The organism is Pedobacter sp. KLB.chiD (genome assembly GCF_047040275.1).
Classification (GTDB): domain Bacteria; phylum Bacteroidota; class Bacteroidia; order Sphingobacteriales; family Sphingobacteriaceae; genus Pedobacter.
Window position 1 is genome coordinate 979,803 of record NZ_CP178207.1, and the last position, 57,671, is coordinate 1,037,473.

Annotated in this window: 42 protein-coding genes and 1 tRNA gene (1 of these 43 only partly in view); 31 read left to right on the top strand and 12 right to left on the bottom strand. The window is 40.6% G+C overall.

Going from position 1 to position 57,671, the window contains the following annotated elements; translation table 11 throughout:
• Positions 1-134 precede the first annotated feature (134 nt).
• The 3 genes from ACK1I8_RS04270 (at position 135) to ACK1I8_RS04280 (ending at position 1,538) form a co-directional block, all read left to right on the top strand.
• On the top strand, positions 135-323 hold the full coding sequence (locus tag ACK1I8_RS04270) for a cold-shock protein (protein WP_412468104.1): 189 nt from the start codon (positions 135-137) through the stop codon (positions 321-323).
• The gene (locus tag ACK1I8_RS04275) at positions 304-525 is read left to right on the top strand and encodes a cold-shock protein (RefSeq protein ID WP_412468105.1); all 222 of its coding nucleotides are present in this window, start codon (positions 304-306) and stop codon (positions 523-525) included. The genes ACK1I8_RS04270 and ACK1I8_RS04275 overlap by 20 nt, the downstream gene beginning before the upstream one ends.
• Before the next feature lie 230 nt (positions 526-755).
• The gene (locus tag ACK1I8_RS04280; RefSeq protein ID WP_412468106.1) at positions 756-1,538 is read left to right on the top strand and encodes a helix-turn-helix domain-containing protein; all 783 of its coding nucleotides are present in this window, start codon (positions 756-758) and stop codon (positions 1,536-1,538) included.
• 887 nt (positions 1,539-2,425) lie between these two features.
• Here the strand turns inward: ACK1I8_RS04280 and ACK1I8_RS04285 are convergent.
• Together ACK1I8_RS04285 and ACK1I8_RS04290 are read right to left on the bottom strand one after the other, a co-directional pair.
• Positions 2,426-3,694, bottom strand: a complete 1,269-nt coding sequence (locus ACK1I8_RS04285) for an Hsp70 family protein (RefSeq protein WP_412468107.1) — start codon at positions 3,692-3,694, stop codon at positions 2,426-2,428.
• Positions 3,695-3,771: 77 nt separating this feature from the next.
• Positions 3,772-5,865 carry an HRDC domain-containing protein gene (locus ACK1I8_RS04290; RefSeq protein ID WP_412468108.1) on the bottom strand — a complete coding sequence of 698 codons (2,094 nt, stop codon included), beginning with the start codon at positions 5,863-5,865 and terminating at the stop codon, positions 3,772-3,774.
• A gap of 227 nt (positions 5,866-6,092) precedes the next feature.
• Here ACK1I8_RS04290 and ACK1I8_RS04295 point away from each other — a divergent pair.
• A tRNA-Ile gene (locus ACK1I8_RS04295) sits at positions 6,093-6,166 on the top strand.
• 253 nt (positions 6,167-6,419) lie between these two features.
• Here the strand turns inward: ACK1I8_RS04295 and ACK1I8_RS04300 are convergent.
• Positions 6,420-7,112 carry a DUF421 domain-containing protein gene (locus ACK1I8_RS04300; protein WP_412468109.1) on the bottom strand — a complete coding sequence of 231 codons (693 nt, stop codon included), beginning with the start codon at positions 7,110-7,112 and terminating at the stop codon, positions 6,420-6,422.
• A gap of 363 nt (positions 7,113-7,475) precedes the next feature.
• Entirely contained in the window at positions 7,476-7,766 is a 291-nt protein-coding gene (locus ACK1I8_RS04305) for a hypothetical protein (RefSeq protein ID WP_412468110.1), read from the bottom strand.
• Between the two features lie 493 nt (positions 7,767-8,259).
• On the opposite strand from ACK1I8_RS04305, the gene ACK1I8_RS04310 reads away from it, so the two are divergent.
• A complete protein-coding gene (locus ACK1I8_RS04310; protein WP_412468111.1) occupies positions 8,260-10,812 on the top strand; it encodes an MASE3 domain-containing protein in 2,553 nt (850 codons plus the stop codon).
• Positions 10,813-11,037: 225 nt separating this feature from the next.
• On the opposite strand, the gene ACK1I8_RS04315 is transcribed toward ACK1I8_RS04310, so the two are convergent.
• The 4 genes from ACK1I8_RS04315 to ACK1I8_RS04330 form a co-directional block, all read right to left on the bottom strand.
• On the bottom strand, positions 11,038-11,262 hold the full coding sequence (locus ACK1I8_RS04315) for a hypothetical protein (protein WP_412468112.1): 225 nt from the start codon (positions 11,260-11,262) through the stop codon (positions 11,038-11,040).
• A 179-nt stretch (positions 11,263-11,441) separates the two neighbouring features.
• Positions 11,442-11,891: a hypothetical protein gene (locus tag ACK1I8_RS04320; RefSeq protein ID WP_412468113.1), complete on the bottom strand. Its 450-nt coding sequence runs from the start codon at positions 11,889-11,891 to the stop codon at positions 11,442-11,444.
• Positions 11,892-12,159: 268 nt separating this feature from the next.
• Positions 12,160-12,501 carry a helix-turn-helix domain-containing protein gene (locus ACK1I8_RS04325; RefSeq protein WP_412468114.1) on the bottom strand — a complete coding sequence of 114 codons (342 nt, stop codon included), beginning with the start codon at positions 12,499-12,501 and terminating at the stop codon, positions 12,160-12,162.
• 71 nt (positions 12,502-12,572) lie between these two features.
• Complete coding sequence (locus ACK1I8_RS04330; protein WP_412468115.1) at positions 12,573-13,589, bottom strand: response regulator; 1,017 nt, start codon at positions 13,587-13,589, stop codon at positions 12,573-12,575.
• A gap of 172 nt (positions 13,590-13,761) precedes the next feature.
• Between ACK1I8_RS04330 and ACK1I8_RS04335 the strand changes: the two genes are divergently transcribed.
• The 13 genes from ACK1I8_RS04335 (at position 13,762) to ACK1I8_RS04395 (ending at position 29,408) form a co-directional block, all read left to right on the top strand.
• Positions 13,762-14,592 (top strand): helix-turn-helix domain-containing protein, encoded by an 831-nt coding sequence (locus ACK1I8_RS04335; protein ID WP_412468116.1) that lies wholly within the window; start codon positions 13,762-13,764, stop codon positions 14,590-14,592.
• A gap of 392 nt (positions 14,593-14,984) precedes the next feature.
• Positions 14,985-16,094 (top strand): hypothetical protein, encoded by a 1,110-nt coding sequence (locus ACK1I8_RS04340; RefSeq protein ID WP_412468117.1) that lies wholly within the window; start codon positions 14,985-14,987, stop codon positions 16,092-16,094.
• 11 nt (positions 16,095-16,105) lie between these two features.
• The gene (locus ACK1I8_RS04345) at positions 16,106-17,266 is read left to right on the top strand and encodes a hypothetical protein (RefSeq protein ID WP_412468118.1); all 1,161 of its coding nucleotides are present in this window, start codon (positions 16,106-16,108) and stop codon (positions 17,264-17,266) included.
• Between the two features lie 26 nt (positions 17,267-17,292).
• The gene (locus tag ACK1I8_RS04350) at positions 17,293-18,423 is read left to right on the top strand and encodes a hypothetical protein (protein ID WP_412468119.1); all 1,131 of its coding nucleotides are present in this window, start codon (positions 17,293-17,295) and stop codon (positions 18,421-18,423) included.
• A gap of 60 nt (positions 18,424-18,483) precedes the next feature.
• Positions 18,484-19,515, top strand: coding sequence for a gliding motility-associated C-terminal domain-containing protein (locus ACK1I8_RS04355; RefSeq protein ID WP_412468120.1), 1,032 nt, complete (start codon positions 18,484-18,486; stop codon positions 19,513-19,515).
• Positions 19,516-19,522: 7 nt separating this feature from the next.
• On the top strand, positions 19,523-20,434 hold the full coding sequence (locus tag ACK1I8_RS04360; protein WP_412468121.1) for a PorP/SprF family type IX secretion system membrane protein: 912 nt from the start codon (positions 19,523-19,525) through the stop codon (positions 20,432-20,434).
• Between the two features lie 170 nt (positions 20,435-20,604).
• The gene (locus ACK1I8_RS04365; RefSeq protein WP_412468122.1) at positions 20,605-24,792 is read left to right on the top strand and encodes a tail fiber domain-containing protein; all 4,188 of its coding nucleotides are present in this window, start codon (positions 20,605-20,607) and stop codon (positions 24,790-24,792) included.
• 103 nt (positions 24,793-24,895) lie between these two features.
• Positions 24,896-25,369, top strand: a complete 474-nt coding sequence (locus ACK1I8_RS04370) for a hypothetical protein (RefSeq protein WP_412468123.1) — start codon at positions 24,896-24,898, stop codon at positions 25,367-25,369.
• Between the two features lie 8 nt (positions 25,370-25,377).
• Positions 25,378-25,698, top strand: coding sequence for a hypothetical protein (locus ACK1I8_RS04375; protein ID WP_412468124.1), 321 nt, complete (start codon positions 25,378-25,380; stop codon positions 25,696-25,698).
• 108 nt (positions 25,699-25,806) lie between these two features.
• Entirely contained in the window at positions 25,807-26,598 is a 792-nt protein-coding gene (locus ACK1I8_RS04380) for a phage tail protein (RefSeq protein WP_412468125.1), read from the top strand.
• Between the two features lie 48 nt (positions 26,599-26,646).
• Entirely contained in the window at positions 26,647-27,453 is an 807-nt protein-coding gene (locus tag ACK1I8_RS04385; RefSeq protein ID WP_412468126.1) for a phage tail protein, read from the top strand.
• A gap of 312 nt (positions 27,454-27,765) precedes the next feature.
• Positions 27,766-29,019 carry a helix-turn-helix domain-containing protein gene (locus tag ACK1I8_RS04390; protein ID WP_412468127.1) on the top strand — a complete coding sequence of 418 codons (1,254 nt, stop codon included), beginning with the start codon at positions 27,766-27,768 and terminating at the stop codon, positions 29,017-29,019.
• A gap of 143 nt (positions 29,020-29,162) precedes the next feature.
• Positions 29,163-29,408: a hypothetical protein gene (locus ACK1I8_RS04395; protein ID WP_412468128.1), complete on the top strand. Its 246-nt coding sequence runs from the start codon at positions 29,163-29,165 to the stop codon at positions 29,406-29,408.
• 849 nt (positions 29,409-30,257) lie between these two features.
• Here ACK1I8_RS04395 and ACK1I8_RS04400 read toward each other — a convergent pair.
• Positions 30,258-31,337 carry an AI-2E family transporter gene (locus ACK1I8_RS04400; protein WP_412468129.1) on the bottom strand — a complete coding sequence of 360 codons (1,080 nt, stop codon included), beginning with the start codon at positions 31,335-31,337 and terminating at the stop codon, positions 30,258-30,260.
• Between the two features lie 302 nt (positions 31,338-31,639).
• On the opposite strand from ACK1I8_RS04400, the gene ACK1I8_RS04405 reads away from it, so the two are divergent.
• A complete protein-coding gene (locus tag ACK1I8_RS04405; protein WP_412468130.1) occupies positions 31,640-33,679 on the top strand; it encodes an NPCBM/NEW2 domain-containing protein in 2,040 nt (679 codons plus the stop codon).
• A 121-nt stretch (positions 33,680-33,800) separates the two neighbouring features.
• Positions 33,801-34,232, top strand: coding sequence for a hypothetical protein (locus ACK1I8_RS04410; RefSeq protein WP_412468131.1), 432 nt, complete (start codon positions 33,801-33,803; stop codon positions 34,230-34,232).
• 115 nt (positions 34,233-34,347) lie between these two features.
• Here the strand turns inward: ACK1I8_RS04410 and ACK1I8_RS04415 are convergent, their stop codons facing one another.
• Complete coding sequence (locus ACK1I8_RS04415) at positions 34,348-34,779, bottom strand: RidA family protein (protein ID WP_412468132.1); 432 nt, start codon at positions 34,777-34,779, stop codon at positions 34,348-34,350.
• 357 nt (positions 34,780-35,136) lie between these two features.
• On the opposite strand from ACK1I8_RS04415, the gene ACK1I8_RS04420 reads away from it, so the two are divergent.
• From ACK1I8_RS04420 to ACK1I8_RS04470, 11 genes are all read left to right on the top strand, one after another.
• Positions 35,137-36,714, top strand: coding sequence for a phage tail sheath family protein (locus tag ACK1I8_RS04420; protein WP_412468133.1), 1,578 nt, complete (start codon positions 35,137-35,139; stop codon positions 36,712-36,714).
• 37 nt (positions 36,715-36,751) lie between these two features.
• Entirely contained in the window at positions 36,752-37,216 is a 465-nt protein-coding gene (locus ACK1I8_RS04425; protein ID WP_412468134.1) for a phage tail protein, read from the top strand.
• Positions 37,209-37,679: a phage tail protein gene (locus ACK1I8_RS04430; RefSeq protein ID WP_412468135.1), complete on the top strand. Its 471-nt coding sequence runs from the start codon at positions 37,209-37,211 to the stop codon at positions 37,677-37,679. The genes ACK1I8_RS04425 and ACK1I8_RS04430 overlap by 8 nt, the downstream gene beginning before the upstream one ends.
• A gap of 209 nt (positions 37,680-37,888) precedes the next feature.
• Positions 37,889-38,500 carry an RNA polymerase sigma factor gene (locus ACK1I8_RS04435; protein ID WP_412468136.1) on the top strand — a complete coding sequence of 204 codons (612 nt, stop codon included), beginning with the start codon at positions 37,889-37,891 and terminating at the stop codon, positions 38,498-38,500.
• Positions 38,501-38,675: 175 nt separating this feature from the next.
• On the top strand, positions 38,676-39,695 hold the full coding sequence (locus ACK1I8_RS04440) for a FecR domain-containing protein (RefSeq protein WP_412468137.1): 1,020 nt from the start codon (positions 38,676-38,678) through the stop codon (positions 39,693-39,695).
• A 41-nt stretch (positions 39,696-39,736) separates the two neighbouring features.
• Complete coding sequence (locus ACK1I8_RS04445; RefSeq protein WP_412468138.1) at positions 39,737-43,321, top strand: SusC/RagA family TonB-linked outer membrane protein; 3,585 nt, start codon at positions 39,737-39,739, stop codon at positions 43,319-43,321.
• A gap of 11 nt (positions 43,322-43,332) precedes the next feature.
• Complete coding sequence (locus ACK1I8_RS04450; protein ID WP_412468139.1) at positions 43,333-44,730, top strand: RagB/SusD family nutrient uptake outer membrane protein; 1,398 nt, start codon at positions 43,333-43,335, stop codon at positions 44,728-44,730.
• A 51-nt stretch (positions 44,731-44,781) separates the two neighbouring features.
• Complete coding sequence (locus ACK1I8_RS04455) at positions 44,782-46,764, top strand: TlpA family protein disulfide reductase (RefSeq protein ID WP_412468140.1); 1,983 nt, start codon at positions 44,782-44,784, stop codon at positions 46,762-46,764.
• The gene (locus ACK1I8_RS04460) at positions 46,764-47,837 is read left to right on the top strand and encodes an alpha/beta hydrolase family protein (RefSeq protein WP_412468141.1); all 1,074 of its coding nucleotides are present in this window, start codon (positions 46,764-46,766) and stop codon (positions 47,835-47,837) included. The genes ACK1I8_RS04455 and ACK1I8_RS04460 overlap by 1 nt, the downstream gene beginning before the upstream one ends.
• Positions 47,838-48,046: 209 nt before the next feature.
• Positions 48,047-52,195 (top strand): two-component regulator propeller domain-containing protein, encoded by a 4,149-nt coding sequence (locus ACK1I8_RS04465; RefSeq protein ID WP_412468142.1) that lies wholly within the window; start codon positions 48,047-48,049, stop codon positions 52,193-52,195.
• A 716-nt stretch (positions 52,196-52,911) separates the two neighbouring features.
• Entirely contained in the window at positions 52,912-55,569 is a 2,658-nt protein-coding gene (locus ACK1I8_RS04470; RefSeq protein ID WP_412468143.1) for a glycoside hydrolase family 2 TIM barrel-domain containing protein, read from the top strand.
• A gap of 195 nt (positions 55,570-55,764) precedes the next feature.
• On the opposite strand, the gene ACK1I8_RS04475 is transcribed toward ACK1I8_RS04470, so the two are convergent.
• Positions 55,765-56,466 (bottom strand): hypothetical protein, encoded by a 702-nt coding sequence (locus ACK1I8_RS04475; protein ID WP_412468144.1) that lies wholly within the window; start codon positions 56,464-56,466, stop codon positions 55,765-55,767.
• A gap of 147 nt (positions 56,467-56,613) precedes the next feature.
• Positions 56,614-57,671: the end of a glycosyl hydrolase family 95 catalytic domain-containing protein gene (locus tag ACK1I8_RS04480; RefSeq protein ID WP_412468145.1), read on the bottom strand. 1,411 nt of this gene lie beyond the right edge of the window; only the last 1,058 of its 2,469 coding nucleotides appear in the window; its start codon lies off the right edge, out of view — the gene reads right to left on this strand; the stop codon is at positions 56,614-56,616.

Genomic DNA, 57,671 nt, shown 5'->3' on the forward strand with positions numbered 1-57,671 from the left:
TTCGCATCATAAAGGCTGATCACTAAATCATCACCATTCATAGCCTGATCTATTGATCAGTTACGAAAATCTATTTAATCACCAAAACTTTTAGGCATTTTGTATGTTTATGGAATAAAATTCCAAATAAAAAAATGCAGGGAACAGTTAAATTTTACAATGAATCTAAAGGTTTTGGTTTCATTACAACGGAGAGCGGAGAAGAAGTTTTTGTTCATGCTACCGGCTTAACCGATAAAATAAGTCAGCATGATCGGGTAGAATTTGAGGTAGCGCAGGGGAAAAAAGGTCTTAATGCGGTTTATGTTAAAAAGATTCAATAATTCGATGAGATTAGGTACTGTAAAATTTTATAACCAGGAAGAAGGGATTGGGAGTATCATACCATCAAATGGAGGGAGAGAAGTGAGTGTTTTTGCCCATGGTGTAATTGACGCCATAAAAACCAGTAACATTGTTCAGTTTGATATTGAATTTACACCACATGGTATTGAGGCCACTAAGGTAACTGTGCTATCTGCATAACAGGAATTAAAATATTTTTGAAAGCAATTGTTGCTAATAACAACAAAATTTAAAAGTTAATCATTTTTTGGACTGAAAAGAATTAAGCAGGACGGTCTAAACTACTTAATGAACGGATTTACTTTACCGCTATTGCATCAAGATTGATACCTGATTATCATAATTTATTTTAACAACCTGTAACCAAAGTGAATAAATTTGGTCTTATGGTTGTTTATCCTTAAAACTTTATGATACAGCTGGAGCCAATTAGCGGTTTTTTTCACAAAGAGCGTGCACTACAGGCCACATACCCTATGCGCATGCTGATTGTATGTGAGGGAAAAGGTTTTTTACGCATGAATTCAGGCGATTATTCTCTTGTAAAAGGTCGGATTTTTTTTATTCCTGAAGAAGGTCTTGTTAGGCTTGATGGAGAAATCACTTTAGGCTATTGGCTGAGTTTTAGTAGTTTATTGTATGCGGAGTTTTTACAGCAGCACTTAGATCCGCAAGCTAAAAATCTGTTTTTAAATTTATCTTTCAGGGATCTTGACCCACAAAATTCAGTTAAAACGTATGGTTTACTCGATCAGCTAAGAAAGGAAATTGATCATAAAAGGGATATGCCCTTTTTAGCTCAATATTTATCATTATTTTTGGGCTTTACAGCTGGCCTGGATGGCTATCTTGCTGCTTTAACTTTAGATGATTTACAGCACGTACTGAGATTCAGGGCAATTTTAGAACAATTTTACAAGCAGGAAAGATCCATTCAGTTTTATGCCGAAGGCATGGGAATGAGTCCTGGCAAGTTAAATAAATTTTTAGATCGGGTGCTTGGAAAAAGTTTCGCTGTGCTCATTAAAGACCGCATTATGCGCGAAGCTGAAGAATTATTGCTTCATAGTGATTATACCATTGATGAAATAGCCGAATTATTGGGTTTTGGACAAACAACTTCCTTTAACACCAGTTTTAAACGGTATAAAGGCATGTCGGTACTTCAGTTTTCCCGTTCAAGCCTTAATTGAAATCAAAAATTGGTGCGTCTGCCAAGAAACGTTCATCAGTTTGATTTGATCTCTTCTAGAAAACAGGTATTCCACACCTCACCACATTAATTGTTCCTCGCCTAACGCGTAAAGTTTTGCTTACTGTTCCTATTTTTTCAGCCGCACCAATTATGTTTGCTAAATTATAAAATCTATCGATAAAGAAAAAGAAATATTCCTAAATCTGTTACATAGTTGTATTTTAGTGTTTACATCCGCTGCTGAGCTGTGTTATGAGGGAAAAACAACAAATTTAGTCATCCGCAGTCCGTTAAAAAAATCGTTCAGGTTGAGGAAGTCGAAATATTCCGGAAAGTGTACAACTATAGATTCTTAAGTGAAATTTGTTTGATGAAGTAGCTCAACTCATAGAGGCTGAAAGAACTGAACCCTGTTTAATCCATATTTTAAACTATTTTTAGGAAACGCAAGGTTAATACAAAGTGCTGAATTTCTTTCCGTTTTCTGTTTAGACGCTTTGCTGCCTCTTAACTCATCGCTGCTGGTAAATGCCGCATTCGCCCAACTGCAACGGGCAGGGGGCTAAATGGCATTTGCAGCTTTTCATTCTTTGGGTTGTATATGCACTTCCACCTGTGCCTAAACCTGATTGAAGCGAACACGGAGTGCAACGGAGTAAAGCGCAAAGCAGGGCTGGAAATGCCAAGAACTACTGAATGCTCATTTCCTGAAAATATTTATACATGGAGTGCACGGTCTTTACAAAATACTACTTTTCTTCCTGTCTTCCGATTACACATTTTCGCAAAATTCAGGATCTCTCTATATAAAAAAATCTTTTAGGTCTGCCATCATATAAATCGATTCTGCTGCTGTTGATTCCATGCAGTAGCCTTTACTTTTTATTAGTTTTCAAACAGATAGCCGCTGTAGGCCAGTCCTTTGGCTACACTTTTAAAATTATCGCCGGAGTTCAACGGAATGTGCGGAAATTTCGATTTAAACAAGTGTTGCACGGCAGATACCATTGATGTACCTCCGGTTAAAAACAAACAGTCAATATCTGTCGGGCTGATTTTGTATGTTTCCATAAAACGGTCCAGATAGGTATCTATTTTATTAATGTCTTTTTCGATGATGGAATTGTACTGTTGGAGCGAAATATTTTCATCAATCTCGATTTCCATATTGTGATAGGCGAATGTAGACTCCGGTTGATCAGAGAGCTCAATCTTGGTTTTTTCTATGGATCTGAACAAGGAATAACCCAGGTTATTTTCGATCAGGGTAATCAGGTTTTTGAATTTCGGATCGTTTCCAGAGTAATAATAATATTCTTCTATTTCTTTTTGAATTTTCAGACCGTTAAAGAAATTCATTTTATCCCAGGTACAGATGTTTGCAAAAAGCGATTTTGGCACATTTAACACCTTGCCAGGTGTGGCCTCGTACAAGGTATTTTTCCCAAAATAAGGTGTGCCTCTGTCCCACATAAATGCTGAATCAAGACTATCGCCACCGATATAGATGCCACCAGAGGCAATCATGTCGTTTTTACGGTCTTTGTTGCCAACCTTGTCCGGATCGAGGATCAAATAGGTGAAATCTGTTGTTCCTCCGCCCAGATCGGCTACCAAAACACGCTCTTTTTGGGTAATGGTTTTTTCGTAGGCAAAAGCTGCTCCAATAGGTTCAAACTGAAAACGGACATCGGTAAAGCCAGCACTTTCTGCTGCTTTTTTTAACCTGGTTTGTGCCAGGGTATCTTTCATCGTATTGTCATCATCAAAAAAAACCGGACGACCTATGACGGCCTTGTTACATTCTTTACCAATAATCTGGTCGGCCTTGCTTTTTAAATCTTTAAGGATTAAAGTGACCAGGTCAGAAGCGGTATATCTTTTATTATGGATCCGGGTTTCTGTAAAAGTGGTTCTGGACAGTATCTGTTTGATGGATTTAATGAAACGGCCTTTCATGCCGTCGCTTAAATAGGCAGCTATTGCTTTTTCGCCAACGATATGACTTTCGCCATCAACAAGACTTTTTACTTCAGTAAAGTAAATTAACGACGGTATAGAAATGGTGTCTACAATTTCCTTCTTTTCTTCATCATAAATGGAAAGTGCCGAATTGGTCGTGCCAAAATCGATTCCGTATAAAAACTTACTCATGGTTTATTATGCTGTGGGTTGGCGGGCTAAAATGGGGCTGCGAAAGTATTAAAAAAAGTGTTAAGAACTAAATTTTTTTAAAATAACTCGCTGGTGCCCAAATGTGCATTTACAATGCGGGTAATCTGTTGGCCAAGTTCTTTTGCATTACCAATACCTACACTTTTCAGTGCAGCCAACTGATCAGTCGTTCTTGGCAATTTTTCGGCAATAGAAAGTAGTGCTAAATCAGAAAGCACGGCATGATCCTGAGTGTTACGCTGCTGTGCGATTGTTTTGCGCCATTCGATCAAGTTTTTGTATACCTGAGGATTGGAAATTTCTTTTGGTTTAATACTCGTTTTTACTGGTTTTTTCTCTTGCGGTTTATTGCCAGCTGCGTGTAAAGTATGGATATAATCTTTGATTGAAAAAGGATTCCACGAAATTTTAAACAGTGCTAATTTGATCTGAAGTGCATCATTACAATTGTTTAATACCGTAAGCAGTTTATCGGAGTGTGTATCATTATAAAAGTTGATCGATACAATTTTAGCCGTTAAGGCAGTGAGCTGTTCCAGTTTTGGAACAAAATAATCAGATGCTTTTTGCAAACGGTCCATAAAAGCATGTTCATCAGCCGGATTTTGATCAGTATCGATTTTTGAAAATTCCTTTGCAATAAAATTTTTGGCTACCTTAAAGATCTCATGCTGAAAAATCTGGTTTCCCTGTTCGTAGATAGATAAAAAGGCATTGAGCTCATCTTTATCGATCAGTTTGGAGCGCCCGAGTTTTTCCCAGTCTTTGGCCACCAGCGAGAAATCCAGAAGTTCGTGGATCAAGCCCCAGGTATATTGCTGTGTATATCGCGCTAGCAATTCTGGAGTAGGTTTATCCTGATGAGCAGCTTTCGAGAAACTGATCACCTTGGCATCGGTAATGATATTTTCAGCCATTACAGGCGATTTCAGGATAAGTCCTTCCAGGCTTCTGCAACGGCTCAGCGCTACGTAGGCCTGTCCGTGGGTAAATGCGGTACTCACGTCCACTATTGCCTGATCAAAAGTTAATCCCTGGCTTTTATGCACGGTGATGGCCCATGCCAGCTTAAATGGATATTGCGAGAATGATCCGGTGCTGGTTTCATCGATTTTATTTTCCTTATCGCTAAGGCTATATTTAACATTCTGCCAGATTTCTTTTTCTACTTCGATTTCCCTGCCACCATTGGTAAACGTTACTTTTATCAAATCTTGACTGATTGCGGTAATTTTAGCCGCTTTTCCGTTGTAGAACAGTTTTTTACCGGAAGAATCATTTTTAATAAAGATAACCTGTGCGCCAAGCTTTAACTGAAGTTTTTCGTCGGTAGGATAGGCATCTTTAGGGAAATCGCCACTTACCTCTGCGTTGAATTCGAAAATTTCTCCTGGCAATTTTGCTAAACAGCCTTCGTTAATTTCGTTAACCAATTGGTTGTGCGTGGTAAGGGTAATGTAATCATCTTTCCATTCCTGATCTAAAGAGGGATCGTAACGTTCATTCAGTTTGGCAAGAAGGTCCGCATCCAGGTTATTTTCACGCATGCCGTTCAAAATATCAAGAAATATAGGGTCCGACTGACGATAAACTTTGTCCAAAGTGAACGTCAGCATCGGCGTAGACGTGAAAATCAGGCTATCGAAAAAGTAAGGGCTGGAATAATAACTGCTCAAAATGTGCCAGGCATCGTGAAAAATAGGCGAAAGCTGGTAAAGATCACCAATCATTAATACCTGCACACCACCAAAAGGACGATTAGAGCCTTTAACACGTTTTAAAGTCCGGTCGATAAAATCAATCAGATCAGCCCTGACCATACTAATTTCATCAATGATCAACAGATCAAGGCAGCGTAAGAGTCTTGTTTTTTCATCTGAATATTTAAAATTGGTTTCTGCATATTCATCAACAACGGGAACCAATGGCCCGAAAGGAATCTGAAAAAAGGAGTGGAGCGTAACACCACCGGCATTTATGGCTGCAACAGCAGTAGGTGCAACAATGGCGAAATTCTTTTTGGTGGTATCCCTGATTTTTCGAAGAAGGGTAGTTTTACCCGTTCCGGCTTTGCCGGTTAAAAAAACAGGCTGATTGGTGGTAGTTAAAAAATCTAAAAGAAGTTGGTTGTCCAGGTCAGGCGTATTCATATCAATTACAAAATTAACCTATTGGGAATTGATTTTAAGACAGGTTAAAGGGTGTTTTATCCACATTTTAGAGGTAGGCGTGGAAAGTGTTATTATCATGATTAAAATTAAGCGCTTGAAAATGAGTTTGTATTCTTCTTTTTTATGAAAAAATGCAGAAAACATTTTCTTAATTTCAATTCAAATTTGTAACATTGCACTCTCAAAAAAAGGAATACCTTTTTTCCGGGCCTATAGCTCAGCTGGTTAGAGTAGAAGACTCATAATCTTTTGGTCCCTGGTTCGAGCCCAGGTGGGCCCACTGCTTTAAACCCCTTTAAGGAATGCTTAGAGGGGTTTTTTGTTGAGTGAAAGGCTATTTTGCAACCTAAACTTACCCGCTTTTGCTGTTAACTTTCAAAGCAATTGATGTTTAATTGAAATTATTTATGCCAGATCTTGTTTCAAAGTCATTAGCAGAGGATTTCAATAATTGACCGAATTAAAACACGGTAAAGTATGTCAGCTAGGGGATATATTTGTTTGCGATTTTGATAACGGTTCCCTTCCCTAAGTTATTTTACCCTTGGTCCTTCGTCTGCTTTTACCCACTCATCATGTTCGCAACTGGTGCATTCGGCTTTTTGTCCTTCACCAATTTGGTGGACTTTTCCACAGAAGCTACAGGCATAAATCCCTTCGCGGTCAACTATTCTGGACGCTTTTGCAAATTCTTTGGGCATAATCGGCAGGCCTGGCTGCACCTCTTCATCTGAAAAAAAGAAGATGCTTACGCAGCCGGATGTTTCCAGTATGGCCGTTTTAACCTGGCCGAGATGGGAAACGCCCTGTTGCCGCAGTTCCGAAAAGAATTCGTCCTGGGCAAGGGCTTCCTTCCGGAATTCATGAACGGAAAACATGCCCTCTTCAATGATGTAGGTAGCTTTGCCTTCAACCAGGTCGTCAAATCGCTTGCTTTTGGCCATTAGATAGGTGGTAAGCCTGTAGGCACCCACAATGATGGCGAAAATGGCTAACGGTACCATGAGCCCGATTTCCTTATAAAACATCGGATCTCCTGCTGCGGAGCCCAGACTGATGATGACCACCATTTCAAATACCGATAACTGTCCTACACCGCGCTTGCCCAGAAGCCTTAGCCCGATTAATATGATGAAGTACATCAATATGGTGCGTATGGCAATCTCGATGAGAAATCCCCACTTTTCTTCGCCCACCATTATTTTGGTCCAGTCGATATCCTGCATATTGAGATTTGTTTTGGTGTGAATCAGTTTAAAGTCGCCTTATAAAGTTTAATGTAATATTTTCAAAGTTGATCTGCCTGGTATTTTCATTGCCAATGTATGAATATCAAAGGATTAGATTCCCTATTTTTTATATTGAACAGCCTTTGATCACATCTGGTAATTCGCATTTGCATTCATCACCAACTATTGAAAAGTATTTTTTTAAATGTTTAACCGCAAAGTTCCTTCCTGTTTCAATAATATTAGCCATGCGGGGATCGTCTTCCAAAATAAAGATATTTCGTCCAGTTATCAATATTGATTACGTTATGTTTCCGATCTGGTTAACTGAAATGTGTGGTCGGGAGTGAAATGCCAGTATTATTTTTTTTTCTCCGTAGAAGTTTCAGTGCTACCTTCTTCATACTTTTTTTCTCCATTTTCATCCTCGCGTACAATAAGCGAATGCGGTGCGGCAGATGATGGATTGCTTCCGGTTCCCGAGATCTCGGGGATGGTTGGGGTATCGTTGTTGTTGTCTGTTGAGGGCTGAATTGCTTCGGTGTTCCCCAATGCGGCCTGGGCAAGCTTTTCCTGATCATTCAGGTGTTCTTCTTGCTGCTCTTTTTTGTTTGTGTTGTCTTCCATAATTTCTGTATTGTAGGTTAACATCAAAAACAGTTTAATAGTTTGCTTACTATAAAAATGTAAGTTTGAAGATGCGTGGTGTGAAAAAAAAATAGCGATGCTTATAAGGCTGTTCTGGCGATTCAGGCTTGGGAGCAAAATAGCTATACGGATTAAAATCAGCCCGCTTAATGGCTCCGCCAGGTAAATGCTTGAGACCTTAACTGCCGGCAGGCCCGTCATCTTGACCAGCCAAAGATCTGTGGCCAGTTACCCCCATGCAGCTATTTATGCAGTGCAGGCCAGATTTCTGTAATCACGTAAATATTAATGGTAAAAAATTGCTTTGATCATTAAAGCCGCATCCTCTGGCCTTTACCAGGATTGACATGAAAAAGCGCTTGTCTCCGGCCCAGCTTTTCTTTTTTAACTGATTTTTTCATAAAGCAGATTAAAATTTTGATCAGATCAATTTCTCAGTTGTTATTTCCATAACACTTCTCAATAGCCTATATTTGCTGTTAGATTATTTATATCCTTGCAAAATATCACCTCTCTTTTCAACCGTTACTATCGTACCGCATTTGGCATTATTTGTCTGATGTTAATTTTTGTTTACAGTAAAAGGTTTGGCTACATACTTTTCCATACTTTGGTTGAGCTTTTTTCCATCGTAATAGCTTTCGCAGTGTTTATTGTTGCGTGGAATTCAAGGAAAATGCAGGATAATAAATACCTGCATGTTGTGGGGATTTCCTATCTGTTTATTGGTGCGCTGGATTTATTACATACATTGAGTTATAAGGGGATGAATATAATCCCCTTACCCGGATATCCTGCCAACCAGTTCTGGGTGGCCACACGTGGTATGGAGGCAATGATCTTTTTAGGCGGTTTTTTAATGATTGGTCGCAAACGAAAAGTGAATACTGAGCTCATTTTCCTTTTATATTTTGTAGTGTCTTCACTTATTGCGGCAAGTATTCTGGTATGGAAGATATTTCCGCTTTGTTTTGTGCCCGGAGTTGGTCAGACCCTTTTCAAGGTGGTATGTGAGTACATCATTATTTTACTGTTGTTGGGAAGCTTGTTTCTGCTTTACAGAGGAAGGGCTAATTTCGATCAAAAGACTTACCAACTTCTTTCTGGTTCTATCATAGCGGCCATCCTGAGTGAATGTTGCTTTGCTACTTATACATCAAACTATGGCCCTTTAAATGAATGGGGGCATTATGGTAAGCTGATTTCTTTCTTTTTGATTTACAAGGCTAATGTACAAATGGCCTTTGAGAAGCCTATGGCAAGTATTTTTCGTGAGCTTAAGGCCAGCGAGACAGAATATAAGGCTTTGGCCGAAAACCTTCCGGATGTGATCATGCGTTTTGATGAAAACCTGGATTGTATCTATATCAACCGGGATATCAGTAAAATTCCGCAGTTTGCTGATTCCGATGTTCAATCGTTGAGCAAACGAATCTGGAATGAATTGAAACAGGCGCTTTCAACAAGGAAAAGTATTGCCGGAGAGCTGGAAGTGAACATGCAGCAAAGCCACTATTATTCATTTCAGATCATTCCGGAAATCTTCGACAATGCTTCTGAGATTAGGCTTTTGGTTATTTTTAGGGATATCACTATCGTCAGGAAGGAGAAACTGCATCTGTCGAAGCTTCTGGATACCCTTCCGCAACAAGTATGGACAGCCAAAGCTGATGGCACTATTGATTATGTTAATGGGGTGATCATCCGTGATTTTGCACTTGATACGGATTCTCGTTTTGGTATTGGGTGGCAACACTATGTTCATCCTGATGACTTGCAGGAATGTACCAGGGTATGGATGCTTTCCCTTAGTAAGGGTACCGAATACCAGGTTCAGTTCAGATTGAAAATGGCAGATGGTCAATATCTCTGGCATCTGGGCCGGGCCGTGCCGATCTTGGAAAATGGTGAGGTTATATTATGGATTGGTTCGAATACCAATATAGATCTGCAAAAGAAAGGGCAGGAGCAGCGGGATGAATTTATTTCTATCGCTTCGCACGAATTAAAAACACCATTAACCAGTATTAAGGCATTTAACCAGCTGCTTGCCAGAACGAACGATCTTGAGCGGGCAAAATCTTATTTACAAAAAGTAGATGTGGCTACAACTAAACTCGAGAGCCTGATTAATGATTTGCTGGATGTGAGCAAGATCAATGCAGGTAAGCTCCAGTTTAACAAAACCACTTTCAACCTAGACCAGCTGATTCAGGAATGCTGCGAAAACCTTCAGCTAAGCGTTAATACCCATCGGATCATCTGGAGTGGAACCGAACAAATCAATGTATGTGCTGACCGTTTCAGAATGGAACAGGTAATTGATAATTTACTTAGTAATGCCGTAAAATATTCCCCTAATGCAGATGTGGTAAATGTTACGTTCAAAGTTGAACAGGAATCGATTATTATCGCTGTAGAAGATCATGGTATAGGTATTGATAGTCGGGAACTCGAAAAGCTTTTTGACCGTTATTACCGATCGGATAATGCTGCGGAGCGCTTTGGCGGACTTGGCCTTGGGCTTTTTATTTCTTCCGAAATCATTAAAGCTCATCAAGGTACATTCTGGATTGAAAGTGAGCTTGGAGTAGGGACTACAGTTTATATACGTGTTCCGTTGAAAGAAACAGTGGTTATAAAGGACCCGGTTACTAAAGGGCAGAACTACAGCAATGAATACCTTACCATTAGTTGTAACGATCAGCAAGGCTGGATGGAGGCAAATTGGACCGGACATCATAATTTTAAAAGTGTGCAAAATGGGGGGCTTAAGATGGTAGAATTGCTGAGGTCATCAGGACTTAAAAAAGTACTTAATGATAATAGAGAAGTACTTGGTAATTGGTCGGAGGCATCGGACTGGGCAGGAAAGGTTTGGTTTCCGATGATGACCGGAGCAGGTCTTCAGAATTTTGCCTGGATCTTATCTCCAAGTATCTTTGCTCAACTTGCCGCACAGAAAAGTTTCGATGTGTCGGACGGGAAAGCTAATGTTCGTTTTTTTTATGACATAGAGGAGGCTAAACGTTGGTTGAGAGAAAACTAATAAACCCAAGCCCTCAACTCTTTAATCGTTCTGATCATTTCAGTCAGCCTTTTTTTAAACGGCTTTCCGGAATAATTTTGCAATTTCTGCGTACAATAAAAGCTCTCTGGAGCGAGCAAAGATTTTTTTAACATGCCGATACCTGCGAACGGATTTTGATCTTTAGTAAGTTATGAATTGAAGATAATTCCGGCAGTAAGATTTATCTTCAATCTATAAAATTTTTTATATCCCCGCTCTTATTTTATGTGCCCGAAGATAGTCGATTAATGACTTTGGGTGATCGGTCTGTAATCCCTGAATGCCTAGTTTTATTGCTTTCATCCCATCATCGGGTGTTTCATTTGCTTTTTGCACATCCATAAAAATACTGATGCCCATGGTTTTTAGCACTGGCAGTAATGTTTCATCATGATAGCCGGCGAAATTATGCCTTAAATTATATTTCACAAGCCATTTAATTATATAAAAGACAGTAACTCGACACGATATTCAACTCAAGAGCGCAGCCAGGCTTACTAAAGCTTTCTGGATTTACGATGATTCGCTTCTGTTTTAGAAATTTAGCGGGCTTTACCACCAGGCTTGTTATGGGGAAACTAACCAAGTGTGTTACTGTTGATTTTTTCTTACAACAACATCATCATAAAGAAAAATATCCCCGACCCCATGAACAACTTGGTAAAAAGCCTGGTTTGCCTATGGCGGTAAATACAAATCAGATTCGCAACACCCAATAAAAAGAAATATGTTAGATAGCCAAATTGCGTGATGAAATCAGGTCTAACGATACTGTAATATAAATCGATCCACAGATCATGTCCGTTATAAGCGAAATATAATAACCTGTTGTCCGCATTTATCTTTGGTAGATCCGCTTTCCTGATCTTAAAACTAATAGGCTGTCCTGCATCAATTATCCTCGTTTTAAATAATGAAAGCGAACCATTGCCCGGGTTATAAAAAGTACCAGGTTTTCCCTCAATTTGAAAAGAGAAGTATGGTATTCTGGTTTTGGAAGCGTTAACATTGTGTATTCTTCCATTGATCTCTACCAACTGTTGCGATTGAACAAACATGCGCAATGGTATATAGCAGAATCCTATCAATGATAATAAAACAGTTATCTTTTGTAAATGCGGTTTGATCGGGTTCAAATTGTAAAATTTTGTTATTGATGTTATCAAACAACAATAGTAATGCATCGTGTTTTAACCGCAAGTTAAACGTTTTTACCTTTGATGTGAAAGATCGGCTTCGGTTATATATTGATGTGGCTAATTTTTCAGTTCTTTATTACCTTCAGAACGGCAGGCATTTGTGAAAGTCCGGATCGGCTGCATCACCTTAGATATCATGTATCCGGTTAATGATTTGGTTCCTGTTACTAATATTAAGCTTTTCAAAAATTTTTCTGGAATGGTATTTAACTGTGCTGACGGAAATAAATAACTGATCTGCAATTTCATTATTCTGCAACCCTCTTATCATTCCGTTAAGAACCTGACGTTCTCGTTCCGAAAGGTTAAATTTTTCCATTAATACCTGATTGATGTTTTCCGGATTGAAGATCATTTTTGGGTGTTCCGATATTATGGGATAGAGATAATGACTTAGGATTTCTTTACTTTTCTGACTACCGTCAGCTGTGATATTAATGATGATTGTAATATTGTCCGCTGTTTTCATGAACGATGTTTTTTCTTACCATATAAGATTTAGGGGGTACCCTATGTTCTGGGTTTTGACATTTGCTTCAATTATGAATTGAAGATGTGTAATAAATTTTCCCTGGTTATCGGTTTATCTAAAATTCCCTTGATCTGACGATATTTGATGATGCTATCGATCGTAGACGGATCAGTGAACGTAGATGATAAAATGATTGGCGTGTCAAGCATAAGCTTATCAATAGTTTCCAAAAACTTATTTCCCATGGATTCAGATATTTCAAATTCCAGAAAGATCAGGTCAGTCGGGTGTGTCCGGATAAATTCGGAAGCTTCATCAACCGACATAAAAGAAAAGACGTTGAAATTTTTTGAAATGCTCTTTAGTAAAGATCGGGTAACCATATGGCTCAGTCTTTCACTTTCGATGACCATGATATTTTTAATATGCTGGTTGATAAATTTCGGTGCAATATTAATCTTTGGAGTAGCTAACTCTGAAATGTGGAAGGTTTCTTCTATACTTTTAAGCATCACTGCCGACTGTCTGGCCAGGAGGTGGAATTCAGCTGAAAGTTTTTTATAGATGTTTTTGTTATTGCCTGAAAAGCAAAAAGATGCATCATTAATCGCATTCAAGCCGATGCTCAAAGTTTTATTCATTAATTTTGAGAAATCCTGAAGTCTTCTGATACGGGTTTGAATGGGGGATGCGTCGATCTCTCGCTTATGCTCCAGGATACAATTATATCCTATATGCTGCTGCTGGTAGAAAATTTTAATCAAACGCAGTTGTATACTGATATTATTGAGTGCTATATGTATATCTACGATCTCATCATTGATGTTGTGATCAAGAAAATAATGCAATGCTGACACGGCTTTCTTGTCATTAATTAACTTCGCAAATAATGATGTGTCAACTTCGATTGTGGTATTTAATATTGTTCTGAAAAAATTAATGGTATTTTGCGAATACTCCATGATTTTACCTGATGAATCCAGATGCAGATAATTATCGTTCATCATGATGGGGAGAAGCGATGTTAACAACACTTTCGTTTGATTATGCTGGTTAAATTTGTGATTGATTTTGATGCGTTTCATATGATATTGGTTTTCTAAGAAGTATTTGGCAGTTATTGTTGTTTGTATTCGCAATAATACTTGTCGTTTTTCGCTATATTTGTTACAATTGTTTCATTACAAGTTTTATGTTTGTGAAATTTTGTAAATCAACTACATTTACGATTGTAAATCTGCTAAAATTAAAAGCATAATGCAAGATATTATTTCAAAAAAAAGTATTGGGGAAAGATTACGATCGTTGCGATTGTCTAAACAGCTTTCACAAGCCGAAGCCTCTGATTTGTTGGGCTTGTCAAGGAGTCATTATTCTCAGGTGGAGTTAGGGAAGCAGTTCCCGTCCTATGCTGTTCTTTCGAAGGTGGCAGAGGTGTATAATAAAGAATATGAATGGATACTTCATGGCGATCTTTCTCATTCTGTTCCTGTTTCAGATGCCAAGGCGATAATTGATGGTTCGGTTCAGTCGATATCTAAATCTCACGTAACCGAAGTAGAGCCGGTTTCTTCCGGTAGTCAGGAAGTGTTGTTGGTTAAAAGCGAAGACTTTCTGTTGTATCTTAAATTCCGCGATCAGCAATCCTTTCTGCATAGCCTTCCAAAATTATATCTTCCCTTTCAGCAGCTTTCCAAAGGGCCTTATCGGGCATTTCATGTAGAGGGCGATAGGCCTGAAGTTTCATTGTGTGATCAGGATATTGTAATTGGTGAATTGGTAAACGATAAACTGCGTGTAGTTTTGTCGAGGGTTTATGTTATTGTGCTCAATGATCAGATAGGTATCACCAAGATTTTAGGGTATGATGCCGAAGGCTTTTTTGAATGCCAATCCAAATCTAATCAGTTTCTAAACGATCGTATTGAAATAGATTCTATCATGGAAATTTGGGAGGTCAAGCTTAAAATTACCTTTGCTATCACCAAAAATTTTGGGCAGGGTGAGTCCTACCGCGGTGTGGACCATACTATTCGTGACTTAACTCAGGAGATTAATAGGATTAGGGCTTTGGTAGATCGTCCTTAATACTGATTGTTGCCTTTGTTTCTTGTTTATCGCATAGGGTCCTGGGCTTTTATGTGATTGTTGGGTTTGTGGGGTTCTTCTGTTTATGATATTATGGGCAAGAGCGCCTAAACTCTTGCCGTTTCTTGTCCTGTATTCTCTTTTATGGAGGTTCAGGGATAATCTTTTTGCCTTTTAACTTCATGTGTTTTTTTTAATGCAGCTTAGCCGTTGTAATTGGCCTTGGTTGGGTTTTCGTGTGGGCTGTTTTCATTTGGTATCAGAAATTAAATATTTTGAAATAATATTGCTATTAATTTGCAATTAATTATTTCATTTTCTAATTTTGTGAAATAATATGTTTCATTTGCTTGTATAGCATATGACCAGACAAGATAGACAAACAATATTTTATGCAAAGAAAATTACTAATTCTATTAACGGTATCCCTTTTATTCGGCATTTCGCCGGTATTTGCACAAGCTCCCCAACAATTTAATTATCAGGGGGTGTTACGCAATCAGGATGGAAGTGTTGTTGCGGGAAAAAGCATTTCGTTACGTCTTTCAATCTTAAACGGTTCCGAGCAGGGAGATGTGCAATACACGGAAACGAGAAATCTTACCACCACATCATTGGGTATGTATACTGTAGCTATTGGTTCAGCTGGTGCCATCAGCAGTTCTAATAATTTTTCGTCTATCAATTGGGCGCTCGGTTTAAAATATCTTAAGGTGGAAGTTGATTTAAATGGCGGCCGCAATTTTGTTGCTGCAGGTACAACACAGCTTTTAAGCGTGCCCTATGCATTGTATGCTGCAAATGCTGTTGCAGGAAAGGATGGTAAATCTGCTTACCAGATTTGGTTAGATGCCGGCAATACTGGGTCTGCTACTGATTTTTTAAATTCCTTAAAGCTGACCGGACAAAGTGCAGGTGGTGATCTTTCAGGAGATTTCCCATCTCCATCGGTGGTGAAACTACGGGGCGTTGAGGTTAGTGATGAGACTCCCTTAGCAGGTCAGGTGCTTCGGTTCGATGGAACTAAATGGGTGCCTACATCAGTACCCGCAGTTGCAAGTGCAGATGTGGTAACAAGCCAGCCTGATATCATTTCCCTTTCAAATGCTACCGGCGCTACACTTAAGGAACTGGGGATTAATCTCAAGCCTGGTGCGCCCGCTTCTTTCTTGATAACCGACGAAACACAACAAATTAAATGGCAGTCGGCGGCAGAAAGCGGATTAGTCAAAGGTAAAATCGCAACGGTCAGTTTTAATTCTTTAGATAATGGGACCAGCAAGATCCCGGCTAATGATGTAGCTAAAGCAAAAATAACTGTTGTTGGCGCGCAGGTAGGTAATTCAGTCTTCCTTAATAACGTAGCAGATGAAACAGAATACTCCATTATTTCATCATGGGTAAGTGCTCCAAATGAGGTTAGTATCAGATTGGCTAATTACCAGCCAATCCCCGTCGATATCAGTGGCCGGCAGTACAAACTTCTTCTCATTCAAAATTAAACAAAAATTATATGAAACAATTTTTACTAAAATCAGTCCTGATGATTGGACTGTTGTTTGCTACTGCATTTTTTGCAAAAGCTCAAAAATTTGGCGATAACCTTGGTAATCATACGGCTACCAAAGATTTACAAATGGCTGGAAAGTCTATTTTTAACGCTGAAGGTATTGCCATCGGAACGGCTACCATCAGCAATGGAAGTGTTGCTTTACAAATAGGCAGTACAAATAAGGCCATCTTAATTTCTTCAGTAACGGCCAATGCCGATATTACGACACCCGTAAACGGTATGATTGTATACAATAATACCGATAACAAGTTCTATTTATATCAAAATGGCGCGTGGGTTACATTTGCACTTTCACTTAAGGCCAGTACTGATGGTATAGAAAGTGCTTCCAATGCAAATGGTTACACGCTTACCCAGGTCGGACAGGAAACAGTACTTAAATTAGCTCCTGCAGATGCTACGAATCCCGGAATCGTAACTACTATTGATCAAACCTTTGGAGGTAATAAAACTTTTAATGGAAATGTCAACGTAGCAACGGGTGCCAGTTTAAATGTTGTTGACGGTGCTACAACTTTAGGCGGGACATTATCTGTTGCTAAAGATGTTACCGTAGGTTCTGCATCAGTTCCGGCAAATAGCATTCTGAATGGGGCCTTGAGCGTAAACGGGCAATCTACCCTTACGGGAGCCATAGCGGGAGCTTCAACCCCTACTTCTGCGATTAAAATTATTAATCCGGTTGATGTTTCAGCGTCAGATATACAATCATATCTTGTAGTGGATGCAGATGGAAATGTGAAAAGAGGCGCCTCCAGTAATGCGAGTCTTGCAAAATATCAGATTCCGGTACCTTTGGGCACCTCGGCTGCATTTGATCCCGAAGGCAATTCAGGTGTCGAATTTACGCTAAACATTAACGAAATTAAGGCTAACGATGCGATTGTAGTAAACTTCGCTGCTGCTGACCTTGCAAAGTTTGCCGGCTTAACCATACTTTCTGCAACCGCTAGTGCAGATGGTATCGTTAAGGTTAACATAGCCGACTTTAGAAATCCTGCCGTAGCGGGTTACACCGTTCCAGCCATTGATAGTGCAAACCTGATTGTTACCAAATACAACGCAGCAAATGTGGTGTTAGCGCTTACTCCAAGACCGTAGTTCAGGGCAGAATATTATAATCAAATATGAAAACAACGCTTTTAAAAACGATTACGGTTACAGGACTGTGTGTCCTGGCCGTAGGCTTTGCGCAGGCTCAGACCCAAAAAATGGGTGATAACCTGGGTAATCACACCGCCACCCGTGACCTGCAACTTGCCGGCAAACAAATTTTAAACGCATCTGGTGTAGTAATTGGTGCCACAGTAGCAGCAAACAACAGTGTCGCGTTACAGATTACCGGGGCAGATAAGGCAATTCTTATCTCTAATGTGGCCGCTAATACTGACATCGTCACTCCGCTTAACGGTATGATCATTTATAATACCACCGAAAATAAATTTTATCTCTATCAAAACAACGCATGGGTAACATTTGCCCTCTCTTTAACTGCAAGTACAGACGGAATAGAATCGGTATCGAATCCTAATGCGTATACGTTGACTCAGGTTGGACAAAATACTGTCTTAAAACTCGCACCTGCTGATGAAACTAACCCGGGTGTGGTTACCACTGGTGTGCAGACACTGGCAGGTGATAAATCTCTGAAAGGCAGTTTTTCACTGTTAACCGGAGGAAATTTAACTGTTACCGACGGAACAACGAATCTGAATGGTAACCTTACGGTAGGGGCGACTGGTGCAGTTGTACAAACCACCCTTAATGGTGGGCTTACCGTATCTAATAAGACTACACTTAACGGAAATACAGGTACAAATTCGAGTCCTGTGAATGGAATTGTATTTTCAAATACCGTTCCGGCGTTAAATACCGAAGCAGAAAACTTTTTAGTTGTAGATGCAGCTTCTGGCGAAGTAAGAAGATCATCTTTTGTGGCCAATGCGTTCTTTAAGCAAAAAGTAACTGTCCCGACATTTACATTGGGTGCAAACGAGGCCACAAAAATAGTGCTTACCGTGCCTGGCGTGCAGCAGAACGACGGTGTGGTTGTAAATTACGATGCCGCAGATCTTGCCGCCACACCAGGTTTAGAATACATTTCTATATTAAATGCTACAGCAACCGATAATTTGCAGGTAAGTGTTGCCATTGCAGATATGAGACAAGAAAATGCAGATGGCACACCACTGGTGCCTGCATCAACCCTCTTAAGCGGTAAAAAATTCGTGGTTACACGTTACAGACAAACTCCATAAATATAAAAAATAGCACCGGTACGGCTTCCATGTCAATACCGGGGCTATTTGCGGGAACCTATGAGAAAAATTTACAGATTCATATTTCATGTTTTAGTAATGTTGGCCTGGACAGGCGTTCGTGCACAGTCTAACAGTGCAGATGTGTTCAGCGCATCTGGTGGCCATGCTACTGTAAATGGAACAACTGTTGAATGGAGCGTTGGTGGTACTGCGGTAAGTTCCACCGCCTCATTACCGAACGGAGCGCTGTTGACGCAGGGCTTTTTGCAGCCAATTGATCGGATGATTCAGCTGATGCTCATTTTTGATCCGCTTTCTTCAAAAACGTATGAAGATGTAGATTTTCAGCTTTTTGCCCATGCCAGTGATGGTAGTCCTGTCGAATACATGAGTACCAATACTGATGTAGCAGTTATCTTAAATGGGAACACCGTAAAGATAGTGGGAGCGGGAACGGCTAACATCAGGGCGACGATAAAAGGAACCAGTATCTCCAAAGATCAGCCTTTGCTGGTTGATAAGGCCACGCAGATGATCACTTTTGATCTTATACCTGTATTGTATAAAGGCGATCCTGCTTTCACGATGAATGCTTACTCGAACAAAGGGCTGCCTGTAGCTTATCATAACTCAAACCCTTTTGTTGTTCGGGTTTCGGGAAATATCATTACCCCCGTTGATCTTGGCCGTTCAACGATTACCGTAAATCAGGCGGGAAGCCAGAATTACAAAGCTGCAGAAGTAACACAACAAGTACAGGTCATCAGCAGGGAAGGGGATGATATCAGTGTGCCTCTGGCCGTTACTCCAAATGGAGATGGAATGAATGATGTTTTGGTTATCAAGGGGATAGAGAACTTTCCTGATAACAATGTTGTGATTGTGAACCGAAACGGTACAAAGGTTTTTGATGTAAAAAACTACGATAATTCAGAAATTATTTTTAATGGAAGGGGAACTTACAATGGCTCATTCAATGGTCGCATCAGGACTGATAACTTACCGGCAGGAACCTATTTCTATTCTATTGTATATCGGCGTGATGGTGTAACGAAACGTAAGACAGGATATTTTGTACTTAAGTATTAGATAAGAAATGAATAAAATTAAAGTTTTTTTGATGTTCATCCTATTGGTCGGGTGCTTGCCATCTTTCGCTCAGCAGCAGTTCACCTATACGCAATACATTGATAATATCGCGCCTATAAACCCGGCCTGGACGACTACCAGGAAAGTTTCAGAATTTAACTTCCTGGCTCGCCAGCAATGGGTTAATGTAGAGGGCGCGCCCCGTACGTTTATGGCTAATGGGGCCTTTCTGCTGGAAGATATCGGATCATCGGTTGGATTTAATTCAATGACTGACCGTGTGGGGCCCGAATCGCTAACAGAATTTAATTTATTTTTTGCAAAATCAGTGCAGTTACAAAATGATCTTTACTTTTCTACAGCCTTAAATGGAGGTTTTCGAAATTATAACATTTTATATTCTTCATTGCAGACCGATGATCCTCTGTTATCAAATTCCGATGTTAGAGATAACCGTTTTAATGTTGGAGCAGCCATTATGGCTTATGTACCAGGAAAATTTTATGCAGGTGTTTCTATCCCCCGCATCAATCTTGGAAATGCAAAGGGAAGTTTGAGTGATGTGGGCTACTTCAGAAATTTCTATTTTGCCAACCTGGGCTACTTGGCGAATTTAGGCGATGACTTTAGGCTGGAAGCAGCTTCGGTATTAGCCTACACTTCAAATGTTCCTTTACAGGTAGATGTATCTTCTAAAATATGGATCAGGGAAACCCTTGGGGTAGGATTTAATTACCGTTCTAACAATGAGTCAGCGTTACTCACATCTTACAGGTTAGGGCAATTCAATATGGGTTATAGTTATTCTTTTGTTTTCGGAAATAAAAGGGTTGCGGGTTTTCAAAACGCTACTCATGAAATTACGTTAGGTATCCGTCTTTCAGGCAGTGAAAGAGATCCCCGAACATGGTATCGCTAACCATGATAACAGAGATGTTGAATTGGCCAACTTAGACATAGAATGGTGAAACAATGTTGGTGGAACGCTTTTGAAATGATAAATAACCAGCGCAAGTGCCGGTAAACAGATAAATAGAAAAAATAAAGTTGATAAAGATGAGAATAAATTTTACAAAGATAATATGCCTGATGGTACTACTACTCGTCGCTAACAGTATGTATGGTCAACAACGGATGGGCGACAACCTGGGGAATCATAAAGCCACCAACAATCTGGACATGAATGGTAAAAACCTGAATCGGGTTCAAGTGGTCAATGCGGAGAATGTCGTGATAGGAACCGCTTCAGCTGTTAACAATGCGTCAATTTCATTACAGGTTAACGGGCAAAAAGCTATACTGATTCCACGCGTAACCAATCTTTTAGATGCAACAAATCCGGCTATACCTGCAGCTAATCTGCTTGAAGGAATGATGGTTTATGATTTAACAACGCATAAGTTTTACATCAGGGATAATAACTCCTGGATAACATATGGTTCAACGCGTTTGGCAGATGCCAATATACTGGTAGGAGATGCCACAGGTACGGCCAGGTCGGTTGCGATGACAGGTGATGTAACGATTAGTAATGCTGGTGTAACTGCGATCGGTGCTTCGAAAATCCTCACACCGATGATTGCCGATGCAACTGTAACTGCCGTTAAACTAGCTGATAGTGTTATTGCTCCATCCAAAATGAAAGTTGGAACTGCAGCAAATCAAATATTAAGAACAAATGCAACCAACCGCGCAGTTTGGGGAAACATATCAGACCTTGGCTTTGTTGATTTGATCAGTAACCAAACCATAGATGGTGTAAAAACCTTCTCTTCTAACGGAGGTCTCATCGCAACGGGCAGTTTGGGGCAGGGCACTGTACCCACTTTACCCAATGGCGTTAGAATGTCGTGGATACCCAATAAGGGTGCCTTTCAAGTTGGTCTGCAATCCGGCACTGAAGGTCAGGACAGCAATATCGGGCTATATTCTTTTGCTGCAGGATCCGGAGTGAGTGCAAAAGGAGTGGCATCAGTAGCTTTGGGTATAAATACGCTGTCTTCCGGCAACAATGCTCTTGCAATAGGTAATGCCGCCACAGCGTTGGGATTGGGATCGGTAGCTATAGGTTCTAATGTGTCTTCAGGTTCAAATGTCGGATCTTTTGTTTTTGGAGACAGTCATGCAGTTCTGGGTACTTCTGGCACCAATGATGCCCCAAACCAGATGTTAATGCGGTTTAAAGGCGGCTATAAATTTGTTTCTGCAATAAATGCCTCAAACGCCGCTACCAAAGGACTTACCATCGGCGCAAACGGTGTGGCCACCTATTTAGCTAATGCCAGGGCATTGTTTACGCCACTATCGTTAGTAGATAAAGGATATGTAGATTCTTTATCAGCTGCAGGTCCTTATGTAAGTAAGTACCTGGCCGAAACGGTAAGGGGATTAAAAACTTTCAGGAGTGACAGCGGATTTGTCGCAATTGGTACGAATGGCAGCGGGATTATCCCGGCTACAGGAGCAGGATCAAGGATGATGTTTTATCCTGGCAAGTCAGCATTCCGCGTAGGGCAGGTAACAGGCACGCAATGGGATGATGCCAGTATAGGTGCTGGATCAGCCGCTCTGGGATACAATACCATCGCGTCGGGCATAAATTCAACGGCAATCGGTACAAACGTATCTACAGGTTCATATGCAGGATCTTTTGTATTCGGAGATAACCATACAGTTGCAGGTACTTCGGGTACCAATGATGCCGCTAATCAGATGCTGATGCGTTTTAGAGGAGGATACAAGTTTGTTTCAGCGATCAACGCATCAAATGCCGCTACAAAAGGACTAACGATTGGTGCAGACGGTACCGCTTCATACATCGCCAACGCAAGGGCTTTATTTACCCCGCTCTCTTTGGTGGACAAAGGCTATGTAGATTCGCTTTCTGCCTCAGGTCCATTTGTAAGCAAGTACCTGGCCGAAACGGTGCGGGGACTAAAAACTTTCAGGAGCGACAGTGGATTTGTGTCAATTGGTACCAATGGGAATGGGATTATCCCGGCTACCGGAGCAGGGTCGAGGATGATGTTTTATCCGGGTAAATCAGCATTCAGGGTTGGACAGGTAACAGGCACACAATGGGATGATGCCAGCATTGGCGCGGCTTCTACCGCGTTAGGATACAATACCACTGCATCCGGGGCAAATTCAATTGCAGTGGGTAATACGGCCAATGCGCTTGCCGCAGGCGCTGTTGCCTTGGGTTCAAACGTTTCCACAGGTTCTAATGCCGGCTCTTTTGTGTTCGGTGATAGCCATACGGCCATTGGTACATCAGGTACCAACGATGCAGTGAATCAGATGTTGATGCGGTTTAGGGGGGGATATAAATTTGTTTCTGCAATTAACGCCTCAAACGCCGCTACCAAAGGACTTACCATTGGCGCAAATGGTGTGGCTACCTATTTAGCTAACGCCAGGGCATTGTTTACGCCACTGTCGCTGGTAGATAAAGGATATGTAGATTCACTATCAGCAGCTGGCCCCTTCGTGAGCCGCTATCTGGCACAGATAGTAGCCGGGCAGAAAACATTCAAAAGTGATAGTGGATTTGTGGCCATTGGAACTAACGGTACGGGAATCATTCCGGTTACCGGGGCAGGAACCAGAATGATGTTTTATCCGGGAAAGTCAGCTTTCCGGGTTGGTCAGGTAACAGCTACCCAGTGGGATGATGCCAGCATTGGCGCAGCTTCTACCGCGTTAGGATATAATACCACTGCATCCGGCGCAAATTCAATTGCAATGGGTAACACAGCAAGTGCGCTCGCACAGGGCGGCGTTGCCTTAGGGTCTAATGTGTCGACAGGATCATTTGCGGGATCGTTCGTATTTGGTGATAACAATACTGTTGCAGGTACTTCGGGTACCAACGATGCAGCAAATCAGATGTTGATGCGTTTTAGGGGAGGATATAAATTTGTTTCTGCAATAAATGCATCAAACGCCGCTACCAAAGGGCTAACCATAGGTGCAAATGGTGTGGCCACTTATTTAGCCAACAGCAGGGCGTTGTTTACGCCACTTTCATTGGTAGATAAAGGTTATGTAGATTCACTATCAGCAACAGGCCCCTTTGTGAGCCGCTATCTGGCACAGATAGTAGCCGGGCAGAAAACATTCAAAAGTGATAGTGGATTTGTAGCCATTGGAACAAATGGTTCAGGAGTTATTCCGGTTACCGGTGCCGGAACCAGGATGATGTTCTATCCTGGTAAATCTGCTTTCCGGGTTGGGCAGGTAACCGGTACGCAATGGGACGATACCAGTGTGGGTTCAGGATCAGTTGCTTTGGGTTATAATACCATTGCCTCGGGATCAAATGCTGTTGCTGCTGGTAATGGCGGGACTTCAAGTGGTAACAATAGTTTTTCATATGGTACTGTGAATAGCGCTACTGGTGTAGAATCTTTCGCAGGCGGAGGTTTGAGTACAGCCAGCGGACCCCGATCCATGGCTATAGGTTTGCAAGCTTCAGCATCAGGGAGTGAATCATTTGCCTTGGGTAATAATGTGGTTGCTGACGCTGCACAGGCCGTTGCTATTGGGGCCTTTGCTTCTACTAATGGTTTTTCCGGAGCATTTGCATTGGGTGATGGATCTGGCTCATCGGCCAATACGGTAAAATCACTAGCTGCCAATCAGATGGTCATGAGATTTGCAGGAGGATATCGTTTCTACACATCGGCTAATCTTTCATCTTATGTTGACATCGCTGCGGGCGCCAATGGCGTGAGTATCACATCTGACAGAAGAAAAAAAGAAAATTTCGAGAAAGTAAATGGAGAACATTTTTTGAGTAAAATTGATACGATGCAGCTGAGCAGCTGGAATTATAAAGGGCAAGATCCTAAAAGCTTCCGTCATTACGGTCCTATGGCACAAGACTTTTATCAGGCCTTTGGAAAAGATAGTTATGGTAAGATCGGAAATGATACCACAATTTCCAGCGCGGATATAGATGGCGTAAATATGATCGCTATCCAGGCTTTAATTAAAAGGACTAATCAACTACAGGAAGAGAACAGGCTGTTAACAGAGCGCAATCACATATTGGTTAAAGAACTCCAGGATATAAAGGATCATGCTGCCGAAACATTCAGATTGGTAAATAACAACCTTGAGCAACAGCGTAAAGCGCATGAATTGCAGCTCACCGCTATCATTGAGCTCCTTAAAAAAAGCAATCTAAAGGAAGTTAGTGTAGCTGCAGCACAGGTTTTAGAAACAACACAAATGAAACAGCTAAGCGAAACAAAGCCGATTAAAGACAGATAATCAATGGGGTTAAATCTTCTGGGATGATGAAGTCTGTCGGGAGTATGATAAGTATGTGTAGTTTATTGTTTTACAGTAGTTTATGTGTTGAATATTAAAAAAGATGAACAGAAAAACAGCAATAAAGAAATTGGCGTCCAGAATAAATCTGATGCTTCCCTGCATATACTCCGAAGAGTTAACAGCGCATGCGTTAGTTATCCCTTTTCTGCAGATTGTGGGATCTGATGAAGAAATGCCTGAATCAGGTTCATCAATCAGTATGCTGATGAAAAGAAGAAATGGCCATTCTAATTTTGCCATCTTTCAATATAACAGGCTTAATATCATGGTGGCATACAGCCACCATCAATACAATATGGATGATTGTAAGACTTTTTTAAACGATTACTGGAAAAAATTCAGATCTAAGTTTGGCCTTATTACCAATGGTATAAAATATGAAATGTATTCTGCTGCTATGATCTATCGTAATGATTATTCTAAGCCACTATTTAACTTTTGCATTACGACAACCCATGCAGGTAAAATTAACAGCATACTAAATCAGTATCAGGATCTTTTGGTATTAAACTAATAATATACATGAGAACATCAAACTCCAGCGTAACCAGTATTGAGAAAGCAAAACAGCTGCATACTCAGTTTCCGCACGAGGTTCATGAATTTTTTTCTTATTTAAAATTATACATTACTTATAACGGTCTTGATAATCTGATTCAAAAGCGTTTGATGAATTATCTTGATCAATACCAGGAACAGATGGATAGCGACGCTTTAACATTTGCATACATGCTTTTCCAACCCTCTTCAGCACGTTTTGTTGAGCATTGTATCTTATCATATGCAACCCACTCTGATAGCAGTACTCACTTTGTGGATTATGTAAAAGCCAACTATTTATAATGAAATGGGCGGAATATAAATATCCCCAAAAAAAACTTGAAGAAAGGTTGGCATAATGTCTCGGCCTGAATTAACGAAATAAACTGTTTTATTAATATCCTTTAAGAAATGAAAAACAAGATTTTGCTTATTATGCCATTGTTATTCTTCACAACAATTGGTATGGCACAAATTAAAATCGGCGCAAGCACAGGTGCACCAAATGCAGGCGCCATATTAGAAGTAGAAAGTACTAACCGTGGTTTCTTGCTGCCCAGAATAGCTTTAACCTCTAACACCATGACACTAAATAGTGTTACACCTCCTAATGGAATGATGGTATTCAATACGAATACATCTACAGCAGGAGGATTAGCCGGTACTGGTTTGTACGTGTGGAACGGTCAGTGGACCCTGATATTGGAAAGTAGCGCTGCAGATCCCGCAGGTTCTTATAAGCTTTCTGCAGCTAATTCCATGACCGGGTATTTATTATGTGATGGATCTGCCGTATCAAGGACAACCTATGCAGCTTTGTATGCAGTTATCGGAACAACTTTTGGAGCGGGCGATGGTTCTTCAACGTTCAATCTGCCTGATTTTAGGGGCCGTGTTTTTGGTGGCGTGGGTTCTGGTACGGGTTTAACAACAAGATCCTTAGGGAATACTATCGGTTCGGAAGCGGTGACATTAAATTCTAATAATATGCCTTATCACAGGCATAGAACCTCTCTTGCTGCTGCTGGAAATGATGGTTCATTTGGCAATACGGGTTCTACATCTTATACAGAATCTATTAGTGGAACGCCAAATCAAAATGCATCAGTTGCTTATACCGATTATTCTGGTAGTAATTCGCCATTACCATTTTCTATTATCCAGCCAACGCTATATGCCGGTAATACTTTTATTAAATTTTAAACTCCGGTATCTACACTAATTTCGAAATATAACTTACCCGCGAAATCTATGCTAACCTTTAAAAAAATTGCTCGTATTAATTTCTTGACAGGTCTTCTTGTATACAGTATTTCTTTTATCAGTGCTGCCCAGGTAAAAATTGCTGTATCACCGGGAGTACCCAATACTGCAGCAATGCTTGATGTTGAGAGTAGCAATCGTGGTTTTCTGTTACCACGTATTGCCTTGAGTTCTTCTACCATGCAATTAAATGGTACTACCCCGGAAAATGGGATGATGGCTTTTAATACAAATGATGTTACCACAAATAACTTAAGGGGGATTGGGGTTTATATATACTATGGTGGCTCCTGGAAACTGTTACAAGAATACAAAAATCTTGATCCGGTTGGAGTATATAAGTATTCTTCTACTAATAGTCTTAGTGGCTATTTGAAATGTGACGGCTCTGCAGTGTCCAGAACAGCTTATTCAGCTTTATATGCTTTAATCGGAACAACCTTTGGTAGTGGCGACGGCTCAACCACATTTAATCTGCCTGATCTCAGAGGACGTATTTATGGTAATATTGGTACAGGACCAGGTCTGTCAAATAGATCTTTTGGCCTACGGGAAGGTAATGAACTTCTTTATTTGAGTGATGTACATATGCCGCTTCATCAGCATATAGAATCTCTTGCTGCCTCCGGGAATGATGGAGTATTTGGAAATACAGGCACTGCAAAATATACTGAGTCTATAGCGATAAACCCTAACCGATACGAACCGGTTGCCTGGACCTCTTATGAGGGGGGAGGGGGATTTGGTATCATGCAGCCAAGCATATTTGCCGGTAGTTTTTTTATTAAATATTAACCTGCATAAAAAGAACGTGTTAGTTGTTACTTACGATGTTTAATTCTGCTGAACCAGCCTATCCTTGCTTTCCCTTTGTTTTACATGCGAAAAGCAATAAATCATTAATTTCAATATCCTGGTGTATAAAACCGCTTATTTAAATATGATGGTTAAGTTTTATTTAATTAAGATTTAATGATATGATGAGTTCGCCAGGGTGATTCAATTTAACATTATGGAAAATCTTAAAGTAAAATAAACTTTACTCCTTTTAGTTGTGAGATCATACTCAAGTTGCTATGTTTGATGTTCATAGCAAAAATTTTGTTTATGCATCCTGTTTTTTTACTACTCATTGGTGCAATATTTATATTCGTTACCAACATCATACAGATATTTATTCATGGACACAAAAATAGATATCTAAACACCTTATTATCTATTTCCTTATTCGGCATCGGATGGTTTGTTATGATTTTTTTGTTAACTGCATCTGGTGGCATCCAGCATTATCCAATTTTATACAATAAGGGACTTCCAATATATTATTTAATTGCTCCGTCTTTTTATCTTTATGTAAAAGGATCAATTGATCCTGGACAATCGCAGTTTAAAATTTCTCATTTATTGCATATCATTCCTGCATTGCCTGCGCTTGTATCAATTATTCCGTATAACTTATTGGATACTGATGAACAAAGGCGCGTACTTAAGGGACTGGTTAACGACATGACTTTGTTATTTAGCCCTCATCCTTATATTGTGGGCAATTGGCATTGGATTTTCCTTCCAAGTGTCGCATGCATTTACTGCATCTTCCTATTTGCGAATATCCGTCGATCACGAAGATCATCAGGCTTAACAAAAAAAGCTACTATATGGCTTTATAGTTACACAGTGGTTTTGACCTTATTTTTTTTGTGTACATTAACCGCCACATTAAAGGCTCAATTTGATATAAATGGACCCCTTCACGTCTTTCGTAGCGGAACGTTCGTTTTCTTGGGTTGCTTATGCATATTTACCTTAAGTCTTCTATTTACCATCAATCCAGAGTTTGTTTTAGGAAACCGCTCTTCAAAATCGGATGATCCTAACGGAGTTTTACCTAATGATCAGCAATCATTGCCCGATCGTGCCGGGAAATCTGATCCTGCTGAGAATGAACCGGTGGTTGTTATTTCACATGAAGAAAGAACGCAGAGAAAGATAGGCTCCCGTCCTAAAATAATTGATCCGGTATTGATCAATAAAGTGGAGGTTTTGATGAAACAAAAAGAAATTTTCAGGCAATCAGGACTAACAATTAGTGAATTCTCCGCATACTGCGATGTTCCAAATCATAAGCTTAGCGAACTATTCAATAGTCACTATAAGCAGGGATTTAATGCATATATTAATCATTTACGGATTGAATATGTAAAGAGAAGACTCCAGCAGGGAGATTGGAAGCGATTCACATTAGAGGCGATTTCATCTGATGCCGGATTTGTAACCAGAAATACATTTATAGTGGTATTCAAGAAGTTAACTGGCTATACGCCATCTAGTTATATCGCAGTTCTTAAAAAGGGAATATCTTAAAAGATGTATCGTTTTTAAATATTAATACATATGGAAGCCTTTTGCCAGGGTTTTTGGCAAATGATTGCTATAGTTTTGAAGATTAATCTTGTACCTAACCGGATATAAAATATAGGTATAATCTATCACAAACTATGATTGAAATGGAACTTAAAGCAACGATTGAAATTGATATGGATAAAGGGGAGAAACTTCTGGTGATAGTTACAAATTCCCAGGAAGATCAAGATGATCTTTACAATCAATTATTGGCAAACATTAAAGCTTTTAAAGACGGTTTAAATTCTAGTGTAGCTCATATTGCATATATCACTGCCGGCTACTGGGACAAAAACAATGTTATCGTATGGCAGAAACCATTTATTGAATTAAACATCAATAAAAACTGAGATTGATGAACTAAATTTTGTTTGATAAACATGGATTCCTTTAAAATTTACCGGGTAAATAGGCGTAGTACCAAGAATAGCGTAAATGTCATTTAGTATAAAAAATAACCTTACCTTAATCAGCTGGGATAAAGTTTGATGAATTCATCAAACTATCCATTCTGCCAGCTCGAACTAATCTAAAGTATAGCGGGTCTTAATCAAAATTTCTGGAACTTTACATCAATATCTGTTAACAGGATTGTTACAGGGTCTTTATTCTTACAACTGCACAATCAGTTGAGAGGGGGATAGACAGGGATGAACGGGGATGCTCACGCATTCCCGTTTTCAAAATAACGATGTATAAAATTTTTGATATGAGGAACTTTAAGACGCTACAATTACATCCCCCATATTTCACAGCCAAAAACCAATAAATGAAAAAGCGAAATTATTACGTCATTATAATCGCAGTTATTGCAATCATCATAATCTCAATCTGTTTTACATCTTGTTCTAAATAAAACAGTATCCCGGTTTAAAACATACACTCATAACCAACAAACCTTAAAGCATGAAAATTGGTGTTTGGCCCGCACTAGTTGTAATTGTCCGTCCGGATATCAGGCGCGTTATCCGCTTATCGAAGGCTTTGGCTACAAACCGGCCAATAACCCCCATAAAAATTTTATTAGGTTAAGCTGGATAGTTCTGGATTTGTTGAATTAAACCCAGGTCAGGAGAATCATCCCATGATGCCTCCCCGTTACAAAAATGATCAATTCAGCAAGCCGAGTTGTCTGGCTTAAATGGCACTCATGCATCTTAAACTATTTGCCTAAAATATATGCAAGAACGCTCAAATTATCAATAAATAATATCATTTGTGCGTCGTTCCAATTGCGGATCTTCGGGAAACTGCCGCAAATAAAATTCTTCGTAATAGGCTTTGATAATGGCTGCAAGTGGCGTAGACAGCAGTGCACCCGTTAATCCAAACGCTGTACCCATAGCCAGTAATAAGAACAGAGACGACATCGGGTGGATATTCATGGTAGAGGATCGGAGTTTGGGCATCAAAAAATCAGAAATCAGTTCATTCAATAATAAAAAAAATACCAGGCACCAAAGTGCTGTTGCAGGGCTAACGGAGAGTGCAACCAGGGTAGGAGGGATGGCCATGATATAGAACCCTATTTTTGGGATAAGTTCAGAAAAGAAAGCCAGTGCTGCCCACACCAATGCGCCCGGAACATTCATCAGCGTAAGAAAACCATATACCAGAACTGCTTCAATAGCACCTCCAATAAGATTTGATTTCATCCAGCCAACAAGCATCACCGACGTATGTTTCATTGCATTTTCTGCTTTTTCCCTTTGTTTCAAGGGAAATACGGTGAGGTAAAGCTCAATGATAGGTTTAGGGTTCCCCACAAAAAAGACAACCATGCAGATAAACACGATGAATACAAAAACACCTCCGAGTATTGAAAATGAAAAGTTTCCAATCCCCATTACAGTATTGCCTATGGAAGGAATTGCAGATGATATAGAGGAACCTCCCTCGCTCATTTCCTTCCTCAGTTCAGGAAATTTCCGCAATAATGAATCCAGGTAACCTGAGACGCTCGCATAATATTTTGGCAGGTTTCCAATCAATACGTCCAGCTGGTTGCTCATGTGCGGAACTACCATCCAGCCAAGCAACGCCGTAATCCCAAAAATGATGAAAAATACGATCAAACAGGCCAGCCAGCGCTTCATCCCTTTTTTCTCCAGGCGGCTTACCGGAGCATTAATAATTAGTCCTAAAACGATAGCGAAAATACCCAGAAGCACGATGCTTAAGATTTTTAACAGAAACCAGAGCAGAATAATAAGTCCGGCTGTATAAAGGATAATTGAGGTAACCGTCCTGAATATCCCGTTGTTTGATTTAATGTTCATGTATCAAACTAACCCTGTTTAATACAAAAATGTTTGACGATAGCCTTAAAGTATTATACCTCCCACCAAATGTTCCTTCGCAAAGTAGATGCTTTCATTTATTCGCTCATGCCCAATAATTTACTTGTATTATTGTGTAGATTTAACATTATTGTAAGTTAACCGCACAAGTTTACCCTATTGCTATATTTAGCTGACCTAAATTTGTCGGTAAGGTAATTAGCTTTACCAGATGCATTTCCGCTAATGCTTAAACCAAATATTTATTATACACAGATAAAAAAGCCTATTTAGGAATCCAAATGAAATCACTAAAGTACCTCATGTCGAGCATAAGCTTGGTTGTGTTAAGTTTTTTGGCCATCGCTCAATCGTCTGCACAAATTGTTTGGTTAGATGAATTAGACTTAAGTAGTGCAACGCAGGGATATGGAACACCCAGAAAAAACAAAACAGTGGACGGTAAAACGATGACGATAGCTGGAAAAACATTCGAAAGAGGTTTTGGCACGCACGCAACCAGCCAGTTAACCATTATTTTAAACGGAAACGCAAAGTCTTTTTCTGCTATGGTAGGCATTGATGATGAAGTGAAAGGGCAAAAACCGGCAGCCGAATTTGTGGTTATAGGCGACGGGAAACGGCTTTGGAGCAGTGGGATAATGCAAGTGGGTGATGAAGCCAAATTATGCAAGGTTAACCTGGTTGGCATAAAAAGGTTAGAACTGGTGGTTACAGATGGAGGTAATGGCGACTATTACGATCATGTAAACTGGGCCGGGGCTAAGTTTGAAGCGATAAGGGGAAATACTTTCAAAACTTACAATCCAATTGCATCAACACCTTATATATTGACACCCAAACCGGCTGCTTTTCCAAAATTTACAGGTGCAAAAGTATTTGGTGTCAGACCGGGATCTCCGTTTCAGCATCGCGTTACAGCAACAGGCGAAAGGCCCCTGAATTTTGCGGCGGTGAATCTGCCCAAAGGCCTGAAAATGGATGCTAAAACCGGTCTGATTACCGGGATGCTTACGCAGAAAGGTACTTATCTGGTTACGTTAAAGGCCAAAAACGCTAAGGGTATGGCCGAAAGAAAGTTTAAAATAACATGTGGCGATCGCATTGCATTAACACCTCCAATGGGCTGGAATAGTTGGAACTGTTTCGCTCATGAGGTTTCTGCAGACAAAATAAAACGTGCAGCCGATGCCATGGTTAAGAGTGGGTTAATTAATCACGGCTGGACTTACATCAATATTGATGACTTTTGGCAAAATAACCGTGATTCAAAAAATCCCGACTTACAGGGCAAATTCCGAGATGATGCCGGAAATATCATCACCAATAAAAGATTTCCGGATATGAAAGGTCTTGCTGACTATGTGCATAACTTGGGGTTGAAAATCGGGCTTTACTCCAGTCCCGGCCCGTGGACCTGTGGAGGCTGTGCAGGTAGTTACGGCTATGAAAAAAATGATGCCGAAAGTTATGCCAAATGGGGCTTTGATTACCTGAAGTATGATTGGTGCAGCTATGGCAACGTAATTGATGGTTTGCCAGATCACGATCCTTATAAAGTTTCGTCATTATCTTATAAAGGCGGCGAAAAATTAAATACCGCGATCAAACCATTTCAAATGATGGGCGATTATTTGCGCGCCCAGCCGCGTGATATTGTTTTTAGTTTATGCCAATACGGAATGTCTGATGTGTGGAAATGGGGAGATGCTGTGTACGGAAGTGCCTGGAGAACCACCAATGATATTACCGACACCTGGGCTAGTGTGAAAAGTATTGCTTTGGCACAGGATCAGGCTGCTCCTTACGCCAAACCAGGCAACTGGAACGACCCCGACATGCTGGTAGTAGGCCAGGTTGGTTGGGGAAATCCTCACCCAAGTAAGCTAAAACCAGATGAACAATATTTGCATATTAGTTTATGGAGCATGTTCGCTGCACCTTTATTAATAGGTTGCGATATGGAAAAGCTCGATGATTTTACCTTAAACCTGCTTACCAATGATGAAGTGATCGAAATCAATCAGGATCCATTGGGCAAACAGGGTGTGTGTTTGCAAACCATTGGCGATTTAAGGATTTATGTTAAAGCACTGGAAGATGGAGGAAAGGCCATCGGTTTCTGCAATTTCGGGACGGAGCCTGTAGATATGAATTATGCAGATTTTGTAAAATTGGGATTAAAAGGACATTTTACCGTAAGAGATCTCTGGCGACAAAAACAGATCTCTACAGTAGACACTAAAACTTCAAAAATAAAATTAAAAGTGCCGGCACATGGCGTGTTATTATATAAGTTTTCAAACACACAGCGTTACTGAAGTCTGGTTGAAAAGATTTAGTTTCGCTAAGCTTCGGATTCCAAACTGCGGCGAACGACAAGGTACAAGCGGGTTTTAGCTGGCATATTTATTGTTTATGGTATAAACTTAAATGATTGATATGAACAGATTAGCAATAGTAGTGATTGGACTGATGTTATGCTCTGCCTGTGGAGAACGAGCCGGCAATTCAGAACAGAAAGGCAAGCAAGATGCTGTAAATGTTGGAGCAGATAAGGATGAACATGGCTGTATCGGATCAGCCGGGTATACCTGGAGCAAATTAAAAAATGATTGTATACAAATTTTCGATGCAGGATTTCGATTGAATCCGGTAGCCATTGAAAAAGACAAGGAGGTGATCAGTGCTTTTGTGCTGATGAGTAATGACCAATCCAAGATAGAGTTGTTTCTGCCAGATGATGATCAGCACTCCATACTTTTAAATAAAACCGGAGATTTGATTTATGGTAATGATACTTACCGCTATGATGCGAAAAAATCAGTTCTTTACGTTAAAGATCAGGTAGCCTATAAAGGTAATGTGGAATAAAATGTTGAATCATCTTTATTTTAAAGCGGTCATCACGTAATGGTCGCTTTAAAATAAATAGTAGTAGTTTTTACTAACTTTCTAAACTATTGGAAGCAGATACTATTTGTTTCTGCTATTTTGGTAAGTGGGCAATTAATTCTACTTCCAGTTTTGCATCCTGCATATATAGCCGTTCAACCTGAATCCAGGTGGCTGCCGGAAAATCACCGTTATAAAATTTTTTCCTGGCATAATTGTACTTTTTCATGGTTTCAATATCCGTGGTAAACAAATTTTCTTTCACCACATTTTCAAATGTAGCGCCATAACTCGCTAAAGATGCCGCTAAGTTTTTGTAAACAAGAGTAATTCCTTCTGGACTAAGATTAGTGGTTACAGCACCTGAAATGTAAAGAATATTATCTACTTTCAAAACCTGCGCATAACCAGCTACTGTATCTTGTTTCGAATTATTCCAGTGCCATTTTTCCTTTTTAATTTTTGTGTCTTGTGCAAAAAGTTGATTAACAGTTAATAAAAGGAAAATGGAAAAAAGATATTTCATGATTAATTTTATTGATAATGTTTCGGTTGATTTTTTATTTGTAAGCATGAGCGATTTCAAACTTTTAAACATAAAGATACGCCTTAACAATCACCTGTTAAAATTTTATGGAGTCCTGATTTAAGCAACTGAACGGTTATAATAATTGACTGTTAATGCATGTCGCTAAAATTGATTACGAGTTTAAGTACACACGTTGTGAATAATAAGATAGGTTAACCGTTTCTACACATTTATGCTAATTTTGTTTATCATGACAAGTGCGGCCGATTACGTGATAAGGAATGGAAATAATCATGTTCTAACTGATCTGTAACCAATATGTTTTTAACCATCAATCATTAAAAAACAAATTTTATGACTTCATCTAATATTAACTCTCCCGGGGTTTACATCAACGAGCTTAACGCTTTCCCCAATTCGGTAGTGCCGGTTGCATCCGCAGTACCTGCCTTTATCGGTTATACACCACAGGCCGTGTATGAGGGAAAATCTTATGCCCGTGTAGCGCAAAAAATTACCTCGTTTTCCGATTTTAAAGCATTTTATTGTTATCCCGATCCACCTGCACCCGCTAGTAAGGCAAAACAATATAATCCCGGGTATTACCTGCTGCAACAGCAATCGAAACCGGCTGATCCCGATTGCATGGTCATCAATGGCAATTATTATTCGGTTCTTCCAGATCCTAACACCATTTATTACCTCTATAATAGCGTAAAAATGTTTTATGAGAATGGTGGTGGTGATGCGTATATCGTTTCTGTCGGTACCTATGGCGAACCATCTGATAGCCCCATCGCTTTGGGAACGCCACTGATTAATCCTAATGTAAAACTGAAAGATTTAACAGATGGATTGGCCTTATTAGTGAACGAACAGGAACCAACCATGTATATCTGCCCTGAAGCTACCTTGCTCTCCGTAGCAGATAACGGTGCATTAATGCAAGCCATGTTACTGCAATGCACGGAAACACAAACAGCCATCTCTATATTTGATGTAATTGGGGGTAGAAACCCTGACCCCATGTTATATACAGAGGCTATCCAGACGTTTAGGGGTAATACGGGGCAAGTGGGGCTTAATTATGGGGTAGCATATTATCCTTTTATTGGTACAGTTACTATGCAAACTTCAGATATCGATTATACGAATCTGTTTGGTGGCGATACTAAACAGCTGGCTGCTCTTTTAAATCCGGCCGATCATCCCAATCCGGCTGCGGCTCAGATTTTAGCCAATATGGAAAATCCCTCGGATACAACGTTAACAGTGGCACAATACCATAACGCGCTAATCAATGCCAGCGAAACTTACCGTAATATCATCAATCAGGTGCTGGCTGTTGCCAATATTTTGCCTCCAAGCGGTGCTATAGCCGGTATAATTAACAATACCGATAACCAGATTGGGCCATGGAAGGCGCCTGCAAACACCAGTATAGTTGGGGCATCATCGCTTCCCATCAATTTAACTGAAAACCAGCAGGTAAACTTAAATGTTGATGTTTCCGGTAAATCAATCAATGCCATACGCTATTTTAAAGGCATAGGTATTTTAGTGTGGGGCGCGCGTACCTTAGATAGCAATAGCCTGGACTGGAGGTATATCCAGACAAGGAGAACCATCACTTTTCTGGAACAATCTTGTAAACTGGCCTGTCGTAGTTATGTTTTTCAGCCCAATGATAAAAATACCTGGGAGGCTGTTAAATCCATGCTCAGTAGTTTCTTAACCAACATTTGGAAAGAAGGCGGATTAGTTGGACCAACACCTGCCGATGCTTTTTCGGTAGACTGTGGTTTAGGTACTACTATGACGGGAGATGATGTATTAAACGGTTTCATGACAGTGGTAATAAGTGTAGCGCCAATCCGCCCTGCACAGTTTATTGAGTTCACTTTCCACCAGCAGATGCAGGTAAAGGGTTAATGATGATCCAACAATAATATTCAATTAAAAATATAAAATGATGACAGATGATGGCAGCAAACAAGGCTCAACGTGGCCTATGCCCAAATTTAGGTTTGAGGTAGATTTTGGAACAGAATTAAAAGGTGTGGCCTTCCAGGAAGTTTCAGGATTAAATATGGAAACACAAATTATAGAATATCGGACAAGCGACAGTCGGCAGTTTTCAACCATAAAAATGCCTGGTATTGCAAAGTATGGTCAGGTAACCTTAAAAAGGGGAATTTTTGCAAATGACAAGACATTCTGGGACTGGTTGGACAAAATTAAGATGAATACGGTTAACAGAAGAACCATCCTGATCAAGCTGTTGGATGAAAGTGGTAATATGACCATGCAATGGTCGTTAAATAATGCATGGCCAACCAAAATAACCAGTACCGATCTGAAATCGGATGGTAATGAGGTAGCCATTGATACCATGGAAATTGCACACGAACAAATCACCATTACCAATGGCTAATAAAAAAGATTCGGAAGGCTTTTGTTTCGAACTTTCTTTCAAAGGAGAAAATATTGCTTTTCAGGAAATAACAGGCATTTCTAAAGAACTCAATTTAGAAGATGTTGCATATGGAGGCGAAAACAGGTTTAAATATCGTTTACCTGACGTTTCTTCCGGTCAGAACCTGATACTTAAAAGAGCTGTAGTTTCTGAAGGGTCTTTACTGAACGATTGGTGTGCCAGTTGTATGGATGGTGGATTGGATAATACCATCATTACGCAGGATATCAGCTTAAGTTTACTGGATAGCACGGGGAGGGTATATGTAAAATGGGCTTTTCATCATGCTTACCCGGTTAAATATTCGGTTTCAGATCTCAAATCTCAGGAAAATACAATTATAATTGAATCTATCGAGCTGGTTTACAATTATTTTCGGGTTATCGCACCAACCACTGCGTCCGGAAATGAATTTAATTAAGCTGCCGCTAAATCAGAGCAAACCATCCGGCAGGTCTGTTATCGGATGCATAACAGACCTGTTTGAACCAGTGATAAGGGCACCAACTACAAAAACTTTTATCATCAAGCATTTGAGGTTGTTCTTTTGGTTAAGCTCCCAAAAGAAATCCCCTGTTAAAAAGTCCTTTTTTGCAAAGGAGTTGTATCTTTGGTTATCAACAACCCAACTTGAACCCTGAACTTTCGGATACTGCCCTTTGGTCCCGCTTGCTTAATGGCGAGGAAGATGCCCTGGATCTAATCTACAAGGAACATTTTCAGGCTTTGTACCAATATGGAATGCGCATGCTCCATCAGGAAGATGAGGTGAAAGATTGCCTGCATAATCTTTTCGTTAAACTATGGGAAAACCGGAGAAAATTAAATCCGACAACACAGATCCGCTATTATCTGCTTGCTGCCCTGCGAAATACCATCATAAACCATCGGGCAAAGGAATCGAAGTACGAGAAAATTGAAGCGAACGACAATCATCTGTTTGATCTGAACTTCACGCTCGAATCGGCGTACATCCGCAAAGAAATAATGCACGAAAAAGCGGCACAATTAGCTGCTGCTATGAATCTGCTCACCCCAAGGCAAAAAGAAATCATTTACCTTAAATATTTCGAAGAACTGGATTATAGCCAGATTGCAGAAATTATGGGTCTGACCACTAAGGGTACTTATAAGCTTAGTGCCAGGGCACTGGAAGCCTTACGCGAGATCATGAAGGTGGATAAAACCTTATTGGTATTGCTCTTATTGGAATTCAACAAACTTCATAAGTGGTATTTCTAAATGAGGTAAACCAAACCAAAGTTCGTTGTAGCATGTAATCGAGTATCACGGCCCTTTGTCAGACCATCCGTTGCCCCGCAGGAAAATATTTTCAAAATAATTAAAATTCCGTGGGGTAATTTCCTTTTCTTTTCTGTTTGTATAATCGTATGGCCACCATTGGTCAGACTGTTTTATGACCAAACAAGATTATACTACCTTTACGATAAGCGATTTTTTAGAAGATCCTGATTTTCTGCGTCATGTTAAATATCAGTTGCCGGAAGACAGGCTTTTCTGGAAAAACTGGCAGGAGGCAAAGCCGGAGAACCTGGCTGCATATTTGGCTGCAGAGTTACAGCTCCAGTTGATGCTCAGTCCAAAACCTCTTAAAACTCCTCCCGGTTTGGAAGAAAATCTGTTGGCCACTATTCATCAATCTATAGCGAAAGGTCACAAGAGATTAAGAATCAGAAGGCAACAGTACTATTGGGCAGGTGGTATAGCTGCCAGTTTATTCATGGTATTATTTATCAGCTGGTTTTTCAACGCTACCGTGCGTATTCATACAACCTATGGCGAACGTAAAAAAATTACGCTGCCAGATGGTTCTGAGGTGATTTTAAATGCCAACTCTACCTTAAGTTACCCGAGAGCCTATGCCTGGAAACAAAACAGGGCAGTTAAGCTTGAGGGCGAAGCTTATTTCAAAGTCAAACACCTAAATCGTGATATCGCTCAGGTGAAAAGGGGCGAATTGTTTACGGCACAAACGGGAACCATAGAGGTGCAAGTTCTGGGCACGACTTTTAACATCAGAGAAAGACGGGGCATGGCGCATGTTGCCTTGATAGAAGGAAGCGTACGGGTCCGCTCGGTTAAAACCGGGCAGCGTTACCAGATGAAACCCGGCAACGTAGTACAGATAAATAGTCGCAACGGTTTGTTAACTGTTGAAAAGCAAGGTTCGCTACAACAATCAGCCTGGACAGATGGCCGCTTAATTGTTAATCAAACCACTGTTAACGAAATCCTGCGGGATTTCGAAGATGTTTATGGTTATCGGGTTATCCTGGATGATCCTGCACTTGGTGATAAAAAGATTGATGGCAGCATTTCGATCAAAAGTGAAGAGGGCTTACTCTTTACCCTGAGCCATATTTTAAATGTAAATATCCAAAAACAAGGCAAAGTTATTTATCTGAAAAACAGGTAATACCCGCCTATATTATCAAACAAACAACCAAACTAATCAACATGAACAAAAACTTTACCAGACCCCTTTATTTCCTGCTGGTGGTATTGCTGGCTTTTGGTGCTACATTCCAGGCCGCTGCACAAGACAAGCAAATCAGTCTGCAAGAGGCGCTTGATGCCATTTCGAAAAAATACAAAACCAAGTTTGCTTACGAACACAGCATTGTACAGGGTAAAATGGCCTCTACTGCAGGTTTGAAAGCTAAATCGGTAGATGAAGCACTTAAGAATGTATTATACCCTAATCATTTATTATTTCTGTATGTGAGCGAAGGAAATTATACCATCGTGAGCAGAGACGGAAAAGGTCTGGAGTTAAATGCCCAGGCTAACCTGCCTCAAATCAGCAACAACGAAAGTAACGAATTTTACATTTACGGCCAGGTGGTAGATGAAAACAATAATCCACTGCCGGGCGTTACCATCAAATCTAATGGATCTAACCGGACGGTTACCACAGATGGAAAGGGAAATTACTCGATCTTTGTACCCAACACCACCACGTCCATCAGTTTTTCCTACCTGGGTTATCAAACCAATAACTTACCGGTAAATTCTGCTACCAGGAACCTGAATGTATGGTTAACGCCGGCTGCCGGTAACCAGCTGCAAGATGTTAATGTCGTTTCCAACGGTTATCAGGTATTGCCTAAAGAGCGTTCAACCGGGGCATTCGGGACTGTTACCGCCGATGATCTGAAAAAAATCCCTACCCCTAACGTAATACAACGCTTAGAATCATTGGTGCCAGGTTTGAAGGTAACCTTAAACTCTGATAATATGTTTACCTATGGCAATACCCAGCAGGCCATTAATGGGGGCACACGTACGCTTGGACGGTCGGATTATAACATGGCCATCCGGGGGAGCAATACCTTAAGAGGGGAGACTTTTCCGCTGATTGTGGTAGACGGAGCTATTATGGAACTGGACTTGTCCACGATCAATCCGAACGATATTGCCAACATTTCTTTTTTAAAAGATGCTGCCGCGGCTTCCATCTGGGGAACGCGGGCTGCCAACGGCGTAGTGGTGATCACCACCAAAAAGGGACGTACCGAACAGGCACCTGCAATAAACTTCTCCATGAACGCAGCTGTGGCGAATCATCCTGATCTGGCCTACCTGAAAATGATGAATGCTGCTCAGGCAATTGCCTATGAGCAGGATCTTGTGAACAAAAACTTAATTTTTGCACCCAGTGCAACCACGGCTCTAAGTGGCCCGGTGGCTGAAGCAACTGATCTGACTTTTAAGCTAAAAGCCGGAACCATTACCCAAGGCGCCTACGATGCTGCTATCAGTCGCCTGAGTGCCAGGGATAACCGTTCGCAAATAGATGATTACCTTTTGCGTCCGTCTAATAATCAGCAATATAACCTTTCTGTAAGCGGAGGAGGGAAAAGCAGTGATTATTTTTATTCTGCTTCTTATAGTAAAGAAAATCCCTACACCAAGGGTACCGAAGGGCAGCGCTTAACCTTAGCCATGAACAACAATTTTAAATTGTTTAAAGTCGCTACACTATCTACAAATTTCAGGGCCTCTTTCTTTAAATACAAAACCGGAGCGATAAGTCTTTACAATCTGTTCTCGCCATCAGCCAGTACTTTTATGCCTTATAATCAACTCGTAGATGAGAACGGTAACCGGACCGCTTATGCAACCGCCTACTATTCTGGTTGGGTAGAGAATCTTCAAAACCAGGGTTACCTGAATTGGAAATACAGCGTGCTGGATGAGATGGACAATGTAGATAACGCCCAAAATGAAAACAACTATAATTTCAACCTCAACCTCAACGTTCCTGTTTTTAAAGGGTTATCTGCCAATGCTTTTTTTGCCAATGAAAGAAGTTTTGGCTATACCAGAAACTATTATAATGAATCAACTTTCTATTACCGCAACCTGGTTAATACCTATACGCCGATCCCTACCTCAGGAAGAGCGGTAAACAGTATCGGACTGTCTCCCGGTAGTGGTATTTTAACCAATATCAATAGTAACAATAACAACTATACCCTCAGAGGCCAGTTAAATTACGACCGGACTTTTGGCACTGACCATCAGTTAACCATGGTTGCCGGTTCGGAAATCCGTCAAACCAAAGCAGGGCAGGGTACAAACGTACTTTATGGCTATAATACCGGAAACGGAATTTCGAGAGCAGTAAATTTCTTTACACCTTATGCCACCGTTCAGGGTTTCAACCAGGGATTGCCGGGCAGTCCGACACAGCAGGATAAGGTAAGAAGATACCTTTCTTACTACAGCAATGCAGCCTATACCTATAAAGGAAAATATACCCTTTCCGGAAGTGTGCGTTATGATGATTATAATAACTTTGGGCTAGATCGTAAATTTAGGGCTACGCCGTTATGGTCTTCCGGTTTAAAATGGGATGCCAAAAAAGAATCCTTTCTGAAAAATGAGAATTGGTTAAACGGCTTAAGTTTGCGGGCAACTTATGGTGTAAATGGAAACATTTCTACCAATACTTATCCTTTTACCTGGATCAGTTTAGGTTCTGGCGATGGTGCTACCGGTTTACCGAATGCCAGCATCCTTGCACCGGCCAATCCCGAACTAAGATGGGAGAAAACATATGTAGCCAACTTAGGACTCGATTTTGCCTTACTGGATAATCGTTTATCGGCTTCAGTAGATGTATACACCAAAAGAGGTAAAGACCTTTTTTATGAATTTCCGATTAACGGAACTTACGGTTTTACCTCCATTTTCAGGAATGTGGCCTCCCTTTCCGGACATGGTATGGAATTTAATCTCAACGGTGCCATCATCCGCGAAAAAGACTATGACTGGAATGCAGGTGTGAATTTCGCCTATAATACAAATGAAATTACGGATACCCGTTTCATTGTCAATTCCTCTTTTCTATCGAACCCGGCCTTTGGTGGTGTGCCTTTAAATGGTTATGCCACAGATAAAATCTTTGTGTTCCGCAATGCCGGTTTAGATGCCAATGGATTAACACAGGTATTTGATCAGAACGGAAATAAAGTAGGCTCGAACCAGAATGTAACTTCTATTGATGCGCTGGCCTATGCCGGTCGCAGCACACCCCCATATTTCGGTAGTTTTAACACTTCCTTCCGTTATAAGGCTTTCACCCTTTTGGCCGTAGCCACGTACCAGTTTGGAAATGTGTTTATGCGTCCGACTATTTCGGCTTATCCATCCTCAAGAACAGGCGTAAAATATGATCTGCATGAAGATATCACCAGACGCTGGACCAAGGCCGGCGATGAGGCCTTCACCAATGTACCGGGTGCGGCAGGTAGCTTTGCCCCCACCAGTTTGCTGCGTTATCAGCAATCCGACATTAATGTATTGAAAGGCGATTATATCCGTTTAAGAGAACTGGGATTAACCTATCAGGTTCCGGTAGCGCAACTCCATTTTGTCCGTTCCGCTAATGTGGGCTTTTCGGTAAGAAACCTGGGCCTGATCTGGAGGGCTAATAAAGAAGGACTGGATCCCGACTTTGTTGGCGGTTTAAGTTCTACAACGCTCGGACTTCCTTCAGCAGTGTCTTATAACTTCTCGCTTAATGCTAACTTTTAATCTGATTGAAAATGAATTCAAAATATAAAATCTTTACTTTCCTTTTAGCCACTGCCACACTGGCGGGGTGTAAGAAATTTGTTGATATTAAAACCCAGGGACAGCTGGTACCCAATCAAACCATCAATTACCGTTACCTGCTTAATAATACCTCCAATTTTGAAACAGTAGCTAACCTGTCTGATTTCGCCTCCTCAGATATTAACCTGAACGATGCTGCACAACAAACAGCACTTTCAGGATCGCTGAATTACAATTATCTCGTAGCCAGCTATACCTGGCAGCCGGTCATCTACCCAATAGGGTCAAATGTGGAACAAGACCTGAACTGGAACCGCTTGTATGCTAATGTATTGAATTGTAATACCATTATTAATGAATTACCAGGCAGTGATGGCACGCAGGCAGAAAAAGAAGCGTTAGCCGCTGAAGCCCTGGTGCATCGGGCGGATAGTTATCTTAACCTGGTAAATACATACGCAAAACCATACAACGCCGCAACTGCGGGATCCGATCTGGGTGTGCCATTGATCCTGAAACAAACCTTAAGTCAGAAACTAAACCGCGCTGCTGTGCAGGAGGTGTATAACCAGATCATCAGCGATCTCAATAAAGCAATTCCGGCACTGCCGCAAACGCAAGCCTATAATACCTTACCTTCAAAAGCTTCGGCCTATGGCGAACTGGCCCGTTGCTATCTGCTGATGAAAGATTATGTAAATGCTGGCCGATTTGCAGATGAAGCACTGAAATTAAGAAGTACGCTGAATGATTTATCAACACTTTCAACCGTAAGCAGTGCAAATTATCCGAGAAGAATCGCAGACCCTGAAATATTGCTATCTAAAGTGCCTTTTAACGGAACCTTAAATTTCTTCCCAACGGTATTAAAACCCAGTGATGAGTGGTTTAACCTGCTAGGAACTAAAGATCAGCGTTATACTTTATTTACCACACCTGCATCAAGTATATCATCGAGCCTGAGGGGAAGGGTTTATACCAAAGAACGTGCTATAGGCGAGACAAGAAATGAAGGCCCTTCTGTGCCGGAAATGATGCTGATCCGTGCTGAAGCCTATGCGCGTGCCAATGATGCGGTCAATGCAATGATCTGGGTAAACAACCTTCGCATTAAAAGATTTAAAACTGCAGATTACACATCTTTAACGGCAACTGATGCCAATGACGCCCTGAACAAGGTAATGGATGAGCGCCGCCGTGAATTTTTCGGTACCTCCCTACGCTGGTGGGATATGCGCAGGTTAAATAATGAAACGAATTTCCAGCGAACTTACACACGGGTATTTAATGGTACCACCTATACATTGGCGCCAAACAGTAACCGTTATGTATTTCCAATTGCCGAATATTACCGTTCGTTAAACCCTGAACTGGAACCAAATCCATAATTTATTACTTATTACATGGCACAGTGTTTACTGTGCCACTAACTAAAAAGCATGTTAAAAAAAATCCTGTTCCTGCACATTTTACTGGCTTTCTCCCTTGTTGTTTATGCACAATCGCCTGCAGCGTTTAAGGTATCTCCCGAGAGACCTGAAAGTGGTAAGCCCTTAACCATTACCTACGATGCTTCGCAGACACCACTGTCTGGTAAAAAACAGGTAAATGCCGTGGTTTACCAGTATATTAATTATAAGTGGAGAGCCGCAGATCTAAAACTTAATGGGGTACCGAATCTTTGGAAAGCAACCCTTAATGTGCCTGAAGACTGCGGTTTCCTGGGTTTTAAATTTACTTCAGGAGATCAGATTGATAATAATCGGGATCAGGGTTATTTTGTGATGTTAGCTGATCCCAAGCGAAAAGGACTGATTGCGCCTGGTGGTTACGCCGGATGGGGCATGGCCCGTTCGCCTAAATATGGTATGGATATCCCGAATTATATCAAATTTGACGGAATCAGCGATTCGGCTACCTATCATTGGCTTAATCAGGAGATCAGTTTTAATCAGCCATCAAAGTCTATACTGGCTTATCCCTACGCTTCAGCTTTAAGGGCCACCTATAAAGACAGTGCAACCCCACGTTTACAACGGGTAATGGCTTACTTGAAAAGGCCTGATGCTAGTGAACTGGACTTATTTAACGGCCGCCGGATAGCACAATATCTTTTAAATGATAAAAATACAGCCGATTCTATCGAAAAAGTATGGTTGCAACGTTTTCCAAATGGTAGTCTTGCCCGTTTAGCTGCCTATAAAAATATTGCACAAAGCCGTGATATAGCTACAATTTTGGCTGCCTCAGAAAAGTTTCTGAAAGATTTTCCCGAATATCAAAGCAGCCCGGAAATCGATGCCCAAAATCGCGTGAATTACGGTATGGTATACCAGAATATCATAGTTTTTTCTGCTGTACAACATCCGGACGGTAATGAAGTAGCACGATATGTAGATTCTTTATCTTTTGAAAACCTGCCGAACGTGTATTATAAGCTGATCCAGATTCCTTATGATAAAGGTAATCTGAACCGTTTAAAGGAATATTCAGATCTGTTGGTGAAAAGATTTGAATACTTCAAGATACACCAGCCGGAAAGTATGGCCTACCTTTCGCCCTTAGAATGGCAGAAAGAATATACCCGGCTTTTTGTAATTAATGTAAGTAGGGTATATGCTGGTTTACTAAACAAAGCTGGCCTTTATGCCAAGGCGCTCCAGGTTACACAGGAAGCGCAAAAAATCCTGAAATACAAACAAGCATCTATCAACAACGAGCAGGCTATTGCTCTTAAAAAATTGGGTAAAAATGCCGAACTGGAGAAGCTGCTGATCAAAAGCATGTTCGAAAATCAAAGTTCGACCGAAATGACGGCCATGCTCAAATCCTTATATGTCAAACGCAAAAAATCAGCTACCGGTTTTGAGGCTTACCTGGAGTCGCTAAAGAATCCTGCAGATTTGCAGAAAAATCATGAAAAATTAAAAGCCCGGATGATTAAAAAGGAAATGCCTACATGGAGCATGAAAGATATGAAAGGAAACACCGTTACCCTGGCCAGCCTTAAGGGTAAAACCATTGTAATGGATTTCTGGGCCACCTGGTGTGTACCCTGCAAAGCTTCCTTTCCCGGCATGAAACTGGCCGTAGAGAAGTACAAAAACGATCCGAGTGTAGTTTTCCTCTTTATCGATACAGAAGAATATAAAGCTGGCTTCCGGGATGAAGTTGACAGGTACATCAAAGATAATCAATACCCTTTTCAGGTCTTGTTTGATAACCAAACCGAAGGAGCCAAAACCAACGACGAAGTTTTCAGTCGCGTGGCCAAAACCTTTAATATTTCGGGCATTCCACAAAAACTGATCATTGATCGGAATGGCTTTTTAAGGTTTATTTCCATTGGTTATGGCGGAAGTGCAACCGCCCTGGCGGATGAAATTTCAAGCCTGATTGAACTGACTAAAAGCGCAGATTAATGGAGCGGAAAATCGTATCACTAGGTGTCTTGTTGCTGTTCGTCAGTTTGGCTTATGCACAGCGCTATCGTTCAGAAGAAGTAGTCTTCCACTCAGCAAAAGACAGCATCACCTATGGCGGAACCTTAACCATTCCAAAGGGCAGGGGACCATTCACGGCGGTTGTAATTGTTTCTGGTACGGGAAAACAAGACCGTGATGGTACCATGGGCGGTCACAAGATATTTCTGGATATTGCAGATGGATTGTCAGAAAATGGTTATGCCGTATTCCGGCTGGATGACCGGGGCGTTGGTAAAACCAGCGGTGTTTACGAGCAGGCCACTACACTTGATTTTGCCAATGATGCTTTGGCTGCCGTAGCCTATTTACGGAACCGTAAGGAGATCAATGCCAAAAAGATTGGTTTGCTCGGTCATAGCGAAGGGGGCATAGCCATTAGCATTGCTGCGGCAAACAGCAAACAGATCGCCTTTTTGATCAGTATTGCCGGGCTGGCTTCCAATGGACTGGATGCCCTGATTCGGCAGAACCGTGATCTGGTTGCAAACTCACAGCTGACGGATTATGACAAAGCACGTTCCAACGATATTAATGAATTGATGTTTAAAACTGCCTATCAATATGCAGACTCTGCCAATATGGAGGCAAAATTAAATGAAGCCTATAACTTGTGGAAAGTGAAAGATGATGCTTATTTCAAAACACTGAATCAACCTTTTGATCACTTCCGCTTTCCGGCATACAGTTATGTGAAAATGGCTACTACTCCCTGGTACCGTTTTTTTATCAAATACAATGCGATAAAAACCCTGGCGCAGATTAAAATACCCGTTTTGGCTTTAAATGGTGATCGTGACCTCATGGTAGCCGGAAAGGAAAACCTGCAACATTGGAAAGAATATACGCGGCGAGGCGGGAATAACCGTGTAGATACTGTGCTGATTCCTAATTTAAATCATTTGTTTTTGCCTTGTGTGGCCTGCAATCAGGCCGAAATTCCGTCGATTAAAGCCGGGTTTTCGGATGTGGCGATGAAACTTATGATCGATTGGCTAAAGAAAAGATTTTAGATTAGTTAATGATGACAGGGTCGGTAAGCAGGATTGCGCCGACCTTGTTTTTTGAATGTGGATCCGCAAGAAGAGCACCGTGCTGGCTACCGGAATTTATTTTTTACCTGCTGTAAAGCCTTTTTTAGAAATCGTTACCATCTTATAATAAATATTGTATCTTTAATGTCCAAACATTTGTGATTTAAGGTATTCCGTTGTATTATGGAATGGCTGATCAATTAACTACACCAATGAAAAAAATGATGCGCCTTAAGCTCGCTCACTTTATTTTATGCGGAATTTTCTTTACACTTTTTTCTGGATATCCATTAAAAGCTCTTGCGCAGCAGTTCTCTAACCTTGGGATTGAACAGGGATTATCAAATAATACAGTTACCTCCATTTACAAAGATAAATTCGGGTTCATGTGGTTTGGTACCTTAGATGGCCTAAACCGATATGATGGGTACAGGTTTGAAATATTCAGACACCAGTTTGGCAATCCGAATTCGCTTCCAAATGATATCATTATGGCATTAAATGACGATTGTTTGGGAAATATATGGGTGGGTACGCAAACAGGATTAGCTATCTTAAACAATAGGACTTTAACATTTTCAACAGTTGCATTTAAAAATTTTGCGGGCAAGAAATTGCCTGTAAATGATTGGATAAATGATATTAAAAAAGATAATAAAGGAAATCTGTTTGTAGGAACAACTATTTTTGGATGCTTATTTTTCCAACCTGGATCAAAGGAAGGTGTCCAGATTCCTGTTTTAGCTAATCATAACAAAACATTTAACTACACCGTAAATGCCATCGACCTAAGTGATAAAAATAACTTTTGGGTTTCCACCGATAAGTTTGGTTTATGCCAGTATGATCATATACAAAAGGCATTTTTACCGGTATATAAACCCCATCACCCTGTGGTATCCATTCAGAACGACCGCAGGGGCAGGCTATGGGTGGGTACCGCTTCAGGAATATACCATTATCAGATCAATATAGGTAAATACGTTAAGTTTATCGCGAAAGAACAAGAGGTAAATGATGCCAAAATTACCAGTTGCTTTCTGGACCATAAAAATACTTTATGGGTAATGACTGACGGAGAAGGAATCATCAAGATTAACATGGATGGAAGTTATGCCATAGTTAAAAAGCATGATGATCGCTTCTCTTTATCGAGCAACAATTTGTATACGCTCTTTGAAGATGAACAATCAAGGAAATGGATCGGAACTTTTAGGGGAGGGATTGATATTCTCGATGCTAAAAAACACAAATTCCGTACCTATGCTAAAATTCCTCACCAAGCGAATAGCCTGGTTAGTAATTTCACATTTTCATTTTGCGAAGATAAGAATAAGGATATCTGGATCGGGACAGATGGCGGAGGACTTAGTTTATGGAAGAGAAAAACCAATTCATTTAAAAATTTCACCTACCAAAATGGGGATTTAAAGGACAATTGCATCACCAGTGTGGTTAACCACCAAAGCGAAATATACCTGTCAACTTATCGGAATGGTGTTTCGAAGTTCAATGCAGAGAACTGCAAATTTGAGGTTGTTCCGTTTTGGTCAAAAAACAAACTCCATTCCGTTTGGAAGTTATATAACGACCACAATGGCCAGCTGTGGGCTACGGTACTGCAAGGGGGAGCAAATGAAAAGGAAAAGTCTCGCTTATTTGTTTATAATGATGCACGGCACACTTTTATGCCTGCTCCATTTTCTGTGAAGGAGGATATTATTACCATTATAGATGATGATCGGGAAAACTTATGGCTCGGGAGTTTTAATGGTCTTTTACACGCCAATAAACATAAAGGAATTGATAAAACAATCCATTTAGGTACCGCAGTGAGAGCAATTTGCAAAGCACGGTCTGGAATGTTATGGGTTGGAACTTATGGGCGTGGGCTGATGTGTTATGATATTTTGAATAATAAATTCTTAAATTATACCGAAGCTAATGGTTTATGTAATAACAAGGTGCTTAACATTGAGGAAGATGAAAAGGGAAACATATGGGCCAGTACCTGCAACGGCTTAGTGAAGATAACTCCAGCGTCAGGTAAAATTCAAAATTTTTATGCAGCAGATGGCTTGCAATCAAATCAGTTTTATTTTAATGCTTCTGCCCATCTTAGTACGGGCGAGCTCATGTTTGGGGGCATCAAAGGATTTAACATTTTTTCTCCTGACAGTTTAATGGAGTCTACTGACTTTCCTCCATTGTTATTATCCGGACTGAGGGTATCCAATACCGCTATCGATACCAAAAGTGAGTTTGTACCTGGTGCCAATAATTTATATACAATCAGCAAGCTCGAGTTGCCGTATGATAAAGCGGTATTGTCTGTTGATTACGTCGCTTTGGAATACTCATTACCTGAAAAAATTAAATATGCTTATTTCCTTGAAGGAAGAGATAAAGCATGGAATGATGTCAATTCACAGCGAACGGTTAACTATTCTCATTTGAGCGAAGGCAAATACAGGCTGAAAATTAAATCTACCAATGCATCTGGACGCTGGAATAAGCAGGAGCGCGTGATTGAAATTACGGTTTTGCCGCCGTGGTACAGAACATGGTGGGCGTATATCACTTATCTGATTTTATGCTTCCTACTCATTTATGTCTACTATCTCTATCAAAAAAAACAGACAAAACTTAAATATGATATTAAATTTGAAAGAGAGCTTACTGATAAAAAGATTGAGTTTTTTACGAATATTTCGCATGAACTAAGGACGCCTATTACTTTGATTGTTGATCCGGTCAAGAAATTCTTGCAAACAAACGGAGATCACCCGGAACTGGCAGACCTCAGCACGGTATATCGCAATGCTCAGCGCCTGTTGAGTCTTGTTGATCAGTTGCTGCTTTTCCGTTGCACTGATGATGAAATTTTGGCTTTCCGGCCACAGCTTATTAATATCAGGGAGACCTGCCATGAAGTTTTTCTTTGTTTCATCAATCAGGTCAAATCCAAAGATTTACATTATCAATTCAAGAGTGCAGACGTCATAACCAACGTTTTTGCCGATCGTGAAAAGGTGGAACTGATCTTATTTAATATTCTTTCTAATGCGATAAAATACACATCGCAGCATGGATCTGTCACGCTAACCTTAAAAGAAACGGATGAGGATATTCATATTATCATTGCAGATACCGGACATGGCATTCCGAAAGATACCGGGGAAAATCTTTTTAAAAAGTTTTACAGGTTACCGCAAGATGGTCGGGAATCTGCTTTTGAAAGTGGATTTGGGATAGGACTCTACCTCGCCAAAAAATATGTGGAATTACATCACGGAGATTTAACCTATACCAGTGAAATTGGAAAAGGAACAGTTTTTTATGTGAGCCTGCCTAAAACTGTGGAAGCTGAGATTGCCATAACGCCAGAACCTGCAAAGTTCGACGGACTCTTAAACCCCATGTTGAAAGAGTTGACGATAGATAGCAGCAACCATCCCGATAAAAAGGAGCTAAAGAAAGATGCGCATGTATTGGACGTGATGAGCAGTCTGATTAGCGATAAGCCGGTTTTGCTTTTGATTGACGATGATGATGAAATGCGACGTTATATCCGGGAAATTTTAGAAGACACTTTTATCATTTTTGAAGCTGACAACACTCAAAAAGGATTCGAAACCGTTCTGGAAAATGAACCCGATATTATCGTATGCGATGTTATTATGAGCGGCATCACAGGGATGGAATTTTGTTCGAAGATAAAAGAGTCGCCCTCTTTTAGCCATATTCCGGTGATTTTACTTACTGGAAGTACTTCTCCCGAGATTAAATTAAAAGGTATTGAATGCGGTGCAGAAGATTACATTACCAAACCTTTTGAAAGTGATTTGTTAATTGCAAGAATCAAAAGTATTTTAAAAGGAAGATCCACATTAAAAAAATATTTCTTCAACGAAATTACCTTGAGAAATAATACCCTTAAGATCCCTGAAGAATTTGGTAACTTCCTGTCAAAATGCATTGCTGTTGTAGAGGCGCATCTTGACGATGAAGCGTTTTCAATGAAAATTTTTACTGAAGAAATGTGCATGACGCGCGCCACCCTTTCCCGAAAAATCAAATCTATTTCAGGACTCTCCAGTATAGAATTTATCCGATATATCAGGCTCAGAAAGAGCGCTGAACTAATGATTCAAACGGAAATGCAGATCAAAGAAGTAGCCTATCAAATCGGCTTTCAGGATCTTAAATATTTCCGTGAACAGTTCAATAAACTTTTTGGGATGAATCCATCTGATTTTATCCGTAAATACAGGAGAAAATATGCCGAAAACCAGCATTTAAATCCAGGCATTGGAAGCAAAGGGGCCAGAAGTTAACGCAGAAATGCTTGCGTATTTTTATTAAAACCATTATTTTTTATTCAGGCTCATATCCATTTATAGCTGGTTTGGTCTTGACGATCAATCGTAGTCTTGTCAAAAACATACATTTCATCGCCCGGTTGTTGAAGTTGCATAATGCTGCTATAACTTTGTCTTTTTAAGATATTAATAACTCATTCTGCTTAGTTTCTTTTTCGTATGATAGCAAAGATCATTCTGCGCCTGCTTTATGACCTAAACACCATTATCCCACTTAAATTTATGCGACTGGATTTCAGAAGTTACTGTTTTTTTAACAGCTTGTTAACGTGTCATCACCACTTTAACATCAGGTTGTAGACAGGCTCAATCTTTCATATTATATGTACATCATCCATAATGTCCAGACCCAATAATCTCGCTTAAACGATGAAATTATTCTATTATCCCCCCTTCATTGCCTCAATTGCCCCTCTTCTTTTTTAAGTATTACTGCGACATTCGCCTATCACAGAACCTCAACCAGTAGTAATTTATTCAGTTTAAATGCGAATTGATATCTTCGGACAGCAGCAAACCAACCAATGAGAGATGGTACTAAAGTAGTAACAACTCAGCCAAACATTCCTGAAACCTAATCTTTTTAGGAAGCTCACCGCGCTAAACACTTCCTTTTTGGGATAACATCTGATGCTTCAACACTGTATACTTTATATCATAAATACACAAAAATGAAACTAAACTTTTATTTCAGAAGAACTGTCGTCAAGTTCAATTCAGCTTTTTCAAAACATTTTTTTCCTAATTTCATTTTTCTTTTGCTGTTAAATTGTTTCTTAACAAAAACCAGCTTTGCACAGAAAAAACAATCTGATTATCTGATCGGGCAAACAGGCCGTACAACATTAAATTGGAACAGGGACTGGAAATTTAAGCCAGGAAAAATAGAGGACCAGGAAATAAAAAGTATTAATACCTCGCAATGGTTATCGGTTGGGATCCCGCATTCTTTTAGTATTCCTTACTTTATGTCGCCAGATTTTTATGTAGGATACGGCCATTACCAGAAACAGTTCAACCTGGAACCATGGATAAAAAAAAGCAAAAAGGTTTTTCTGGAATTTGAAGGTGTATTTCAGGAAGCAGAAATTTTTGTTAATGGTATCAAATCAGGGTCGCATAAGGGAGGGTATACCGGCTTTTCAATAGACATCAGCAAGCAACTGAAGCCCGGAAAAAATACGATTGACGTGAGAGTAAATAATCTTTGGAGGGCTAATCTGGCTCCGCGCGCCGGAGAACATGTGTTTTCGGGCGGAATTTACAGAGATGTCAAACTCATTTTTAAAGATCCGGTACACATCGACTGGTGCGGAACATCCATTAGCACCCCGGAGGTTACCAAAGAAAAGGCTAATGTTGAGGTACAAACGGAAATCAACAATACGACCGCAAAAGCACAGAAACTAAGAATAGAAACAAAGTTGTTCGATCCGGATCTCAAGCAGGTCCAGGTGATGACAATGACAACCCTGGCAAAAACCGGTATCAACAAAATCAAACAGTTATCTGCATCAATCAAAAAGCCTTTACTTTGGCACCCCGATCATCCATATCTTTATATGGCCAGCACAACGGTATATCTGAACGACAGGAAGATAGATGAGCAAAAACAATCGTTCGGCATCCGTTTCTTTCGCTGGACAGCAGATCAGGGCTTTTTTCTTAATGGTGAACACCTGTATATACGTGGCGCTAATGTTCATCAGGATCAGGCTGGCTGGGGCGATGCGGTTACCAATCGTGGTTTTTACAGAGATGTAAAAATGGTTAAAGATGCAGGCTTTAATTTTATAAGAGGCTCCCATTATCCTCACGATCCTGCATTTGCAGAGGCCTGTGATAAAATTGGACTCCTCTTCTGGTCTGAAAATAATTTTTGGGGCATAGGTGGAAGTGATCAGGCTCCTGAAGGGTACTGGAATACCAATTCGTATCCACAAAATCCATCAGACACCGCTGCCTTTAACCGGAGTGCTGAGCAGGAGCTGAAAGAAATGATCCGGATCAACAGAAATCATCCCTCAATAGTGGTATGGAGTATTTCCAATGAACCCTTTTTTACTTCCAAAAATACCTTAATTCCAATGAGGAACTTACTGAAAAAACTGGTAAAAGTGGTGCATCAGGAAGATCCGGGCAGGCCCGCTGCTGTAGGCGGTGCACAACGGCCTATCGACGATTTGCGTATTGATAAGATTGGAGATATTGCTGGTTATAATGGTGACGGAGCATCAATAGCAGCATTTCAAAATCCTGGGATTCCAAATATTATATCTGAATACGGAGGGACATTTGCAAACAGACCTGGAGAATATGACCCGGGTTGGGGAGATTTGGCCAGTGCCAATGGCGAACCCAAATATGCATGGCGCTCAGGCCAGGTGATTTGGTGCGCATTTGATCATGGCTCTATTGCAGGAGAATCGATGGCAAAGCTGGGCATCGTTGATTATTTTAGAATTCCTAAGCGTGCCTGGTATTGGTATCGCAATCACTATTTAGGCATTGCCCCTCCTGAATGGCCAAAGCCCGGAGCAGCAGCAGCACTCCGTTTAGAAGCTGATCAAAAAATTGCTGCTACAGATGGTACAGATGATGTTTTCTTAAAAGTAACCGTTGTAGATGCCGCAGGTATCCCGCTAAGCAATAGCCCGGATGTAAAATTAGAGATAGTTTCCGGACCAGGGGAATTTCCGACAGGTACAGCTATTCTTTTTAGTGAAAAAAGTGATATCCGTATTCTGGATGGACAAGCCGCTATAGCCCTTAGATCGTGGTATTCTGGTAAAACAATTATCCGGGCAACATCTCCCGGACTAAAATCTACTGAAATTAATATTGAATTTAAAGGAAGTCATGCCTATAGTCCTGAAAATAAGGTTAAAGACAGGCCTTATACCCGATTTAAAAGATCAGATCAGCAAAGGCAGCGCCAGGTTTTCGGACGAAACAATCCAACTTTTGCCAGCAGTTCCGCCGAAGGCTATAGTTCCGGGCTGGCAGCTGATGGTGAAAAGTCTTCCTGGTGGAAACCGATAGGTGATGACCGATCGCCCTATTGGATACTGGATATGGAAAAGAAAGTTGCTATCAACGAAATTCAAATTCAATTTCCTGCATCAAGGAATTATCGGTTTAAGGTAGAAGTAAGTGACGATCGTAATGAGTGGAAAATGTTGAGTGATTTTTCCCATAATCAGGAAAGTATTGATCGTCAACTTCTGGATAATTTAGATGTTTCCGGTCGGTATATTCGGATTAGCTTTATGCAACAAAGTAATATCGGTTTGGCGGATGTTTCGGTATCCGGTATGGTAAACAATTAATGAATGTTCTGACACAACTTTATGCAAAGAGGATGTCCTAAATGTCAGGGCATCTTCTTTGTCCCCGTTATTTAATGGTTCTACCTCGTTTTATGGTAGAAGAAGAAATATATGTTCAGTCAGAAACACTTGTTGTGCGGATACAAACCCAAGTTTGGAATCAGTTATTGACGGAAAAGGGGCTAAAGACGGGGATTAGTCCAGGAAAAAATGCTCCAGCAGCAACATGATACTTACCAGTAACAGCACACCGCTTACAAAAACCAAAAGAATGACCTGCCAAGCCTCCAGTTTATTAAGTAAACTATACCGGATTTGCTCCGTTTTAACGACATATACTCCATAATTTGGGAAGCCTGGGGGTGTAATTCTATTCCGTAATATCTTTGTGTTAAAATGCTGATCCAGGTAGGGTTTTAAATGGGCTATAAAAGTATCAAGTGTTTGAATATCTTGTGTACTGGAAAATGAAGCAAATGCGGCATTGCCTACCCTTATTTTGATGACGGCCGTTTTGGTCATCAGCGTAAGATAACGCAGATCTACATTTCCTAAATTCTTAATGGTAACGAGATCAGTCAGCGGAAACCGGTAGTGGTATTGCTGAAAGGAGATCTCAAGCATGTCGGATTCATCTATAATGATCGTCCAGGTTCTATCTTTGATTCGCTTTACCAGTTGCTGATGTAATAAGATCATGCTGGTCGCTGTAAGGGTTCCTGCTCCGATAGTTGCGCTAAGTGGATGAAATTGCGGAAAAAAGTGGTACAGGAGGAAAAGAAATCCGAGCATGATGACGATAGCGGGAATAAATAGCAGCAAAGCTGTTTTCCATTCGGTCCTGGCATCTAAGCCCTGAAATCTGAATTCCTTATGAGGCATCTTTTCCGCTGACATTGGCTGATCTTTCTTCCTGGTTTCAGCAATTAAAAGTAGGAAATTTTAGCAGACCTGACCTAAAAGATCTTGGCAAAACATCTGTAGCAGATATTATTTAGTGTAGATTAAAACCTCTCAGGTTTCAAAAACCTGAGAGGTTTAAATTTACCTTAGTGATGAAAAGGAGTAAATCATACCAGCTTTCGAATTGATGCTATACAGGAAGTGATCTGCTTCTTTTTTACCTGAGATGCTCATGCCTTTAATTTTAATCGCCTCACTTGTTCTGATTTTAAAGGGTTCACCCTTCAAGGATCTGATGGTTCCACTCAGGAGTTTACCTTTTTCCCATTTCAGCGAGACTTCCAATCCACCCCTGGCTTTTAAGCCTGAAATTTCGCCATCAGGCCAGGCTGAAGGCAGTGCCGGCAACAGATCGATGATGTAGGAATCTTTGCCATCAGCATTGGTGTAAGATTGCATGCTTTGCAGCAACATTTCTGTCATTCCGGATACCGCTCCAAAATTTCCATCGATCTGGAAGGGTGGATGGGCATCGAAAAGATTAGGGTAGGTGCCTCCGGCATCTGCCATGATGGTTTCGGTCTGGTAAGTAGCACGCAGTTGATTGGATAGGAGCTTATGCGCATGATCCCCATCCCTTAACCTGGCCCAGAAGTTTTCTTTCCAGGCGATAGACCAGCCGGTGCCATCATCGCCACGTAACTCCAGTGTTTTCCTGGCCGCATTGGCTAATTCTGGTGTACCCAGTGCAGTGATTTGTTTTCCGGGGTGCAGGGCAAATAAATGGGAAACGTGCCGGTGATGCGGATCGCCCGAATTCAGGTCCCAATCTTCATTCCACTCCTGGAGCTGCCCGGCCTTGCCTATTTTTAAAGGACTGATCTCATCACGTACTTTTTTCACCTGAAGCTGAAAGGTCGGGTCGTCATTTAAAGTTAATGCAGCCTGGGCTACATTGTTCAGTAAATCCCAGATGATGGATTTTTCCATTGTTGCTCCTTCAGTTACCGTTCCGCTTTTACGATCATTGGTAACAAAGTAATTTTCAGGGGAGGTAGAGGGTGAAGTTACCAGGAAACCATTTTTATCTTTGATTAAGGTTGCCATATAAAATTCTGCTGCACCTTTTAGTGTTGGATAGATGGTTTTCAGATAATTTTTGTCACGGGTAAAAGCATAGTGTTCCCAAAGGTGCTGAC

Excerpts from the sequence above, each read along its gene's own strand:
- ACK1I8_RS04270 (WP_412468104.1), top strand. The coding sequence starts at position 135 with ATGCAGGGAACAGTTAAATTTTACAATGAATCTAAAGGTTTTGGTTTC.
- ACK1I8_RS04275 (WP_412468105.1), top strand. The coding sequence starts at position 304 with ATGTTAAAAAGATTCAATAATTCGATGAGATTAGGTACTGTAAAATTT.
- ACK1I8_RS04280 (WP_412468106.1), top strand. The coding sequence starts at position 756 with ATGATACAGCTGGAGCCAATTAGCGGTTTTTTTCACAAAGAGCGTGCA.
- ACK1I8_RS04285 (WP_412468107.1), bottom strand. The coding sequence starts at position 3,694 with ATGAGTAAGTTTTTATACGGAATCGATTTTGGCACGACCAATTCGGCA.
- ACK1I8_RS04290 (WP_412468108.1), bottom strand. The coding sequence starts at position 5,865 with ATGAATACGCCTGACCTGGACAACCAACTTCTTTTAGATTTTTTAACT.
- ACK1I8_RS04300 (WP_412468109.1), bottom strand. The coding sequence starts at position 7,112 with ATGCAGGATATCGACTGGACCAAAATAATGGTGGGCGAAGAAAAGTGG.
- ACK1I8_RS04305 (WP_412468110.1), bottom strand. The coding sequence starts at position 7,766 with ATGTTAACCTACAATACAGAAATTATGGAAGACAACACAAACAAAAAA.
- ACK1I8_RS04320 (WP_412468113.1), bottom strand. The coding sequence starts at position 11,891 with ATGTTTGTTCAATCGCAACAGTTGGTAGAGATCAATGGAAGAATACAC.
- ACK1I8_RS04325 (WP_412468114.1), bottom strand. The coding sequence starts at position 12,501 with ATGAAAACAGCGGACAATATTACAATCATCATTAATATCACAGCTGAC.
- ACK1I8_RS04330 (WP_412468115.1), bottom strand. The coding sequence starts at position 13,589 with ATGAAACGCATCAAAATCAATCACAAATTTAACCAGCATAATCAAACG.
- ACK1I8_RS04335 (WP_412468116.1), top strand. The coding sequence starts at position 13,762 with ATGCAAGATATTATTTCAAAAAAAAGTATTGGGGAAAGATTACGATCG.
- ACK1I8_RS04340 (WP_412468117.1), top strand. The coding sequence starts at position 14,985 with ATGCAAAGAAAATTACTAATTCTATTAACGGTATCCCTTTTATTCGGC.
- ACK1I8_RS04345 (WP_412468118.1), top strand. The coding sequence starts at position 16,106 with ATGAAACAATTTTTACTAAAATCAGTCCTGATGATTGGACTGTTGTTT.
- ACK1I8_RS04350 (WP_412468119.1), top strand. The coding sequence starts at position 17,293 with ATGAAAACAACGCTTTTAAAAACGATTACGGTTACAGGACTGTGTGTC.
- ACK1I8_RS04355 (WP_412468120.1), top strand. The coding sequence starts at position 18,484 with ATGAGAAAAATTTACAGATTCATATTTCATGTTTTAGTAATGTTGGCC.
- ACK1I8_RS04360 (WP_412468121.1), top strand. The coding sequence starts at position 19,523 with ATGAATAAAATTAAAGTTTTTTTGATGTTCATCCTATTGGTCGGGTGC.
- ACK1I8_RS04365 (WP_412468122.1), top strand. The coding sequence starts at position 20,605 with ATGGTACTACTACTCGTCGCTAACAGTATGTATGGTCAACAACGGATG.
- ACK1I8_RS04370 (WP_412468123.1), top strand. The coding sequence starts at position 24,896 with ATGAACAGAAAAACAGCAATAAAGAAATTGGCGTCCAGAATAAATCTG.
- ACK1I8_RS04375 (WP_412468124.1), top strand. The coding sequence starts at position 25,378 with ATGAGAACATCAAACTCCAGCGTAACCAGTATTGAGAAAGCAAAACAG.
- ACK1I8_RS04380 (WP_412468125.1), top strand. The coding sequence starts at position 25,807 with ATGAAAAACAAGATTTTGCTTATTATGCCATTGTTATTCTTCACAACA.
- ACK1I8_RS04385 (WP_412468126.1), top strand. The coding sequence starts at position 26,647 with ATGCTAACCTTTAAAAAAATTGCTCGTATTAATTTCTTGACAGGTCTT.
- ACK1I8_RS04390 (WP_412468127.1), top strand. The coding sequence starts at position 27,766 with ATGCATCCTGTTTTTTTACTACTCATTGGTGCAATATTTATATTCGTT.
- ACK1I8_RS04395 (WP_412468128.1), top strand. The coding sequence starts at position 29,163 with ATGGAACTTAAAGCAACGATTGAAATTGATATGGATAAAGGGGAGAAA.
- ACK1I8_RS04400 (WP_412468129.1), bottom strand. The coding sequence starts at position 31,337 with ATGAACATTAAATCAAACAACGGGATATTCAGGACGGTTACCTCAATT.
- ACK1I8_RS04405 (WP_412468130.1), top strand. The coding sequence starts at position 31,640 with ATGAAATCACTAAAGTACCTCATGTCGAGCATAAGCTTGGTTGTGTTA.
- ACK1I8_RS04410 (WP_412468131.1), top strand. The coding sequence starts at position 33,801 with ATGAACAGATTAGCAATAGTAGTGATTGGACTGATGTTATGCTCTGCC.
- ACK1I8_RS04415 (WP_412468132.1), bottom strand. The coding sequence starts at position 34,779 with ATGAAATATCTTTTTTCCATTTTCCTTTTATTAACTGTTAATCAACTT.
- ACK1I8_RS04420 (WP_412468133.1), top strand. The coding sequence starts at position 35,137 with ATGACTTCATCTAATATTAACTCTCCCGGGGTTTACATCAACGAGCTT.
- ACK1I8_RS04425 (WP_412468134.1), top strand. The coding sequence starts at position 36,752 with ATGATGACAGATGATGGCAGCAAACAAGGCTCAACGTGGCCTATGCCC.
- ACK1I8_RS04430 (WP_412468135.1), top strand. The coding sequence starts at position 37,209 with ATGGCTAATAAAAAAGATTCGGAAGGCTTTTGTTTCGAACTTTCTTTC.
- ACK1I8_RS04440 (WP_412468137.1), top strand. The coding sequence starts at position 38,676 with ATGACCAAACAAGATTATACTACCTTTACGATAAGCGATTTTTTAGAA.
- ACK1I8_RS04445 (WP_412468138.1), top strand. The coding sequence starts at position 39,737 with ATGAACAAAAACTTTACCAGACCCCTTTATTTCCTGCTGGTGGTATTG.
- ACK1I8_RS04450 (WP_412468139.1), top strand. The coding sequence starts at position 43,333 with ATGAATTCAAAATATAAAATCTTTACTTTCCTTTTAGCCACTGCCACA.
- ACK1I8_RS04455 (WP_412468140.1), top strand. The coding sequence starts at position 44,782 with ATGTTAAAAAAAATCCTGTTCCTGCACATTTTACTGGCTTTCTCCCTT.
- ACK1I8_RS04460 (WP_412468141.1), top strand. The coding sequence starts at position 46,764 with ATGGAGCGGAAAATCGTATCACTAGGTGTCTTGTTGCTGTTCGTCAGT.
- ACK1I8_RS04465 (WP_412468142.1), top strand. The coding sequence starts at position 48,047 with ATGGCTGATCAATTAACTACACCAATGAAAAAAATGATGCGCCTTAAG.
- ACK1I8_RS04470 (WP_412468143.1), top strand. The coding sequence starts at position 52,912 with ATGAAACTAAACTTTTATTTCAGAAGAACTGTCGTCAAGTTCAATTCA.
- ACK1I8_RS04475 (WP_412468144.1), bottom strand. The coding sequence starts at position 56,466 with ATGTCAGCGGAAAAGATGCCTCATAAGGAATTCAGATTTCAGGGCTTA.